50 protein-coding genes and 2 pseudogenes (1 of these 52 running past the window's edge) are annotated in these 57,671 nt (G+C 49.9%); 16 read left to right on the top strand and 36 right to left on the bottom strand.

Features of this window, described 5'->3' with window-relative positions; genetic code table 11:
* The 3 genes from QOS01_RS03505 to QOS01_RS03495 all read right to left on the bottom strand — a co-directional run.
* Positions 1-364: the 5' portion of a uracil-DNA glycosylase gene (locus tag QOS01_RS03505; RefSeq protein WP_283621135.1), read on the bottom strand. Its footprint begins 284 nt before the window's first position; the window shows 364 of its 648 coding nt (coding positions 1-364); the start codon lies at positions 362-364; its stop codon lies beyond the left edge, outside the window.
* A gap of 9 nt (positions 365-373) precedes the next feature.
* Positions 374-1,741 carry a threonine/serine exporter family protein gene (locus tag QOS01_RS03500; RefSeq protein WP_283621134.1) on the bottom strand — a complete coding sequence of 456 codons (1,368 nt, stop codon included), beginning with the start codon at positions 1,739-1,741 and terminating at the stop codon, positions 374-376.
* A 90-nt stretch (positions 1,742-1,831) separates the two neighbouring features.
* Positions 1,832-2,710 carry a LysR family transcriptional regulator gene (locus QOS01_RS03495; protein WP_283621133.1) on the bottom strand — a complete coding sequence of 293 codons (879 nt, stop codon included), beginning with the start codon at positions 2,708-2,710 and terminating at the stop codon, positions 1,832-1,834.
* A 125-nt stretch (positions 2,711-2,835) separates the two neighbouring features.
* Here QOS01_RS03495 and QOS01_RS03490 point away from each other — a divergent pair, with 125 nt between their 5' ends.
* From QOS01_RS03490 to ttdB, 3 genes are all read left to right on the top strand, one after another.
* Positions 2,836-3,834 (top strand): AraC family transcriptional regulator, encoded by a 999-nt coding sequence (locus QOS01_RS03490; protein WP_283621132.1) that lies wholly within the window; start codon positions 2,836-2,838, stop codon positions 3,832-3,834.
* 228 nt (positions 3,835-4,062) lie between these two features.
* Positions 4,063-4,983, top strand: a complete 921-nt coding sequence (gene ttdA, locus QOS01_RS03485; protein ID WP_283621131.1) for a L(+)-tartrate dehydratase subunit alpha — start codon at positions 4,063-4,065, stop codon at positions 4,981-4,983.
* Between the two features lies 1 nt (position 4,984).
* Entirely contained in the window at positions 4,985-5,596 is a 612-nt protein-coding gene (gene ttdB, locus QOS01_RS03480; RefSeq protein WP_047768200.1) for a L(+)-tartrate dehydratase subunit beta, read from the top strand.
* Between the two features lie 69 nt (positions 5,597-5,665).
* On the opposite strand, the gene QOS01_RS03475 is transcribed toward ttdB, so the two are convergent.
* Positions 5,666-7,288, bottom strand: coding sequence for an alpha-amylase family protein (locus tag QOS01_RS03475; RefSeq protein ID WP_283621130.1), 1,623 nt, complete (start codon positions 7,286-7,288; stop codon positions 5,666-5,668).
* A gap of 154 nt (positions 7,289-7,442) precedes the next feature.
* On the opposite strand from QOS01_RS03475, the gene QOS01_RS03470 reads away from it, so the two are divergent.
* Complete coding sequence (locus QOS01_RS03470; RefSeq protein ID WP_283621129.1) at positions 7,443-8,447, top strand: LacI family DNA-binding transcriptional regulator; 1,005 nt, start codon at positions 7,443-7,445, stop codon at positions 8,445-8,447.
* Between the two features lie 77 nt (positions 8,448-8,524).
* Here QOS01_RS03470 and QOS01_RS03465 read toward each other — a convergent pair whose 3' ends face one another.
* From QOS01_RS03465 to QOS01_RS03415, 11 genes are all read right to left on the bottom strand, one after another.
* On the bottom strand, positions 8,525-8,656 hold the full coding sequence (locus QOS01_RS03465; protein WP_283621128.1) for a hypothetical protein: 132 nt from the start codon (positions 8,654-8,656) through the stop codon (positions 8,525-8,527).
* 59 nt (positions 8,657-8,715) lie between these two features.
* Positions 8,716-9,042, bottom strand: coding sequence for a hypothetical protein (locus QOS01_RS03460; RefSeq protein WP_283621127.1), 327 nt, complete (start codon positions 9,040-9,042; stop codon positions 8,716-8,718).
* Position 9,043: 1 nt separating this feature from the next.
* Positions 9,044-9,322: a hypothetical protein gene (locus QOS01_RS03455; protein WP_283621126.1), complete on the bottom strand. Its 279-nt coding sequence runs from the start codon at positions 9,320-9,322 to the stop codon at positions 9,044-9,046.
* 94 nt (positions 9,323-9,416) lie between these two features.
* The gene (locus tag QOS01_RS03450) at positions 9,417-9,926 is read right to left on the bottom strand and encodes a helix-turn-helix transcriptional regulator (RefSeq protein ID WP_283621148.1); all 510 of its coding nucleotides are present in this window, start codon (positions 9,924-9,926) and stop codon (positions 9,417-9,419) included.
* A 175-nt stretch (positions 9,927-10,101) separates the two neighbouring features.
* Positions 10,102-10,893, bottom strand: coding sequence for an alpha/beta fold hydrolase (locus QOS01_RS03445; RefSeq protein WP_283621125.1), 792 nt, complete (start codon positions 10,891-10,893; stop codon positions 10,102-10,104).
* Complete coding sequence (citG, locus tag QOS01_RS03440) at positions 10,874-12,301, bottom strand: triphosphoribosyl-dephospho-CoA synthase CitG (protein WP_283621124.1); 1,428 nt, start codon at positions 12,299-12,301, stop codon at positions 10,874-10,876. The genes QOS01_RS03445 and citG overlap by 20 nt, the downstream gene beginning before the upstream one ends.
* A gap of 102 nt (positions 12,302-12,403) precedes the next feature.
* Positions 12,404-13,942 carry a citrate lyase subunit alpha gene (citF, locus tag QOS01_RS03435; protein ID WP_283621123.1) on the bottom strand — a complete coding sequence of 513 codons (1,539 nt, stop codon included), beginning with the start codon at positions 13,940-13,942 and terminating at the stop codon, positions 12,404-12,406.
* The gene (gene citE / locus QOS01_RS03430) at positions 13,932-14,837 is read right to left on the bottom strand and encodes a citrate (pro-3S)-lyase subunit beta (RefSeq protein WP_283621122.1); all 906 of its coding nucleotides are present in this window, start codon (positions 14,835-14,837) and stop codon (positions 13,932-13,934) included. The genes citF and citE overlap by 11 nt, the downstream gene beginning before the upstream one ends.
* Before the next feature lie 2 nt (positions 14,838-14,839).
* On the bottom strand, positions 14,840-15,133 hold the full coding sequence (gene citD / locus QOS01_RS03425; RefSeq protein ID WP_283621121.1) for a citrate lyase acyl carrier protein: 294 nt from the start codon (positions 15,131-15,133) through the stop codon (positions 14,840-14,842).
* Positions 15,133-16,176: a [citrate (pro-3S)-lyase] ligase gene (gene citC / locus QOS01_RS03420; RefSeq protein WP_283621120.1), complete on the bottom strand. Its 1,044-nt coding sequence runs from the start codon at positions 16,174-16,176 to the stop codon at positions 15,133-15,135. Before citC ends, citD begins: the two co-directional genes overlap by 1 nt.
* 21 nt (positions 16,177-16,197) lie before the next feature.
* On the bottom strand, positions 16,198-17,346 hold the full coding sequence (locus QOS01_RS03415) for an NAD(P)-dependent malic enzyme (RefSeq protein WP_408612439.1): 1,149 nt from the start codon (positions 17,344-17,346) through the stop codon (positions 16,198-16,200).
* A 150-nt stretch (positions 17,347-17,496) separates the two neighbouring features.
* Between QOS01_RS03415 and QOS01_RS03410 the strand changes: the two genes are divergently transcribed.
* Positions 17,497-18,444, top strand: coding sequence for a sugar-binding transcriptional regulator (locus QOS01_RS03410; protein WP_283621118.1), 948 nt, complete (start codon positions 17,497-17,499; stop codon positions 18,442-18,444).
* 105 nt (positions 18,445-18,549) lie between these two features.
* Here QOS01_RS03410 and QOS01_RS03405 read toward each other — a convergent pair whose 3' ends face one another.
* From QOS01_RS03405 to QOS01_RS03385, 5 genes are all read right to left on the bottom strand, one after another.
* On the bottom strand, positions 18,550-19,971 hold the full coding sequence (locus QOS01_RS03405) for an anion permease (protein ID WP_283621117.1): 1,422 nt from the start codon (positions 19,969-19,971) through the stop codon (positions 18,550-18,552).
* Positions 19,972-20,011: 40 nt separating this feature from the next.
* The gene (locus tag QOS01_RS03400) at positions 20,012-20,947 is read right to left on the bottom strand and encodes an L-lactate dehydrogenase (protein WP_283621116.1); all 936 of its coding nucleotides are present in this window, start codon (positions 20,945-20,947) and stop codon (positions 20,012-20,014) included.
* A gap of 66 nt (positions 20,948-21,013) precedes the next feature.
* Complete coding sequence (locus tag QOS01_RS03395; RefSeq protein WP_283621115.1) at positions 21,014-22,408, bottom strand: flavocytochrome c; 1,395 nt, start codon at positions 22,406-22,408, stop codon at positions 21,014-21,016.
* A 25-nt stretch (positions 22,409-22,433) separates the two neighbouring features.
* Positions 22,434-23,822: a class II fumarate hydratase gene (locus tag QOS01_RS03390; protein ID WP_283621114.1), complete on the bottom strand. Its 1,389-nt coding sequence runs from the start codon at positions 23,820-23,822 to the stop codon at positions 22,434-22,436.
* A 352-nt stretch (positions 23,823-24,174) separates the two neighbouring features.
* Positions 24,175-25,803, bottom strand: coding sequence for a malolactic enzyme (locus QOS01_RS03385; RefSeq protein WP_408612437.1), 1,629 nt, complete (start codon positions 25,801-25,803; stop codon positions 24,175-24,177).
* A 130-nt stretch (positions 25,804-25,933) separates the two neighbouring features.
* Between QOS01_RS03385 and QOS01_RS03380 the strand changes: the two genes are divergently transcribed.
* A complete protein-coding gene (locus QOS01_RS03380; protein ID WP_283621113.1) occupies positions 25,934-26,815 on the top strand; it encodes a LysR substrate-binding domain-containing protein in 882 nt (293 codons plus the stop codon).
* Positions 26,816-26,883: 68 nt separating this feature from the next.
* On the opposite strand, the gene QOS01_RS03375 is transcribed toward QOS01_RS03380, so the two are convergent.
* The 3 genes from QOS01_RS03375 to QOS01_RS03365 form a co-directional block, all read right to left on the bottom strand.
* Positions 26,884-27,471: a peptidylprolyl isomerase gene (locus QOS01_RS03375; protein WP_283621112.1), complete on the bottom strand. Its 588-nt coding sequence runs from the start codon at positions 27,469-27,471 to the stop codon at positions 26,884-26,886.
* 28 nt (positions 27,472-27,499) lie between these two features.
* Entirely contained in the window at positions 27,500-28,546 is a 1,047-nt protein-coding gene (locus QOS01_RS03370; RefSeq protein WP_283621111.1) for a zinc-dependent alcohol dehydrogenase family protein, read from the bottom strand.
* 70 nt (positions 28,547-28,616) lie between these two features.
* Positions 28,617-30,164, bottom strand: a complete 1,548-nt coding sequence (locus QOS01_RS03365; RefSeq protein WP_283621110.1) for a plasmid pRiA4b ORF-3 family protein — start codon at positions 30,162-30,164, stop codon at positions 28,617-28,619.
* Between the two features lie 129 nt (positions 30,165-30,293).
* On the opposite strand from QOS01_RS03365, the gene QOS01_RS03360 reads away from it, so the two are divergent.
* Complete coding sequence (locus QOS01_RS03360) at positions 30,294-31,679, top strand: DUF2252 domain-containing protein (protein ID WP_283621109.1); 1,386 nt, start codon at positions 30,294-30,296, stop codon at positions 31,677-31,679.
* 51 nt (positions 31,680-31,730) lie between these two features.
* Here QOS01_RS03360 and QOS01_RS03355 read toward each other — a convergent pair whose 3' ends face one another.
* Entirely contained in the window at positions 31,731-31,895 is a 165-nt protein-coding gene (locus QOS01_RS03355) for a hypothetical protein (protein WP_283621108.1), read from the bottom strand.
* Between the two features lie 139 nt (positions 31,896-32,034).
* Between QOS01_RS03355 and QOS01_RS03350 the strand changes: the two genes are divergently transcribed.
* Positions 32,035-33,072 carry an aldose epimerase family protein gene (locus QOS01_RS03350; protein WP_283621107.1) on the top strand — a complete coding sequence of 346 codons (1,038 nt, stop codon included), beginning with the start codon at positions 32,035-32,037 and terminating at the stop codon, positions 33,070-33,072.
* A gap of 106 nt (positions 33,073-33,178) precedes the next feature.
* On the opposite strand, the gene QOS01_RS03345 is transcribed toward QOS01_RS03350, so the two are convergent.
* Positions 33,179-34,345, bottom strand: coding sequence for a D-alanyl-D-alanine carboxypeptidase family protein (locus QOS01_RS03345; protein WP_283621106.1), 1,167 nt, complete (start codon positions 34,343-34,345; stop codon positions 33,179-33,181).
* Positions 34,346-34,628: 283 nt separating this feature from the next.
* On the opposite strand from QOS01_RS03345, the gene QOS01_RS03340 reads away from it, so the two are divergent.
* The 4 genes from QOS01_RS03340 (at position 34,629) to gtfA (ending at position 39,294) form a co-directional block, all read left to right on the top strand.
* Positions 34,629-35,420, top strand: coding sequence for a serine hydrolase (locus tag QOS01_RS03340; RefSeq protein ID WP_283621105.1), 792 nt, complete (start codon positions 34,629-34,631; stop codon positions 35,418-35,420).
* 49 nt (positions 35,421-35,469) lie between these two features.
* Positions 35,470-36,312 (top strand): aldo/keto reductase, encoded by an 843-nt coding sequence (locus QOS01_RS03335; protein ID WP_283621104.1) that lies wholly within the window; start codon positions 35,470-35,472, stop codon positions 36,310-36,312.
* A gap of 287 nt (positions 36,313-36,599) precedes the next feature.
* Entirely contained in the window at positions 36,600-37,817 is a 1,218-nt protein-coding gene (locus QOS01_RS03330; RefSeq protein WP_283621103.1) for an MFS transporter, read from the top strand.
* Positions 37,818-37,836: 19 nt separating this feature from the next.
* Entirely contained in the window at positions 37,837-39,294 is a 1,458-nt protein-coding gene (gene gtfA, locus QOS01_RS03325; protein WP_283621102.1) for a sucrose phosphorylase, read from the top strand.
* 69 nt (positions 39,295-39,363) lie between these two features.
* Here the strand turns inward: gtfA and QOS01_RS03320 are convergent, their stop codons facing one another.
* A complete protein-coding gene (locus QOS01_RS03320) occupies positions 39,364-40,023 on the bottom strand; it encodes a putative quinol monooxygenase (RefSeq protein ID WP_283621101.1) in 660 nt (219 codons plus the stop codon).
* Between the two features lie 163 nt (positions 40,024-40,186).
* Here QOS01_RS03320 and QOS01_RS03315 point away from each other — a divergent pair, with 163 nt between their 5' ends.
* Together QOS01_RS03315 and abc-f are read left to right on the top strand one after the other, a co-directional pair.
* Positions 40,187-41,134: a Dyp-type peroxidase gene (locus tag QOS01_RS03315; RefSeq protein WP_283621100.1), complete on the top strand. Its 948-nt coding sequence runs from the start codon at positions 40,187-40,189 to the stop codon at positions 41,132-41,134.
* A 245-nt stretch (positions 41,135-41,379) separates the two neighbouring features.
* Complete coding sequence (gene abc-f, locus QOS01_RS03310) at positions 41,380-42,867, top strand: ribosomal protection-like ABC-F family protein (protein WP_283621099.1); 1,488 nt, start codon at positions 41,380-41,382, stop codon at positions 42,865-42,867.
* A 46-nt stretch (positions 42,868-42,913) separates the two neighbouring features.
* Here the strand turns inward: abc-f and QOS01_RS03305 are convergent, their stop codons facing one another.
* The 7 genes and pseudogenes from QOS01_RS03305 to QOS01_RS03275 form a co-directional block, all read right to left on the bottom strand.
* Positions 42,914-43,630, bottom strand: a complete 717-nt coding sequence (locus QOS01_RS03305; RefSeq protein ID WP_283621098.1) for an alpha/beta hydrolase — start codon at positions 43,628-43,630, stop codon at positions 42,914-42,916.
* Positions 43,630-45,087, bottom strand: a pseudogene (locus QOS01_RS03300) (amino acid permease). The gene QOS01_RS03305 and the pseudogene QOS01_RS03300 overlap by 1 nt, the downstream one beginning before the upstream one ends.
* Before the next feature lie 141 nt (positions 45,088-45,228).
* Positions 45,229-47,019: a DNA helicase RecQ gene (gene recQ, locus QOS01_RS03295; protein WP_283621097.1), complete on the bottom strand. Its 1,791-nt coding sequence runs from the start codon at positions 47,017-47,019 to the stop codon at positions 45,229-45,231.
* Between the two features lie 66 nt (positions 47,020-47,085).
* Positions 47,086-47,766 carry a class I SAM-dependent methyltransferase gene (locus tag QOS01_RS03290; RefSeq protein ID WP_283621096.1) on the bottom strand — a complete coding sequence of 227 codons (681 nt, stop codon included), beginning with the start codon at positions 47,764-47,766 and terminating at the stop codon, positions 47,086-47,088.
* Positions 47,767-47,777: 11 nt separating this feature from the next.
* On the bottom strand, positions 47,778-48,449 hold the full coding sequence (locus tag QOS01_RS03285; RefSeq protein ID WP_283621095.1) for a potassium channel family protein: 672 nt from the start codon (positions 48,447-48,449) through the stop codon (positions 47,778-47,780).
* Positions 48,442-49,785 (bottom strand): TrkH family potassium uptake protein, encoded by a 1,344-nt coding sequence (locus QOS01_RS03280; RefSeq protein ID WP_283621094.1) that lies wholly within the window; start codon positions 49,783-49,785, stop codon positions 48,442-48,444. Before QOS01_RS03280 ends, QOS01_RS03285 begins: the two co-directional genes overlap by 8 nt.
* A gap of 389 nt (positions 49,786-50,174) precedes the next feature.
* Positions 50,175-51,332 (bottom strand): ATP-binding protein, encoded by a 1,158-nt coding sequence (locus QOS01_RS03275; protein WP_283621093.1) that lies wholly within the window; start codon positions 51,330-51,332, stop codon positions 50,175-50,177.
* A gap of 129 nt (positions 51,333-51,461) precedes the next feature.
* Between QOS01_RS03275 and QOS01_RS03270 the strand changes: the two genes are divergently transcribed.
* Positions 51,462-51,959, top strand: a complete 498-nt coding sequence (locus tag QOS01_RS03270) for a GNAT family N-acetyltransferase (RefSeq protein WP_283621092.1) — start codon at positions 51,462-51,464, stop codon at positions 51,957-51,959.
* 152 nt (positions 51,960-52,111) lie between these two features.
* Positions 52,112-53,617, top strand: a complete 1,506-nt coding sequence (locus tag QOS01_RS03265) for an ABC transporter substrate-binding protein/permease (protein WP_283621091.1) — start codon at positions 52,112-52,114, stop codon at positions 53,615-53,617.
* Positions 53,618-53,819: 202 nt separating this feature from the next.
* Here the strand turns inward: QOS01_RS03265 and QOS01_RS03260 are convergent.
* From QOS01_RS03260 to QOS01_RS03250, 3 genes and pseudogenes are all read right to left on the bottom strand, one after another.
* Positions 53,820-55,217 (bottom strand): annotated as a pseudogene (locus tag QOS01_RS03260) (SLC13 family permease).
* Between the two features lie 14 nt (positions 55,218-55,231).
* Positions 55,232-56,212 (bottom strand): hydroxyacid dehydrogenase, encoded by a 981-nt coding sequence (locus QOS01_RS03255; protein ID WP_283621090.1) that lies wholly within the window; start codon positions 56,210-56,212, stop codon positions 55,232-55,234.
* Positions 56,213-56,718: 506 nt separating this feature from the next.
* On the bottom strand, positions 56,719-57,624 hold the full coding sequence (locus tag QOS01_RS03250) for a LysR family transcriptional regulator (RefSeq protein ID WP_283621089.1): 906 nt from the start codon (positions 57,622-57,624) through the stop codon (positions 56,719-56,721).
* Positions 57,625-57,671: the final 47 nt, after the last annotated feature.

Raw genomic sequence — 57,671 nt, 5'->3', positions numbered from 1 at the left:
CAAACAGCGGTGCAAAGGCCAATACTTCTGATTTAGTCGGCGTCCGATTGGGCGTTTTCTCCACCACCTTACCGGTCTTTTTATCCCGGACCCGCTTGATTGAATACGGCCGGCGACGGACAACACTGGTGATGTAGGTGTTCGCACGTGAGTAGCCGATTGAGGCTAAGAAACGCATCAGCTCCTGTCCCGAGGCGCCGGAGAACGGAATGTTAACCTGTTCCTCATGGCGACCAGGGGCCTCACCGACGAGCATCAGGTCCGGGTACATTGGTCCCTGCCCCGGTGTAAAGCCGGTGAGCTTCCGGTCAGCCGTCCGCCTGTTCACCTCATCTAATAATTCTGGTGGGTACTTAATTATCATCAGACCACCCTATCCATTATGGCGCCATTTAACGTCGGTAAGAATCCGGGCCGTAATCAGACCGAGGGGCAAGAAGATGATGATCATCAGGGCCTTACTGAACCACAAAGCCCCCACACTGATGGAAGTTAAACCGATGTTATACATTGCCCGGTACATGTACAGCCCCGGGACCATGATAACTATCGATGGCACCGTGATGGAAATTTGTGGGTAGCGAACCTTCTTCTTAACCACCCAGGCAAGTAGTCCGGCAATTACGGCACCAATGAAGGCGGCCGCCCCTGCCGGGATGACGGTCAAGTCGACTAGTTCCAAGCGGGTGGTGTTGGCCACCGCCCCAATCAGGCCAGCCAGTGCCGCCATCTTCGGGGTACTGTTAAACATGATTGAGAAGCCAAAGACACCGCAAAAACTAGCTGGCAGGCGCAAGAGCATGTAGGCCAGCGGTGATAAGGCAATTGTCGGAAAGTTCTCGGGACGCAGGTTTACCGCCATGGCGACTACCCAACCGACCACGGTGGCCACGACCACAATCAAGGCCGCATAGGCCAACCGTTCAAGTCCCGACCGCATGTCCAGCTTAGAAAGGTCCAGGCCACTGGTGATGAATGGGAAGCCGGGGATGACAAAGAGCATTGCCCCGATGTAACCTGCTTCGTGGCGGGAGCTAACGTCAAAGCCCATCTGTAGGATGGTTAGCGAAAGCAGGTAGGACAGGCAGGCGACCGCCACCGCGACCCCAATTCCCGCAAACAAAGTAATGTGACGATCACTCATCTTCCGCCGGACATAGTTACCTAGCCCCGCACCAATGAAGCTGCAGACCATCTCGACTGGTCCCCCACCGAGGAGGAAAACGAAGGCGCTGCAGGCGAGGGCCGCTGCCAAGCCGACCTGCCACGGTGCATAATTACCCTTGGAATGGGCGATGTTTTCCAGGCGGGCATGGATATCCCCAATCGTCATCGAATCCCCGTGCGCATCGAAGTCCCGGATAAACTGTTCCATGTGGGAGAGCTTCGTCGTGTTGACCCCGGTTGTCGGCAGCGACAGGGCCTGCGTGTAACTGTGGTGGGCATCCATGCAGGTGTATTCGAGGGAAACCAGACCAATATCAACTGAACAGGTCATCTTTAACTTCCGGGCGACAATGTTCATCGAGTCACGAACTCGCCATGCCCCGGTTCCGTAAGAGAGCATCATCAAACCAATCCGGCCCACAATGGCTGCCCGTTCGATCAGATTCGCTTCACTGGCCGGTGTAAAATTATCGTTCGTAAAGAAGTCGTGCCACGGAATGGCCATGTGGTGTTTATTCGATAGATGAGGTGTCGGCTGAAACTTGCCTGACAGCAGTTCGTCGTCATTACTCATTACAATTTTCCTCCGCTTAATGTCACGTAATAATGTTAATCCAATTTCACAATTACCATTATACGTCCCTTGTCAACATTGCTTAGAAAATCACTTGATCCCCTTTAATTCCTCTACAAAAGCGGCCTCGTCGGGGGTCAAAACATAGCCCTCACGGGTGGCAACCGAGATTGTGAATTTTTCCGGAAGAGGGTCCTTAATGGCAATGGAGACAATCCCGGGTTCGTTTTGCAAGGCATCCTTGGCCATCAGGCTGATTCCGAGATCCTGGCGGACAAGTTCTTTTACCCAGGAGATATCAGGAACCCGGTAGTCACCCATCTGGGGATTGATCCCCGCATATGCGCAATACGCTTGTAAAGCGGCGTGGTGGACGTACTGCTGGTCATAATTAATGAAGTACTCATTGGCCAGCTCCTTGAAAAAGACCGCCTTACGCTTAGCGAGGGGGTTCTGGTCACTGACAATGATGTTATAGGGCCTAGTCGTGATCAGGCTGGCGAAGATTCCGGGCTGGTTAATTAGGTGATTGGACCCCAAAATAGCAATATCAATCTTTCCCTCCTGCAAGCGGTTCAGCAGTTCGTGAGACCCGACCGACACAATCTTCAACCGCTGCATGACGTTTTCCGGAGTCTGCTGGACGATCTTTGAGATGTACATCTTACCAATAATGGGTGGGAGGCCGAAGCGGATCTGCCGCTGGTTAGCCCGGCTGATTTCCTGGTGCATTAACGAAATCTTCTTATTGATTACCTTGGCGTTTTCAAACAGCATCATCCCACTCCGGGTGACCATCTCATCCCGGTGGACTTTGTCTTTGCGAATAAGTTTCGTGTTAAATTCACGCTCCAGCCGTTGGATCGACTGGGTGATCGTCGGTTGTGACACCTTAAAGTGCTTTGCTACCTGGGTGTAATTCTTGTATTTAACCAGGGCCACAAAATATTGGAGGTCACGGGTATTCATGGTTCTCATCCCCTTTAAGTTAAATACTACGCTAAAACCACCAAAAAGGAAAAGCTTATGATAAGACGAAGCGACACGATTCGCTATATAATAATAGGTAAGGTAATAAAGGAGGAGAAGTGCTCATGGGTCTTTCAAAAGCAATCAGTTCTTATTTTGACCAACTTATTTACGCCATTGGTAACTACCACTACAACTGGCACCCCGCAATCGAGCTACTACTGGTGATTCAGGGGCAGGTAATTGTCAATGTTGACGGCCACCAGTACCAGCTCGCCCCCGCTGACATGATCCTCATCAACGCCAACCAGGGCCACGCTACTCTGGCTGCCCACCCCAACACCTTAGCCATCCGGACCCATATCCAGCCCGCCTTCTTTCAAGAACAAGGGATTCAACTGAACACCGGAAAATTCAACTTAAACAGTGCCCTTAACCGCCACCACCACAGCTACCCGGCCCTGCGCCAGGCGGTTGGCCAGCTCTACTTTGCAAAGAACCCCTTTGAAAAAAATAGTGCCTGTTTCCGCCTGACCAGCTTACTGTACGAGAACTTCTTTACCCCTACGGACCGCGCCCAGGCGCCCAAGCAACGTAACGTTTACTTTGCCCAGGTGGCCAAGGACATTCAAAAGGACTACCAACGCCCGCTCAGCCTGGACATGCTGGCGAAAAAGTACGGGTACTCGAAACCCTACTTCTCAAAGCTGTTCAAGCAGCACTTCGGGATCGGCTTCTACGAGTTCTTGACCCGGGAACGGCTCCAGCACGCTTCCAGCGAACTTAACCACCTTCACGAAAAGATCAGTACGGTTGCCTTAAATAATGGCTTCACCGAGGTCAAGTCCTTCAACCTGGCCTTTAAAAAACACTTTGGGATCACCCCGTCCGCCTATCAGGAGAAGTATTCGCCCCAGGTAACTGCCGTGGATGCCCACTTCCAACAGGAAATCAGTCACCAGCAACTAGCGAGTGCCCGCCAGTGTCTTAAGGGCTTCTGCCACCCCCAAGATGAGGCCCAGCTCCTCGCAAACGACTGTCAAAACTGCGTCTATAAGAAGGATGGCCTCCGTTACCGCTTGCTCAAGAAAGAACTTGTTAAACTGCTCGATGATAAGAATTAGGATACCAACAATTTAACATTCTCCATCGCAATTTATAAATTAAAACGACTGTCATGACGACCACTAGGCCAATCTTGACAGCCTTTTTTTATATTTGAGAGGAATACTAATGATAATTCCAACAGTTGCGAGCAGCCCCTTTTTCGCAAAAAAGTGATTAAAAATGACATAGAAAGTTTGCGTTTTAACTCACATAATAATTACAGAATCTAAAGGAGGAATGATCCGATGAAGTACGACTATACTGAACCAACCCTTAGTACTAAGGGTGCTAAACTGCGCGACCTATTAGTCAAATACCTTGATATTTTTAGTCACCGTTTACCAGACGACGTTTCTAAGAAGTTAGTTGAATTCTCTAAAATTGAAGTTGACCCCCTGCAAAAGTTAGTTTACGACACAATGATGGAAAACCAGCGCTTAGCCGCTGAAGCCGACGTGCCAAGCTGTCAAGATACCGGGACATTGCAATTCTTCGTTAAGGTTGGGACCAAGTTCCCATTGATCGACGAACTGAACGAAATCCTCGTTGACGCTACCTACCGGGCTACCCAAATTGCCCCACTGCGGACCAACGCGGTCCAAACCTTCGACGAATACAACACCAACATTAACATTGGTGACGGTATTCCAGGAATCTTTACCCAACTGATGCCGCACAGCTCCGACATTGAGATTTACCCTTACATGGCCGGTGGTGGCTGTACCCTGCCAGGTGTGGCCAAGGTCTTAATGCCCGGTGAAGGTTACGAAGGGGTTACCCGCTTCGTCATGGACCGGATGACCACGTACGGTGTTAACGCCTGCCCACCACTCCTCGTCGGTGTTGGGGTTGCGACCTCCGTTGAAACCGCGGCAATGAACTCCAAGCTCGCCCTGCTGCGGCGGGTTGACTCCTATAACCCAAACAAGCGGGCTGCTAAGATGGAGCACCTCCTTGAAGACGGGATCAACGCAATTGGCCTTGGCCCTCAAGGATTTGGTGGTAAGAAGTCCGTCATGGGGGTTAACATCATTAACACCGCCCGGCACCCATCAGTTATCGGGGTTGGGGTCAGCACCGGTTGCTGGTCTCACCGTCGGGGCCTGATCAAGCTCGGCCAAGATCTTAACTACGAATTACCAATGAACAAGGGGGTTGAATTATAAAATGAAGACTTATCATTTGACTACACCAATTTCCGCTGACGACATCAAGGACATCCGGATTGGGGACATCGTTTACCTGACCGGGACCATGGTAACCGCACGTGACGACGCCCACCGCCGGGTTGTCAAGGAAGGGCTCAAGCTGCCCGTTGATATTAAGGACAAGGCTATCCTTCACGCCGGTCCAATCATTAAGTACCTGCCAGACAACAAGTACAAGATGGTTGCCGTTGGCCCAACCACCAGTATGCGGATGGAAATGTTTGAAGAAGAATTCGTCCACAAAACTGGTGTCCGCCTGATCATTGGTAAGGGTAGCATGGGTCCTGGTACGGCCCGGGCCTGCAAGAATGACAAGGCCCTGCAATTAGTCTACCCTGCCGGGAACGCCGTTTACGCTGCCAAGCACGTGGAAAAGATCGTTGACGCCCAATGGACCGACCTGGGGATGCCAGAAACCCTCTGGGTATGCAAGGTCAAGGACTTTGGCCCACTGGTTGTAACGATTGATACCAATGGTGACAACTTCTTCGACGCTAAGAAGGCCGAATTCAACAAGCGTAAGGAAGAACAAATTAAGAAGATAAGCGAACAGGTTCAATTTATCCAATAATTAAAACTTACTGTCAACATTTCATAAAGAGGCTGGGAGAGAACAACTTTCTCTCAGCCTCTTTCCTGTCTAGTGTGCAATCGAATAGAACGGTATCGACCGGGGTGTATCATTACAGAATTGGATCCCTGCTGGTTCATACCAGTCGTAGTGGCGGACCTGGTTGCCGCTCACCCACTCAGCCGGACAGTCGATTAACTGCCAATCCTGGGGCGTAAAGTGACTGGTTTGTTGGGCAGCCAGGACAAGGCTTTCGTGGAGTTCTTGGCGCTGATCTGCGGTAAGGATTCCCGGAACAGCGGAGATGAACAGGACCGTTCCCGACTCGGCCACTAGCTGGGCCCACTGCCGGTTGTAGTGCCAGTCAATCTGTTCGGTAATTCCAACGCAGTCAGCATCAATGCTAAAGAATGCCTGATCCTGGGGTAACCGGAAGGCTAGTGAGTTGATCCCAATTTGCCGGGTTCGCTCCCAGACTTTACCACTGGTATCGTCCCCTATCCGGGCTAACTGCATCAGGCCGGCACCGAGGTGACCAACCGTGTTGCAGCCCAGAATGAGGGTGTGGTAATGAGCAGCTGTTGAGTAGATAGCCTGGTAAAGCTGTTTAACAACTTCCGCATTGGTTAGTGTCCTGTTAAAGAAGTGCCAACCATCTGTGGTCACAAAGGGCCGCATCTGAAAGCCCCAGCGACCAAAGAGGTCGAAGGTCGTAAAGTCATGCTTAATTAGCTGGTACCCCCACTTGCAGAGCTGGGCAACGTCACCCTTGACCCGGTCCAAGACTGCCGGCACAGTTGGGTCTAGGGCGCCATTCAAGGGGTTGCGCCAGCTATCTGGAATTTCTTCACGGTGGTCGAGCAGGGGGCGGAACCAGATTCCCGGCTTCACGTCCTGGTCAACAATTTCCTGCGCCAAAGCCCCCATGTCGGGAAAGGCCGCGTTGCCAGCCCGCCATGGTCCCCCGTTGTAGCCATCGATAACGTGGTCGACCTGCCAGCCGTCGTCGATCACCATGAAGGGCCGGTTGGCAATCCCGGCGGTCAGGCCCTTCAGGTAGGCAGTATCGCTAACAATCTCCTTTGCCGAACTGCGTCCATAGGCATAGTACCAGTTATTGCTCCCGTAAACCGGCTCCTTAGGCAGTACCGGGTGGGGACTCATCAGGTGGCAGAAACGCTGGGTGGCCACAAAGGAAGTCACGTGCGCATACTTTTCACTGACCACTGTAGCCAACGTCAACTGACGGTCACCAAGCTCAACACTGCTTCCCCCGTTTCGGACATCCATGATCAGAGTGATTCCAGCTGGGTCGGCTTGCCAAAAACAGAAGGCGTTCGGTTGGGTCATTACTCCGTAGCCAGTGGTTGTGTCCCCATGATTTTCCATGAAGTACCAGGGCATGATTCGGTTCGGCGTTAACTTCTGCCAGCCCATTGTCCCATAGCCCCGCTCAACTTCATCAGCCAAAAATTGTGCCCGGGAATCAAAGTGGTGTTCCCAACGCAACCTTACAAAGCTAACTGGTACAGCCGAACTGATCTTGACCGCCACGCCCTGGGCTGTCAAATCATAGGTCACCTTTGTTTCAGCCACCGTGGTTTGTTGTCCCTGCCACTGTTTACTTGTCCGGCCGTTGTCATTAACCACCGTCACCAATTGCGGTGTCTGAAGGAAAAATTGTTCATTCATCATCATGCCCTCCTCGTTATTCGTTAGCTTTATTATAAAAGCGCTTTCGCTGATTAAGTTGATCAGTTAACAATTAGTGGAGGAGAAAATATGGTACAATCCTTGGTATAAAGGGAAACTAAACGTTTACTAACTTACTAAGGGAGGGACTATCATGGCCAGTATCAGGCAGATTGCTAAAATCACGGGGTTTTCCCCGGCAACCGTCTCCCGGGTCCTCAACCACGACCCACAATTGGCCGTCAAGAATAGTACGCGGCAGGCCATCATCCAAGCAGCTCACCAACTGGGCTACCAGGCGGGGCACCTTTCACAGATTGCGGCAATGAACCTGCAGCAAAGCCAAATTCTCGTTCTCCAAGTACCACAGGATCCCACCCTCGCCTACTTTTCTACCATCAACCAGGGGATTAGGGACGAGGCCACAATGCACGGCCTGACCATCGGGAAGTGGCTAACCATCCCCGACCAGGCTTTCTCATACCGCAGCGCTCAAAAGTTCCAGGCCGTGGTCCTGATTGGCGTCTTTGAACGGGCCTTTCTTGAGCAGCTTTACCAGTATAACCAGAATTTAATCATCGTTGATGACTACCGTTACTTTGCCAATTATGACCTGGTCCGTAATAACTACGAGGCGGCCACCGCAGCGGTCTTAAACCGTCTTTACCAGCTCGGTCACCGGCGAATTGCCTTTATTGGCGGCAGTGGGTACCCACTGAAGAAGGACGGCCACCACGGTGATAAAATTACTGATATCCGGACCAGCGCCTACCAAAGGTGGATGCAGGCCCACCAACTCGCGGCCCATACCTATGAGACCAGTTGGCACGCTGGGGAAGCGGCCCGGGCCATGGATGAAATTCTGCAAAGTTCCCTCCGTTTCGACGCCGTCTTGACCGCCAGTGATATTTTAGCGGCGGGCGTTTACCGGGCAGCCAAGCAGCACCAGGTTGCGATCCCGCAATCACTAGCGGTGGCCAGCTTTGATGACAGCCAACAGGCTACCCGCTTAACACCAGCCCTTTCCTCTGTCCGTCCCCACAGTTACGAGATGGGTAAAATGGCGGTCCGGCTTGTCCTGGAACGCCTGCTTGAGCACCGGAGTGTCCCCGTTCAGGCAATTCTCCCGGCTAACTTTATTGAACGTCGCAGCATTTAAGTAGCGTAGTAACCAAAGAGGCCTTCAGCACGCGGATTTTCCGAATGCTGAAGACCTCTTTATTTAATTCGACTAATTTAGATCTGCTGCTTCTTCAAGAAGAGATGGTCGACCTGGTAGCCGTAGTCTAATAGTTCCTTCTTATACCTCAGAAAAGAATGGTCGAGCGGAACGCCCGTAATCTTTTCGACCGCACTAAAGGGAATCATTAGGCGATCCTGGCCACAGTCTGCAATGTATTTTCACAATTGATCGTACTTACTCATTTTTAACGTCTCGTAATTTCCACAACCACCTGGGCAAATTCATGGCTGAAGATCGCCTTCTGGAGGTGGCTGCTAATGAAATACACGGTCGCGTGATCCTGGTCCACCGTAAACGCCAGTCGAGCAGAGCCAAGCTTCCCCAGGTTTAATCGAAACTCATAGATACTCTGGCCGGCAACCCGCCTCTTGGTCGCCAGCTTGACCTTAGTCATCCCCGTCGCAACCTCCCTGGTGATGGCCGCTTTAATTACTGCCTCCACATCGTTCTGCTGACGGCGGTGCTTCTTGAAGAAAGGCTTGCAGCCGTGTTCATAAAACTCAACCTGCATCCTAATCCTCCTTCGTCTGGCTCAAGTAAACCTGGTGGCTTCGCGGAAATTCCCGCTTGAATGCGGCCGTTACCGCATGCTTAGCTTTCCCACCAGCTAAGCAATAGGTTTGCTCGGAATCAACGTACCCCCGCTCAATTAGGACCAGTGCCTTATCCCCAGTCTCAACCGTCAAGGAACGATCCTTCTTCTTTGTCAACAGACAGATTCGTTGGTTTGCGGTCCCCTTCAGCGCCCGCTTGAGAATCGCCTTGGCCTGTTTAATTGGTATTTCACGCATCCAATCAGTCTTTTCCTACTCAATTCAATGATAATTTCCCGGGAAATCATTTTAACCACTGACACTTTCATCCAATCCAGTATAGCACAGCCCGTTAGTCCTGCTTATCCTTGTCAACCCGGCTGGCCGTTAGCGGGAACTTACGGTCAAGCTTGGGGTCAACCCTCTTGATTGTCAGCCACTTCTTCAGTGGTACCATTATGATCCAGGCACCAATCCAAAACACCCCCATTAAAGAAGAGTATATATCACTGTGGACCAGTGGAAATAATGCCCCCCACGCCATCATCACGATGATGAAAATGGCATTGTAGAGGTGTTTAAAGGTCCGGAACTCCTCATGACGGGCCTGGAGCTGGTACTGTAATTGCTCATCGGCTGACTGAATCTTTTCCTCCTGCTCCTGGCTGGTGTCGGTGTGCGGGAAGAGGTCGCCCACCTCAACCCCCAGCGCACCGGCCACCAGGTTCAAAGTTGAGATACTGGCATCGTCCCCGGCCTCCAGTCGTTGAATTGTTCTCACTGACACCTGGGCCTTCTCTGCTAACTGCTCCTGAGACAGGTGGCAAGCAGTCCGCAACTCCTTAATCTTATTTTTTACCATCACTATCATCTCCTCCTTAATCTCCGGTCCTATGGTAACAGTTCAGGAGGTCGTTTAACACGACAATCACCCGCCAGTTAGCCGCCACCTCCCTGACAGTTAACCGCCAAAGTCAAAAGGCCGCTAGTATTCGGGATCATGAACCCGTCCACTAGCGGCCTTAAAGAAACGCCACCTACTTATTTTCTTTTAAGAATTCATCCATTACCCGGTTAAACCGGCCCGCCTGCTCGGCCATCACCACGTGACCGGTCTGGTCAATTGCCTGGCGGGATACGTAATCAGGGTTGGCCGCCTGCATCACGTCCGCAAACCGCCCATCAAAGTACGGGCTCTGGTTAGCCGTGACCAGTAGCAACAGTACCCTTGCCCCTTCAATTGCCGACCGCCAGTCCCTTTTGGCGTGGTCATACAGCAGGGGAAGGTTTTCTGCCCGCACGAAGGGGAACATGCCCTTCTCCGGTGCCAGCTTGTCCAGCACCTGTTTTGGTACTCCGTTCAAGGTTTCCCGGACATTGCCATGTTCCTTCAATTTTAACCGGTAAGAGGCCCGGGTGATGTCCATATAGCCATAGGGCCACCGCGGTGTGTTAAGCATCTTCGGTGACTGGTCGACCGCAATTGCCCCCCGGAGCGGGAAATCAGGGTACTGCTTTAGAAAGCCATAAATCTCTGCCGCCCCCATCGAGTGGCCGATCAGGAAGGGCCGTTCGACCTTTAACCCCACCAACAGTTCGTGGAGGTCATCAATTAGCCGGTCAATTGAATCCAGGCCCGGCGTGTGCCCTGACGCTCCGTGGTTCCGCTGATCATAGCTAATCACCTGGTAGCCCTGCTTGACTAGTTCCGGGACCTGCAGGCACCAAATCTGCTGGTAGCCGCCAAAGCCGTGAATCAGGACCACCGGCTGTCCACTACCAGCGACCTGGTAGTTAAGTTGGACGCCATCACTCGTTTGAAAGTCCATCAGCTAACTCCTCCTTTACTAGGGTTAAGAAGACCGTCAGAATGACCAGGTCAGCCGTGCCACCCAGGCTAAGGTGGCGGCGACTAAACTCCTGTTCCAGATCATTTAACAATGCCCGGCCCGCCGCGGTAGTAATTCCACCCGCGGCCAGGCATTCGTCAACCTGCTTATCCTTCCACTGCAAGATGGCGGGGTCCCCGGCCCGTTTAATCAGGGTCGAATCTTCAGTGTGGCGGGCAAGGGTCAGGAGGGTCTGCACGATTCGTGTATTCCAGGTTCCGGCAGTCTCAAGCATTGTCGGCAAGCCATAATGAAAGACGGTTGGGTAACCGGCCTGGGCCTCTCCACGAATTCCGGTCAGTCCGTACTTGCGGTATTGCTGCTCACCGGCGGTCTCGTCTGCCACATTCGCCTGCTTCTTCAAATCGTCCTTAACCAGGTCGACCAACGCATCCTTAACTACCGCCTGAATATCGTCCAGGTCAACCCGCCCCAACTTGCGCCAGCTGGCGGCGGTCGCCATCACCAGGATACCGAGGGAAAAGACGGCCCCCTTGTGGGTATTGACCCCCTTGGTGGCCGCAAACATGTCCTGTTCGGCGACCTTACCAAATTCACGCAGCTCGTTAAACATCAGTGGGTAGTCGTCCGTATTGGCGCACATCCCCACTTCCGCCGCCTGGTGGAGGTATCTACGAAGGAAAATGGCGCTATTGATGAAGGTAAAGGCGTCCATGTCGGGATGGGCACCGTGTTCGACCGGGTCAACCAAGCCTGGTTTAGGCCAGGCCATCACCTCATACAAGAGGGCCCGCTGGGCAAACTGAACCAGGCGGTCACTGACCACGGACCGGTGCGCTGACGTCAACGCCGCCACGATCAGCTTGTTAACCGCTGCCTGAAGTTCTGCTACTGAATGGCGACGGGACCGGCCACACTCCTTGGCCGGTCGCCCACAGACAAAGCACCGCCGGGACGGCTGACCAGAGTCTGCCCGCGAAAGGGGCCGGACCTGACCGTCCTCTTTGACCAGCACATCAAGGTCAAAGAGACGGTTACTGGCCCCCGCCTCCTCAAAGGCCGTCGTCGCTTTCTTAACAGTAGGAGCGGCCGCCTTCACCAGGTAAAAGCGCTCGGGACCGGTTCCGGCATCAAGCCACTGGCCCTTCTGGTAAAAGAGGGTCCCGGCTTGTCGCCACTGGCGTTCGAGTTGGTTGAGCCCCACAACAAAGAACTCCTTGATGGCCGGGTTATTCTTGATGGGCCCAGGAATATTAAGTTTGGCCGCCACCACCGTCATTTTTGGATAGTCAGCTACCAGGCGGCGTTGAACAGCTGCCCGGTGGTCCTTATTGGCCAAAACGGCCGGAATATCCTGTTTTTCCCCGTTCGTAAAAATGTTCTTCATCATGGACTCCTTTGTTTCTTTTTGCTACAAATATTATATGTATAAAAAAGGTCGGGGAACACTTTCTCCAACCTCTTTTTTTATTTTATGTGTTGGCCTTAACTAGTCCTTGATTTGCTTTACTTCATCAATCAAGGTCCCGTCACGGTATTCAACCAGGGCAACAGTCCGGTCGGTGTATTCGATTGGCTTTGGCTTGCCAACGATGCCTTCAGCCCGCTTTTGCAGTTCTTCGATTGAAACCAGCGGAATGCTTGGGGCCTTCTTGAAGGCTTCAATTAAGTCCTTCCGGGCCGGGTTAACAGCAACCCCAACTTCCGTAACCAGGACATCAATGGATGAACCTGGGGTAGTGATGGAGTTAACGGCAGGAACAACCGTGGCAATCCGCCCACGGGTCAGTGGGGCAGAGATGATCGTCATCTTGGCAGTACCGGCGTCTTGGTGACCACCAACGGCTCCCCGGATAACACCGTTAGAACCGGTCAGCACGTTGACATTAAAGTCAGTATCGATTTCCAGTGCAGACAGGATGGCAATGTCCAGTTGGTCAACCATGGCACCTTTGTTGTCTGGGTCAGCGTACCATGAACCGTCAATTTCGGTTTGACCAGGGTTGGACTTCATGCTGGAAGCGGCACCCTTGTCAAAGTCTTGCACGTCCATAACCTTCTTGACCAGGCCTTCTTCAAGCAACTTGACAATTGGTGAAGTCGTCCCACCACAAGTGAAGGAAGCCTTGATATCGTTGTCCAGCATGGATTGACGCAGGAAACGGGTAACGGCCAGTGAAGCACCACCAGTACCAGTCTGGAAGGAGAAGCCGTTCTTGAAGTATGGTGAGTTGACGATGACGTCATTAACCATCTTGGCAATCTTCAATTCCTTCGGGTCCTTAGTGAACCGGGTGGCACCACTACCGATCCGGTCAGGGTCACCAACCTTGTCGACCTTAACAACGTAGTCGACTTGGGTCTGCTTGATGGAAGCTGGCGTGTTCGGGTAGTCAACGATGGTATCAGTCAGCAGAACCACCTTGTTAGCGTATTGGGCGTCAACTAAGGCGTAACCAAGGGAACCAAGAGCGGATTCACCATTCATCCCGTTGGCGTTCCCCATCCGGTCAGAGCTTGGCACACCGAGGAAGGCCACGTCAATTTTGATATTACCATTTTCAATTGAACGGGCACGGTTACCGTGAGAACGGAAGATAACCGGGTTCTTCAGTAAACCGTGAGAAACGGCTTCACCCAGGCTGCCCCGCATCCCGGAACTGGTGATGTTGGTGATTGTCCCAGCCTTGATGGCTTCGATTACCTTGTCGTTCATGACCCCGGTCAGAGAAGATGGGGCTAAGGTTAAGTCCTTGTAACCCATCTTGATGATCTTGTCCATCACCATGTTGAAAACATAGTCCCCGTTACGGAAGTGGTGGTGGAAGGAAATGGTCATGCCGTCCTTCAGATTGTCCTTAATAACTTGGTCCAGGGAGTCAACCAGCTTATCGTCACCCTTTGTGACCCGGACATCGTGGCCCGTGTAGTGAACAGTTGGGTGGCCGATTTCAGTAGTTTCGAATGGCTTGTAGTTCGTTGAGTTTAAAATTTCGTCTGAGATTTCACGACCGACATTATTTTTCAATGTATTCACCCTCCTCATTAATCAGGTTGGAAGCCTTGGCTAAGCGGATAACCCGTTGTGCACGCAATACAACTGGGCGGTCAACCATTTGACCGTTCATGGAAATAACACCAGAACCCTTTTGGTGAGCTTCCTCAATGGCCGCTTCAACGTCCAGGGCATTTTCAATTTCCTTCTTGGTTGGTTCGTAAACCTTGTTGACCCAGTCGATTTGCCGTGGGTTAACAAGGGACTTGCCGTCAAAGCCAAGTTCGTGGATATGTTCAGTTTCACGCTGGAAGCCTTCAATGTCGTTCATGTTGGTGAAGACAGTATCGAAGGCGGCAATACCAGCGGCACGAGCAGCATGGAGGATCATGTTGCGGGCAAATTCAAGTTCAGCACCATCTGAGTAACGGTGGGTCTTCATGTCGGTAGTGTAGTCTTCGGCAGAGAGGGCCAGACCAATCATCCGGTCGGTACTTGCGGCGATTTCAGGAGCGTTCAAAACCCCCTTGGCACTTTCAATAGCGGCCATAACGTGGGTGGAGCCTGGTTCACGGCCAAACTTCTTTTCAGCTTCTTCAACCACCTTAACCAGGTCGAGCATCATTTGAGCAGATTCAACCTTTGGCAGACGAACGACTTCGATGCCGGCTTTAACCATGGCATAAACATCGTTCTTGAAGTATGGGGTGTCAATCCCGTTGACCCGGACAACTAATTCGGAGTCACCGTAGTCTTGGGTTTGCAGAGCTTCGTAAACCAGCATCCGTGCAGCATCCTTTTCTGACATGGAAACAGAGTCTTCCAGGTCAAACATAATGGAGTCAGCACCGTAGATACCAGCATCCTTAACCATTCCGGCGTTGTTCCCCGGAACAAACATCATGGTCCGACGTAAACGTTCTTCCATTATTAAAATACCTCCCAGTCTGGTTGATCAGTAGTTTCTAGGGCCCGTTGTGCGGCAGCCATGGTCCGTGCCTTAACGACACAGTCCAAGGCCCCCTTGTCAACAGCCTTTACGTTGGCATTTTCAATTCCGTAGGCTGCCAAAGTATCAGTGATCACCTTGCGGATTTGATCGCCGTAGAGTTCTTCAACCGAGGAATCAAGGTCGATATTAACCCCATTATCACCCTTACTCAGGGTAATTTGGATATCGGATGATTCCAGAGTTCCTGCTAATGCAGTCTTCTTAATATCCATTATTCTAAACTTCCTTCCTTAATGCGTGCTCTGAGATCAGACCAGTTATTTTGAACAAATGAGAGCGTAGATTGTGGAACGTATTTTTGCACCACCGCTAATTCATCATTAGCAATCGCTGCTCGTACCTTCGTTGCCGAAATTACATCATTGTTGGCGTTGCTGGCGCGCTCGATGATCTTAACCTCAACATCAGGTGGTAGAACCCTAGTTAATTCTTGATTATAAATATTAGTTGTTTTTGAGAAGGGCTCGCTGCCCACGTAACGGCGGGTAATATTTAGTGGACCGGCGACCTGCTGCTTGAACAGCTGGGCATCGAGGGCTGCCTGAAAGTGAGCGACGTCTTGGTTGTCCTTCAAGAAGTAGGCCGGGAAGGTGGCATAAGAAACCATGTAACTGTCTCCCGGTACCACCGTGACGTTTGCTAGGTCGCGACAACCCTCTTTGACCAGCTTAAAGCGCTCGGCAAAGGTAAAGAGTGACGCTTCCTGGCTAACCACGAAGACATAGACGTGGTCGTTTTCTCGACTTGCCTGTTCCACCAAGTAACGGTGACCGTTAGTGAAGGGGTTGGCGTTCATGACCACCCCGGCAATCCGGCTATTTTCCTGATCGGCGAAGTGGGGCAAGTTCTTAATGTAATCATGGACATCCGGGGTCCCTGCTTCCAAGATGGCCCCATCTTCCACCTGGGCCAGAACATGAAAGCCGACGTAGCCAAAGCTTTGCACGTACTTTGGCTTGGTGAAGACGAAGAGGTGGAAGCGCCCCATCGTGGCGGCCTCGTTGACCAGCTTGCTAACCAGTTGGTTGAAGGTCTCACCATGCCCCTTAACTTTGGAGCACACCGCGATGTACTTCAAGACGTTACCGGCAATTGAACCGGTCGCCATGATCTCACCGTCGTCTTCCCAGACAAAGGTGCGTTCAACCTGGTCCGTCTCCTTTGGTGAGAAAGTGGTGATTCCCGTCTTCTCCAAGAACTTCCGCCATTTATTGAAATTGCGCTTGATATGGATGTTGATCTCGCGAATCTCCATCAACGTCCCTCCTCGTTTTAATTACTTACTTGCTGCGTAGTCGCGAACGGCCTTGGCAACGGTGTCAACCACACCCTTGTCAAAGACGCCTGGAACAAAGCGGTCGGCTGTTGGTTCGGGAACCAGACTGGCAATCCCCTCGGCAATCGCCGTTTCTAGGCCGTAGTCAACCTTGTGGAGGTCCGTTGCCAACAGACCCTTGTAGAGGCCAGGGAAGACCAGAATGTTGTTAACCTGGTTCGGGTACTGACTCGAACCGGTGGCCATGATCTGGACCCCAGCATCATGTGCTACTTGAGGATCAATTTCCGACTTCGGGTTAGCCAGGGCGAAGATAATGGGGTTATCAGCCATTGTCTTTACCTGGTCAGCACTTAAGACGTCGGCGTCAGACAAACCGATGAAGACGTCCCGGTCCTTGACCGCCTCGTCCAGGTTTACGTAAGCCGTTTGGTCACTGCTCTGCTTAACGAGGTCCGTTTGGAAGTGGTTGTATTCCTTGCTGTCTGCGTGCACAGGGCCATTGATATCAACGAAGGTGATGTTCTTAATGCCGGCAGCAAAGAGGAGGCGGGCAGTTGCAACCCCGGATGCTCCGACACCGTTGATAACAACCTTCAAGTCGGTAAGCTTCTTACCAGCCACTTTTGCGGCGTTGATCAGGCCGGCCAGAACAACAATTGCCGTCCCCTCCTGGTCGTCATGGTAAACCGGAATATTGACTTCCTTAGCTAATTTCTCCTCGATTTCAAAGCAGCGCGGTGCGGCAATGTCTTCGAGGTGGAAACCAGCAAAGGATTCCTGCATGTTCTTCAGGGTGGCTACAACTTCATCTGGGGAAACCTGCTCAACCGTCAGTGGAATAGCGTTCACACCAGAGAGGTCTTTGTAGAGCAAGGCCTTCCCTTCAACAATCGGCAATCCACCAGCGGGGCCGATGTTGCCCAGGCCCAGGACTGCGGAACCATCTGTCACCAGGGCCACTAATTTCCCGCTCATCGTGTACTTATCCTTCAATTCTGGATAACGCTCAATCAGCTTAGAGATTACGGCAACACCTGGTGTGTAAGCTTCACCTAATTCTTTCTTGTTGTGAACCGCAAATTCTGGTGAAATTGCTAGGACACCGTGGTGCTTTGCGTGTAGTGACAGTAATTCTTCATCTTCCATTAGTAACATCCTCCAATCACTACTACCATCTTACAATGTTTTTTAAATATTGCAAATATCAAACGTAATTTTTAAATATTTAAAATATTTTGGAGGGGGAAGATGATATAATCAAAGGCAAAGACTCTATAGTAAAGCGGGGAAAAAACGATGGATGCAGAACACAACCAGCTCCTGGCCGACCTGGCTCAGGACTATTACCTGGGCAAGATGGCCATCAGTGACATTTCTAAGAAGTATCACCTCAGCCGCTACCTAATCATGAAGTACCTTGATGAAGCACTGGCTTCTGGAATCGTCAGTATCAATATTCACACCAACTACGACCGCAACGACAAACTGGAGCGGGCCTTAAAACGCCACTACCCGGTTAAGAACCTGGCCGTTATCAAGGACCCCAGTAATCCACTCGACCGGGACGAAATCATTGCGACCTTCGCCGCTAACCAGGTTCAATCCCTGATTAGGAACTGCCACACGGTCGGGCTCACCTGGGGGGAAACAATTTACACGATGCTTGACCACTTCAACAAGCAGGCGGCGAAGCAACTAACCTTCACCCAGTTCATGGGTGAGAACATGAAGTACCACTCCTCAGCGGCCTCCATGCGGATGGTCCAAAAGGCGGCCGCCCGCTACGACGCTCCCTATTGCACCATTCCGGGGCCCCTGTACGTAGTTAACGACCAGGCCCGACAAGCCCTCTATCAAGAACCGGCCTTTACTGAAGCGTTTAACAAGGCCGCCCAAATGGACATGGTCGTTTGCGGGCTTGGTACCTTACAATCGGTAAACAGCATCCCCGCCTGGCACGACCACATCAAGGAAATTTTCCCCGGGGTTAATACTAAGGCGGTTGCCGGGATGGCTTTTGGCCGTCCCTTTGATATTGATGGCCACTTTCTGGTTGGGCCCGGCACCGACAAGACATTGTCAATTTCTTTAGCAACAATTGAAAAGGTCCCCCGCCGGATTGCCATTGTCCAGCGCAAGTCAAAGTACCAAGCGGCAATGGGCGCCCTGGCTGGGCAGCTCTTCACCGACATGATTATGACTGAATCGGTCGCCATTAGAATTACCGAAGCACTAGATATTTAAACAAAAGTGGCTCAGCATAATTTGCTAAGCCACTTTTCTTTTACTACTGGAAAGCAACTTACAAATTAATCCTATTCAGTAGCAAACAAACTATTCAATTTCAAATTACCAAAGACCGATAATCTTCATCCAGAGGGAACCGATGATTCCGTATACCAAGAGGTAGAAAATCCCCATTACGAAGTTCATCTTCCACCATTCGGACTGGGTAACGTAACCAGAGGACGAAAGGACGGAGGCTGGACCGTTGGCATAGTGAGTGGTTGAACTCATGAATGCAGATGTGAAGGCCAACAGCATGGCAGTCAGCATTGCTGGTGCACCCGCGGCGATCGCAACTGATACGAAGGCCGCGTACATTGCAGTAACGTGGGCCGTTGCACTGGCAAAGAAGTAGTGAGCGTAGAAGTAAACGATCATCAGTACTGCCAATACCCATACCCAGCTGATACCGTGTAAGGCGGAACCAATTGAGTTGGAGAACCACTTGATAAAGCCTAATTCAGCCAGTTGGTCAGCCATGTAAACCAGGATTGACAGCCAAATCAGAACGTTCCAAGCACCAGTTTCCTTCAAGATATCCTTGGTTTCCAGAACCCCGGTAACCAGTAAGAGGGCGATGGCCAAAAAGGCAACAAAGGTTGCATCAATAGCCGGAATGAAACTCGTCAGCATCCAAAGAATCAGGGTCAGGATGAAGATGGCAGCCATCAGCTTTTCAGAAAGCTTCATTGCTCCCATTTCCTTTAATTCCTTGTTTGCCCATTCCTTAGCGTTAGGGGTTTCCTTAACCTCAGGCGGGTACATCTTGTAGATGATGTACGGGGTCGCAATCAAACAGATAATACTTGGTACAACACCGGCAACGAACCAACCTAACCAGGTAATGTTAATGTGCAATGTCTTGGCTAAGGCCACGATAACCAGGTTAGGAGCCATGGCAGTCATGAAGGTTGCAGAAGTAACCAGGTTACTGTGGAATTCAGAGAATACCAGGAAGGAACCAATCTTCTTCCGGGTCCCTTTCTTAGGGTCAGACCCGTAAGTTTCTGCCAGTGACTTTACAATTGGGTAAACAACCCCACCGGCACGGGCGGTGTTACTTGGGATGGCTGGTGAAGTAACCAGGTCGATTCCCATGATTGAGTAGGCCAGACCCAAGCTCCGGTGACCGAAGCTCCGCACAAAGACGAGGGCAATCCGCCGACCAAGACCGGTCTTGATGAAGCCCCGTGAGAGCATGAAGGCCATTGCAATCAGCCAAGCAGATGAATTACTGAAGGCCGTTAATGCTTCCTTCATTGGTGCTAAGCCCACCAGGACCATGACCGTAAAACCAACTAAGGTTGTTCCGGCAATGGGCAGCGGTTGTGTGATACATCCAACAATTGTGGCAACGAAAATGGCAAACATATGCCAGGCAGCCATTGAAACGCCGGCAGGGCGAATTGGGCCGCAGAACCACAGAATTAATCCAATAACAAGTGGCCAGGCCCACGCCTTAGCCTTGAATTTAGCTAATCCCATTATTATTTCTCTCTTTCTTATTTACCTAAAATCTAATCAATTACAGCTCTACCCCGTCCAAGACTTCCTTCATCTTAGCAGCAGAGTTGATCATCTTTTTACTTTCTTCAGCAGAAAGGTCATGTTCCAGTACCTTGACAATCCCACTGGTGTTGATGACGGCTGGTACCCCTAAGTAGAGGTCCTTGACGCCATATTCACCATTAAGCGGTGCGGAAATTGGCAGGGGCACGTTACGGTTTTCCAAGATGGCCTTAACAATGTAAGCCAGGCACTTGGCAACCCCGTAGAAGGTTGCTCCCTTATGCGCAATGATTTCGCCACCACGCTTCTTAACGGCTTCTTCGAGGGCGGCGTAATCATCAGCGGTCAAGTCGGTAGCCGTCTTGAGCGGTTCACCATTAACGGTGGCTTCATCAAAGGCGGCAAACGAGGTATCACCGTGTTCACCCATAATGTGGGCATCAATTTCACTAACGGGGACATCCAACTTTTCGGCCAGCAACACGTTCAAGCGGGCACTATCGAGCGAAGTCCCGGTCCCAATAACCCGTTCCTTAGGGAAGCCTGACAGCTTTTGCGTCAAAGTGGTCAGGATATCAACCGGGTTGCTGGAAACCACGAAGATACCGTGGAAACCACTGTCAACGATTGGTTGGACGATGGTCTTCAAAATCTTGACGTTTTTGTTAACCAGGTCCAAACGGGTTTCCCCAGGCTTCCGGGGAACACCAGCGGTGATAACGGCAACGTCAGCGTCGCTAGCGTCACTGTATTCACCGGAGCGAATGGTGGTTGGTGATTCCAATGGGGTAATGTCTTGTAAGTCTAGGGCATCACCGTATGACTTGTCCTTGTTGAGATCAACGATTACCAGTTCATCGACTTCGGGGGTCGTTTGTAAAAGCGAGTATGCGAATGATGAACCAACCGCACCATCACCAACTAAGAGAACCTTGTGGCGACGTTTAATCATAAAGAATTCCTCCCATAATTGAGAATTAAATAATTGCTCGGGGCCAATCAAGCCCCAAATAAGGTCTTACTTCAGGCCACGTGCGTACAGGGTAACCTGTTGCCCCGCCTGACGACCGAAGACAATCGTTTCGGCGATTGAGTTACCGCCGACCCGGTTGTTACCGTGCAAGCCACCCGCAACTTCACCGGCAGCAAACAGGCCCTTGATAATGTCACCATTACCGTCAAGTACCTGGGTCTTTGGTGTAATGTGGATACCACCCATCGTGTAGTGGATAGCAGGTGCAATGTGGATTGCAAAGAAGCCCGGCTTGGTGATGCCCCGGTCCATCCCGGTTGTCCGGTGGAACTGTTCATCATCATGGTTTGTAACAGCCTGATTCCAGGTGTTAACCGTTGCCTTCAGCGTTGCTGGATCCATGTTTAAGTTCTGGGCAAGGTCTTCAATGGTGTCCCCATGAACGACTAAGCCAGTCTTGTCATAGAATTCAATCGCCTTGGCCCGGTCCCGGATTCCTTGGTCAAAAATCAAGTAGGCGCTGTGTTCTGGTAATGCCGTGATGGCGTTAGAAACAATCTTCCGGGTGTTCAATTCGTTAACGAACCGTTCTCCCTGGGCATTAACCAGGATGGCCCCTTCACCACGAACCGCTTCACCAATCAGGTAAACGTGTGGGTGGTCCTGTTGAACTGTCGGGTGGACCTGAACCAGGTTCATCTGCATCAGTTCTGCGCCAACATTTTCTGCCAGCTTCAGGCCATCACCGGTTGCGCCCGGTTGGTTAGTAGTCTTGTAGTCCTTCAGGTCAGGACGGAAGCGTTCGATGTATTCCTTAGAGGCACCGAAGCCACCAGTTGCCAGGATTACCGCCTTAGCATCGACCTTCTTGGTGAGGTCACCTGACTTAACTTCAACCCCGTTGATCCGGCCATCAGCAGCTTGGAGGAGCTTCGTAACCTTGGTGTTGTTGAATACCGGGATGTTTTCCTTTGCAACTACACCGAGGAGGCTCTTTACCAAGAAACCACCAATTGGGGCCATACTTGCGGGACGGTGGGTCCGCTTCTTCGACATCCCCCCGGTGACGGTGATGTCATCCAGTTTGATATCGTGGTCAGCTAACCAGTCAACGGCAGGGGCGGTGTGGTAAACAAAGTAACCGAGCATGTCCTTGTCGTTCAACCGACCACCATCCTTGTAGGTTTCGTGGTAGAAGTCGGCAACATTATCAATTACCCCGTGCTTCAGTTGGACGTTGGTTTCCGCCGCGTTCATTCCGGAAGAGGCCCGGTTAGTGTTACCACCAAGTTCTTCTTCCTTTTCTAATACGGCAACCTTCATCCCCAATTCGTTAGCCTGAATTGCGGCCGCTAATCCGGTCCCACCGGAACCGATGATGACAACATCATAGCTGTCGTTTAACTTGCTAACTGATAATGGTTGAAAATTTTCTGCCATTATTAAGATCTTCCTTTCTCAATGACTAGTCCTTACGGTCCGCGTTAGTCATCTTGAGCATGTCCATCCATTCGTCGTACTGTTCTTCAGTAACCTTGCCAGACTTCAATGCTGCTTCCTTCAGGGTACTGCCGGCCTTATCAGCGGCTTGGGCAATCTTGGCACTGTCGTGGTAACCAATGTGTGGTGACAGAGCAGTGACGGTCATCAGTGAGTTGTCAACCAGTTCAGCCATCCGCTTCTCGTTAACGGTCAGGCCCTTGACACAACGGTCAGTGAAGCCAGTAATCGTGCCGGCCAGCAGGTCAGCTGATTCAAGGAAGGCGTCAATCATGACTGGTTTGTAAACGTTCATTTCGAAGTTCCCTTGTGAGGAGGCCATGGTAACAACGGTATCGTTACCGAAGACCCGCAGTGCAGCCATCGTAACAGCTTCTGCTTGGGTTGGGTTAACCTTACCAGGCATAATCGAGGAACCCGGTTCGTTAGCCGGAATGTTTAATTCGTCGTAACCAGCCCGGGGACCAGAAGCCAAGAAACGAATGTCTTGGGCAATCTTGAACATATCAGCGGCCAGGGTCTTCAAAGCACCGTGAACAACGTCTAAGCCAGAGTGGTTTGCCAGGCCATAGAACTTGTTGCTCTTGGCAGTCAGGTTCAGACCGTAAACGGCAGAAAGCTTTTCGGCAATCTTTTCTGGCATACCTTCAGCAGCGTTCAGACCAGTACCAACGGCGGTCCCACCAATAGCCAGTTCGTTTAAGGTTGGTTCCAAGGTCTTGATGTAGTCTAAGTCGTGTTCCAGAGCAGCAACGTAGCCGGAAACTTCTTGACCAAACGTCAACGGAACAGCATCTTGCAGGTGGGTCCGGCCGACCTTAACAGTCTTCCAGTACTTGTCCTGCTTAACCTTTAATTCGTCAATCAAGTGTTGAACAGCCGGCTTCAGCTTTTCAAGGGCTTCCAGGGCAACCACGTTCATGGCTGTCGGGAAAGTATCATTAGAACTTTGCCCCTTGTTGACGTCGTCATTAGGCAAAATTTCAATGTCCGGGTTAAGTTGGTGGGCCTTGTGGGCAACAACTTCATTGGTGTTCATGTTGGTTTGCGTACCAGAACCGGTTTGGTAAACCTTCAATGGGAAGTCCTTCCGCAAATCTTCATCACTTAATGCGAGCAATTCATCAATTGCCTTAACAATCAAGTTACCCTTCTCATCAGAGATGGCCTTGGTTTCCATGTTTGCTTGAGCAGCAGCCTTCTTAATGTTCAGTAGTGCACGGATAATTGCTAATGGCATGTACTGACCAGTAGGGAAATTGTTACGACTCCGTTCAGTTTGTGGTCCCCATAATGCGTCTGCAGGGATTTTTACTGGACCGAGAGTGTCTTCTTCTGTTCGGTAATCTGACATAATAAATACCTCCAATGTATTATCATGCAATAACAACTTGTGAAATGTTACACATCATTACGCCATTATCGTAACGCATTATAAATATGATAGTCAAATCTTTAAGATTCTATAAATTTCACTTATGGCTCGGGCGAAGGTTGGCGGAATGATAGCCTTTTCAGCCGGTGCAAGAATTTATTTCACAAGCGCTTTTAAAATAAAAAATCGCTTGCAATTTTGAAAATAAATCACAAGCGATTATCATTTCCCGGTTAATATCACAAACCAATTATACATTTTTGATGTATAAAGTCTGATAAGTCGTTATCCGCTAATAAACTTCTCTCAGCAACCAAATTAATTTATTTTTCTAGTATTTGGCTTCCCAGGTCATTTCCTCAACGGCTTTTTTGGCATCGGTAATATCTTCACCAGCCAGGCCCTGGTCAATTGCCGACTGGGCAACCGTGATGGCGACCTTTTTTGAAAATTCTGTCAGCTTATTAACTGGCGGCAGAACCGCGGCACCCGGCTGGTCAGGGTCAACAATGCCACTCAGGGCGTGGGCTGCTGCCGCAATCATGTCGTTGTTCAATACCTTAGCCTGGGCAGCAAGGGCCCCAAAGCCAACACCAGGATAGATCAACGCGTTATTGGCCTGACCAATATCATAGGAAACGCCGTTGTAGTCGATTGTCCCGGCTGGGATCCCGGTTGCTACCAGTGCCCGACCATCTGTCCACTTCAACAGGTCTGCGGCCTTGGCCTCAGCCAGCTTAGTTGGGTTGGAGAGCGGGAAGATCACTGGCCGTTTTGTGTGGCTGGCCATTTCTTTAACAACTTCTTCGTTAAATGCCCCCGGCTGGGTCGAGGTCCCGATCATTACCGTTGGGTGGACGGACTTAACCACAGCGAGCAGGTTGGTTAACTCATCCGGATTATCAAATTCAGACCGCTGACGAGTAAACGGCTTCTGCTTTGGCGTCAGCCCTTCCGTATCGTCGAAGAGTAGTCCCTGCTTGTCAACCAGGTAGAAACGTTTCTTGGCTTCTTCTGGGGAGAGGCCTTGCCGGACTAACTCTTCAAAGAGCATCTTAGCAATCCCCATTCCGGCTGTTCCGGCACCAAAGGTCAGAAAGGTCTGGTCGGTGATCTTTTCCTTGGAAATGTTCATCGCACCGAGGACCCCGGCCAGGGAGATAATCCCGGTTCCCTGAATATCATCGTTGAAGGTCAGAATCTTATCCTGGTACTTATCAAGAATCCTAGCGGCGCTTCCCCGACCGAAGTCTTCGAAGTGGAGTAGGCTCTTGGGGAAGAGACTCTCAACTTCAGTAACGAAACGGTCAATGAAGGCAAAGTACTGGTCACCCCGGACCCGCTTCTCCCGGTTACCTAAGTAGTTAGGGTCATTAAGTAACTTCTCGTTGTCGGTCCCGACATCAATGGAAACTGGCAGGACCTGAGCCGGGTTGATTCCAGCAGCTGCGGTATAAACCATCAGCTTACCAACTGAAATATCAACACCGTTAACCCCCCAGTCACCAATACCAAGGATTCCTTCCGCGTCGGTAACCACAATCAGGCGGATATACCGGCCGTCAGCAGCATCCGCTAATTCCTCCTTAATGTCTTCGGGGTGGTTGATGTCCAGGTAGGCAGCGTCCTGGGGCCGGAGGTAGCGTTCGTCATACTGTTCGATTGATTCGGCAATTACCGGGTCGTAAACCACCGGCATGAATTCCGTGATGTGCTCCTTCATCAGGTAGAAGAAGAGGGTCCGGTTGGTGTTAAAGATCTCCATTAAGAGGTGGCGCTTTTCGATCCCACTATCCTTTGATTCGTACAGGGCGTAGGTTTCTGCCGCCTGCTCTTCAATCGTCCGGACGTGGTTAGGGAGCAAGCCCAATAGGCCGAGTTCCTTTCGTTCCGCCATCGTAAAGGCCGTTCCCTTGTTCTTAAATGGATCGTTTAAAATTTGCATTCCCTTGCGCATCACTTAGTCACTTTCCTTTGCTTTATGATTGTCCCCATCATAGTCGGCCCGTAAAATTATAGTCAAATTTATGCTATGCTATAAATATAATTAATATACCCGGCTATTTTTACTGATACAGAGGGAACAAATTATGAAGATCAAAGATTTAGAATATTATCAAAAATTAATTCAGGAGAAAAACTTTTCAAAAGTGGCGGCCGATTTTAAAGTCAGCCAGCCAACAATCACGATGTCGATCAAGCGCCTGGAAAGTGACTTTGCGACAACCTTCTTTATCCGGGACCATGCCCACAAGGAACTCCACGTTACCCCGGCGGGCCAGCAGTTTGCCAACCATGTCAACGTCATCCTGAACGAGCTCACCATTGCCCGCCAGGAAATTGACCGGACCAAGTCCACCCGGATTCGCTTTGGTTTGCCGCCAATCATTGGTAACTATTACTTCCCACCGCTGACGCCCATGCTGATGCGAGCCAACCTGATGCCCCTCCTCGACACCTTCGAGCACGGTTCACGGGAGCTGTTAAAGATGCTTGAACATGGCCAACTCGACATTGCCCTCCTCGGTTCACTCGAGTCACTTGACCAGCCCCGCCTCAAAACGGAGGAGTTTGCCCACTACCCCTTCAAGGTGATTATCAGTAAGGACCATCCCCTAGCAAACAAGGCAGCGGTAACCTTCCGCGAGCTTAAAGACGAACAGTTCATTATCCCTGGTAGTGAATTCTTCCATGAGCAGGCCTTCAAGCAGATGTGCCACGGCGCCCACTTCCGTCCCCACGTCCTGTTCCGGACCCCCGACATCCACGTCATTAAGGCAATGGTGGCGGAAAACCTCGGTATTTCCTTTTTGACCAGCCTGGCAATTTCACCGGCCGACCAGGTGACCACCTTAGACATTACCGATAATGACCAGCCCCACTTTCGCTTATCGCTGGCCCGGCGGGAAACCGCGCTCTTATCAAGTAACGAAGAGAAGCTCTGGCAACTGCTGGTAAAGCAGGGTAAGTAAATATTCAAGAAGCCGCTGACGTTCAAGACTGAGCGCCAGCGGCTTTTTTATTCTACTTACATTTTATATTACTTTTCAATCGTAACCTTTTCCATTACCACGTCGTCTTTTGGTTTGTCCATCTGGTCGCGGGCAACCTTGCTGATTTTTTGAACAACATCCATCCCGGCGATTACCTGGCCAAAGACAGTGTGACGGTGGTCAAGCCACGGCGTCCCCCCGTTTTTCTTGTAATAGTCAATCACCTCTTGGGGATAACCGACCGTCTTCATTTCGTCCAGCATGTTGGCTGGGACCCGGGTGGCCGAAACGATAAAGAACTGACTGCCATTGGTGTTAGGACCAGCGTTGGCCATCGACAAGGCCCCGTTAAAGTTAAAGAGTGCTGTTGAGAATTCATCCTCGAACGCCTGGCCGTAAATGCTTTCGCCACCACGGCCAGTCCCAGTCGGGTCCCCACCCTGGATCATGAAGTCAGGAATAACCCGGTGGAAGATGACCCCGTCGTAGTAGCCCTTTTCGGCCAGCTTAGTAAAGTTTTCAACCGTCTTAGGAGCTTGCTTTGGGAAGAGTTGGATTTTGATTTCCCCCTGGTTAGTCTTGATGGTTGCCTTAGGACCAGTTTCTTGGTCCAAGTTTAACTGTGGATAGTTCATAGCATTTCCTCATTTCTTTTTACTTCAGTTAGTCCTTACTGATCCGCAGGACACACGCACCCTTAATATTACCACCTTTGACGTGGCGCAGGGCCATGTCCGCCTTTTCAAACGGGTATTCGGTTACGGCCGGTTCAATCTTGAGCCGGTCCGCGAGAGTCAAGAACTCTTCGCCATCACGACGGGTGTTACTCTCAACGCTGGTCAGGACCTTTTCGTGGAAAATGTCATCCTGGTAGTTCATGGTTGGAATATCCGACATGTGAATTCCGGCCAAGGCCAGGGTCCCCCCTGGGGTCAGGCTCTTCAGAGCGGGGAGGACCATGTCACCAACCGGGGCAAACATAATGGACGAGTCCAGCGGTACTGGCGATGGGTCATAGGCGCCCTGGGCAGAAGCACATCCCAGCTGGAGGGCAAACTTCTGGGCATCTTTCCCCCGGGTGAAGACGTGCACCTCAATCCCCTGGGCTAAGGCAATTTGGGCGGTGATGTGGGCAGACCCACCAAAGCCGTACAGGCCGAGGCGACCACCGGCGGGGATATTTGCCCGCTCAAATGCCCGGTAACCGATAATGCCGGCACACAGGAGAGGGGCCGCCGTCAAATCGTCAAAGCGTTCGGGAATCCGGTAGGCAAATCCTTCAGGGACGGTAACGTATTCAGCATAGCCACCATCGTGGTCCCAGCCCGTGTAAATCGAGTGGGGACAGAGGTTTTCGTGACCGGATCGACAGAACTTACATACCCCACAGGCGTGACGGAACCACGGAATCCCAATCCGTTCGCCCAGTTCAAAGCGCCGTGTCTCGGGACCCTGGGCAACCACTTTACCGACAATTTCGTGGCCCGGGGTGACGTGTTCACGGTGGACTGGCAGGTCCCCCTCCGTTACGTGGAGGTCGGTGTGACAGACCCCACAGGTCAAAACCTTAACAAGCACTTCGCCCCGTTGCGGGTGGGGAACCGGTTTTTCGACCAGCTTAATGGGCGCCTTTTCCCCGTCAATTGGTCCCGGGGTGGTAACTGCCCAGGCACGCATTGTTTCTGGAATGTTTTCACTTTCTCCTGACATCTTAAGTCCTCACTTTCCTGATTTTTATTCTTATTGTAACGCTAAGCCGGAATTTGTGAATAACATCACCTTATTCATAACGGTGCTGGAGGCGGGCAATCTGCTCGCCCCACTGACTCTGCTTTACCTTAAGGTCAATCTCGTGGTTGATTGTCGGGTCATCTTCAGCCGCCTGCATTAGGCCGCTTGTTCCACCAATATCTTCAATAATGCCACTGCCGTACCCATCCAGCAGGTAGGCGTGACGGTTATTCTGCAGGCGACGGAGGGTGGTTTCCTTTTCAACTGTGATGGTAAACGTCCACGAGTCACCAAAATCATATTCCAGGACAAATTCATCCCCGGGGTTAAATTCGCCTAGCCAGTGGGTCGTCAAAGCCTCTCCCGACTGCTTGCCCCGGTTGAACGGTAGTTGGTAAACTTTTTCCCCAATGTGAAGTTCAAAGAGGTGGTCGCCGGTGGCCCCAAAGCTGGCAAGCACTTGGAAGCAGAGTTTATCAAGCCGGGTGTCCCCACCGACCTCAAATTCCCGCCACATGGTTGGGCGGTAACCTTTCAGGACCGCCCGGACCCTTAGCCGCTTTTTGGCCATGGACCGGGAACGCCCTAGGCTCTGCCGCTGCCGGGTCAGTTCCTCTTGCATGTTATGCAAAAGCTGCTGGAGGCGGAACAGGTACTGGGGCGAGTGGCGATCCTCCAGGCCCTGACCGGCCGCCTGGATAAAGTTATCGAAGTCCTCATCGGCAAAGAAGTGCTGGTCGTGCATAAAGTGCCCAAAGTCACTGAGGGCCGCCACAATTGCCTTAGCTTCCGCATCGGAGATGTTTTCCTCCGTGATCTCCTCATAGTGGAGGAGGTAGTAGTACGGCAAAGTCAGGTCATCCAGCGGTGAAAGGCCGCGGGCTTCACAATAAGAGCAGTATTCCGTCGCAATGTCCTTGTCGCGGTCAATAACCTGGTCATTTCTTTGCCGCTTTGCCAGGTACTTCTGGTAGTCCGTCAAAAAGAGCTGACTCACGGCAACAGCGCTGGTAATGTCGACCAGTGATTCATCGTGATAAAGGTAGCGACGGTTCTGTTCATTAAAGGCTGGGTGGGCCGGCAGGTGGAATTCATCAAGGGAATACTTCTCAAGCATGTCCATGACGGGGACCGTGTCCTCTAGCTGCGGGTCCATTACCTGGAGCTTATCTGCCAGTTGGAGGGCAATCTCCGTATTGTTAGGTTGTTCATCCCAGTCAATCAGGGCCCCCGTTCCCGTAAGCATCTCCTCACACTTTTTTAGCTGGCGCTCAATAGCCGGTGTCATCAAATATGTAAATTGGACCGTGGCTAACTGGTCATCACGGATCAAGCGAATTTTGGCATGGGGCAGGCTGGCGGCCTCCATCAGGCGCAAAAATTCGCGCTTGAAGCCGGCGATAAAAGACCGGGAGTCGTTAAAACGCTGCGGGTGGCGGACAATTACCGGCACGGCAAGCTGGTTATTCATTACAACCATGAAGTCACCAATGAGGTGTACCGACCAGGCCTGGGCATCATTTAAATCCTGTTCAGCAACTTCATGCGGGTTAACATGCAGGTGTTGAGCAAAGGAACTATCAACTGCGATAATCACTTAAACCCCTCCTTAATTATGTTCACTTTCATTTTGACAGATTGGCCTTTTGATGACAAACATTGTTCCCTAAACTTAAAGAAAATACTAAAATAGGTTTATTAACTGTAACTGGAAAGGAAGCTCATCATGATCAATTCACAGCTTGATATTTTTGACTTGAAACGACTACAGATCCCCAAAAGTAAGCAGGAGCTGGTGGAAGCGGGGAAGAAACAGCAGGCAGCAGTCCCGAGCTCGCAACTGGCAACCTTCACGCCGGTCGACCGTGACCCCGTCGCCGCCATCGGGCTGACCGAGTCCAAGATGATTCCCGAACTTCTCCCCCTGCGCCACGAACGGATGCTGGCCAATCGCTTCTCATTTTTCCGGGGAACAGCCGAACTGATGGAACAGGACCTCAAGAAGCAGGCCCAAAGCAATATCCCCATCGTCATCAGTGGGGACGCGCACGTCAACAACTTTGGCTTCTACGCCTCTCCCGAACGGCAACTGTTATTTGGCCTCAACGACTTTGACGAAGCCCGGATTGGTAACTGGGAAAGTGACCTAAAGCGGCTGCTGGTCAGCGCCGAGCTGGCGGGTGAGGAAAATGGCTTTGCCAAGGAGGACTTGTACAGTCTGCTCCAACTGACCACCAAGACCTACCGTCACGCCATCAAGCGTGCCAACCGGATGACCCTGTCTGACGTCTTCTACTTTTCCTTTGAAATCAATGATATGATCCAGACAATCGATTCGTTAGGGGACGGCAATGACCAGATGAATTACCGCCTGCAAAAGATCATGAAGAAGAGCCAGCACAGCAACTCTGAAAAAATCATCCAAAAGATGGGAACGGAGGATGACCAGGGTAACCTGGTCTTTAAGGATAACCCGCCCCGTGCTAAGCACCTGGGCCCCATCCTCTACCAGCAGGTTGTCGCCGGCTACAACTTCTACCGGCAAAACGCTCGGGAGGACGTCCGCGTACTCCTCGCCAACTTCCACATTTCGGACATCATCCGTTACAGCGTTGGTGTCGGCAGTTTTGGGACCCGGTGTTACTTGATTCTCCTGACGGGGATTGACGGTAGTCACCTCGTTCTCCAGGTCAAGGAGGCCCTACCCCTGCGTTACAACCTGCTCAACCTCCAGGTCCAACAGGCCATTCAAAACGGGATCCAGGCCGGACGCCGTATTGTGACCGCCCAGCGGGTCCTCCAGTCAAGTTCCGACCCCTTCCTGGCCAGCACACGCTTCGGCGGACGGAGTTACTACGTTCGGCAGTTCCGTGACATGAAGGAATCCGTCAAGGTCAACAAGCTTGACTTCGATAGTTTCCAACTATACTGCCAGGTATGTGCCCTCCTTTTGGCAATGGCCCATACTGAGAGCCCAACTTCACCAATGATCCGGGGCTACCTCAAGCACCAGAAGGCCTTGGACAAGGGCCTCGCCGACTGGTCACTGCGCTATGTTGACCAGGTGACCGCCGATTATACCGCCTTCAAGAAGGCGGCTGAAAAAGCCTAATGAGTAAAACAACTCCTTGCGTTTAAAAATGCAAGGAGTTGTTTTACTCATTTATTTATCCTTTTCATTCTTACCGTAGCGTTTCTGTTCCGCAATCATACTGCTCCTACGCTTATGTTTGTGAATGAACTCGTCTTCGGCCGCAAAGATCATCAGGAAGTCGATGAAATTGCGTTGAAAGCTCTTCTTAAAACGTGGCCACCAATCCTGCCGCATGTTGCCATCCCCTTTACGACTATTTTATCCCCTTCGCCATTAAACAGACAATCTTTCCTTCATTTGTTCATCACTTTGCAAACTGTGGTAGAATATTATGTATACATAAAGCGCTTACTTTCAAGGAGGAATTTAATTTATGGATATCGTTAAAGTGCCATTTGGTAAATTTAATGGCCAAGCTGTAACTAAGTACGTATTGACTAATGACAACGGCGTTCAAGCTGGCATCCTGGATTTTGCCGGTTTACTGCAATCTTTCAAGGTCCCAACCAAGGATGGCGGTAAGGCCGATATGGTTTTGACTTCCGAAAACTTAGATGAATTCACCGGGAATGGTTTCTGCACCAACCGTCTGATCGGTCGGGTTGCTGGCCGGATTGGCGACGGTGAATTTAAGATCGACGGCAAGGAATACCACGTTGAACAAAACGAAGGGAAGAACACCCTCCACGGTGGTAAGAACGGTTTCTACAACCACGTTTGGCATGTTGACGGTACCAAGGTAACGGACGATGCTGTTTCCCTAACCCTCAGCCTGACTTTAACACCAGAAATGGATACCTTCCCTGGTAAGATGCACGTTGTCGCTACCTACACGCTTGACAACAACGATAACCTGAGCCTGAAGTTCAGTGCCACCACCGATGCCGACACCCTCTTCAACCCAACCAACCACACCTACTGGAACCTGTCAAACGCCGCTGTAAAGACGATTGACAACTTAAAGCTCTACGTCAACTCCAAGAACCACTTGGCCGTTGATGATGGCAAGATTCCAACGGGCGAAAAGGTTGCCAATGCCGGAACCCCATTCGACTTTAGTACACCAACCAAGCTGGCCGATGCCCTGAAGCCAATGGCCGCAACGAAGGAAAATGGTTTTGACGATATTTGGGAAGTTGAACCAAGCCTGGACAAGCCGGTTGCCACCCTTGAAGATCCAGAAAGTGACCGGAAGATGACCCTGTACTCTGACCGGAACGGCTTGGTCATGTACACCATGAACTCGGACGACCCAACCGTTTACAACCACGGTAAGGTCCAACCACATACGGGGATTGCCATGGAAGCCCAAACGCTTTCTGACACACCACACCACCCTGAATTTGGTAACGTCGACCTTCACCCTGGTGAAGAAAAGACTTACACTGTCAAGTGGCATGTTGAATACTAATTCATATTTCTAAATATTTAAGAGAGGGTAGGAAAACTGTGAATTTTCCTACCCTCTCTTCTTTTTTATTACGGGGCGCCCTGGTGCTTTTTCTTCGTTTCCTATTTTAGAAGAACGTCTTTTGAATTGCGTGGGTACTCTTAACCGGAACCTTCATGGTTGGTAAACCAGCCGGGTGAAGTTTGATAACCCCCACCTTTTCGCCCTTCTTCAGAGGTGCCTTAAGTTTGCCGGTCACTGACCGGTGCTGCTTATCAATCCGGAGGGTTGGCTTTGCCTGGGCCCAACTTGTGTTCTTCGGCAACCAAACCGTCACGGGCTTGGTAAGGGCCAATTGCGTGGAATGGTGCTTCTTAGCGTGAACCACCCGCTGTGTCCGCAGGGACTTAGGTAATCCCTTGATACTCGTTAGCATTTGGGGCTGGTAACTGGCGGCCAGCTGTTCATAAAAGGCCTTTTGGTTCTTAGATTGGTCATTCCAGCCACCCTTAGTATGGAGGGCAACGACGATGACCCGCCGGCCAGCATACGTCCCGGTACTAACAATACACTTACCGGCCGCATCCGTGTTCCCCGTCTTCAGACCGTCAATCTGCCAATCCTTTGGTGCCGCCCCATTCTGTGGTAACAGGGAATTGATGTTTACCATGTGCTCCTTATGGTCGGCACTAACATCAAAGTCGGCAAATTTTTCCTTGGTAATGTTGAGCGTTTCTGGATACTTTTCAATCACGTACTTGGAAATTAGAGCCATGTCACGGGCGGAAAAGAGGTTCTCCGCGTTTTTATCGACCCCCTTAATGGCGTTTTTCCCCAAGTCACCATTAGGGAGGCCAATCATGTTATAAATCTTGGCATCGTGGACGCCAGCGGCATGGGCAACGCGCTGCATCTTCTTGTTGAAGGCGGCCGTGCTCCCGGCACTTGCCAATGCTAAGGCTTCCGTACTCCCATCAGCGGAAACCAACATCATCGAATCAACCAACTGCTTAACACTGTACTTTTCCCCGGCGTTCAGCTGAACATTTGAGAAGTGCCAGTCGTTGGCGACCTTAGCAACCTCCGGCGTAATGGTGATCTTCTGCTTCCAACTCATCTTGTGGTCACGAATATCCTGTTCGATTACCGCCAGTGTCAAAATCTTGGTGACCGAAGCAATCGGGTAGCGCTTGGTGGCGTTCTTTTGGTAAAGGACCTGGCCACTTTCGGCGTCAATTGCGTAAGCAGACCGGGCCTTCATATTAAAGAAGGCCGGGTTCTTACTGCTAGCCATCACACCGGTAATCCCACTAACTATGCTGATGTTTAAGCTGATTATGATCAGTAACACCCTTATAACTAATTTCTTAATTACTATCACTCCCGCTTGTTTCTTTTACATACCTTCATATCATAGCCGAAAAACAAGTAATTTAATATGACGTTTTGTTAACAAATCGGTTCCGAAAACCTAAAAGTTAAAAAGTATCCTTAAGATTATTCCCCTGGCTTTATTTTTTCATTATTATCGGTATCATTGTATTTATGTGGATTTCATGATTAAGGGGACAAGTGATATGCAGCAAAGAACACACCACCGCAAGAGAAGAATTTGGCTAGTTATTATCCTGATTATTTTGGGAATATGGGGAGTCCACCGCTATGGTTCCCTTAATAACCGCCTCACTAGCGCCTGGAACAAGATTATTTACACCTCAAATGGAAACGTGAGCATCTCGGTCTATTCGCCCAAGACACACCGGGTGTATTCCGCTGCCAACAAGCCTAACCATAAGTTTCATGCCGCCAGTACTGTCAAGGTTGCAATCTTGGCAGGAATCCTGCTCAAACAGCCAAACGGCCTGACCGCCCACCAGGAAAACCTGGCTAAGGCCATGATTGAACAAAGTGATAACACCGCAACGACTGAACTCTTTGAAAACTACTTAGGTAAGCAAGCGGGGCTCCAGCAAACCTTTGATAAGTTTGGGATGACCGATTCTACCGCCCGGGAAAACTGGGGCTTGTCAACGACCACACCGCGTGACCAGATCAAGTTGCTCAATAACATTTTCTATAAGTCCGACATCCTCTCTAGTCAGCAACAACAGACGATTCGTTCCTTGATGAGTAACGTTGACGCCGATCAAAACTGGGGAATCTCTGCGGACAGTAACAACTTTGCCATTAAAAACGGCTGGTTAAGTTACGAAGGTTCTGGCTGGATTGTCAACAGTATTGGTTACGTAAAGAACAACAACGGTACGGACTACACGATTGCCGTGTACACGGATTATAACTCCTCAATGGCGGGAGGCCAACAAACCATCGAGCAACTCGCCCGGGTAACCAAGAACGCAATGAAGTAAACATTTATTTTTTGATGTGTTACTATCGATTTGTAAGGAAGTGTATTCAATGGATATCAAAAGTAACCTTTTAACCCTTGCTGATGGTAATAAGATGCCCCAAGAGGGCTTTGGCCTGTACAAGGTCGATGGTCAAGAAACGATGACAAAATCAATCCAAAACGCCTACCAAGACGGCTACCGGCTCTTTGATACCGCCCAACTATACGGCAACGAAGCTGAGGTCGGAACGGCCCTGCAGAAGTTAGCCATCCCCCGTAAGGATATTTTCGTAACCACCAAGGTCAGCGAAGACAACCAGGGCTATGACCGGGCAATCGCCTCCGTCAAGGAATCCTTAAAGAAGCTCCAGATGGATTACGTAGACCTCTTGCTGGTTCACTGGCCAATTCAGCGCGCCTTCTTTGATACCTGGCGGGCATTTGAAGATCTCAAGAAGGCCGGGCTCGCCAAGTCAATCGGGGTTAGCAACTTTGAGATGATTCACCTCCAGTACCTCGCCACCCAAGCACACGAAATGCCGGTCGTGGACCAAATCGAACTCCACCCCCTGCTTACCCAAAAGCCGCTTCTCAAGTTTAATCACGACCACCACATCGTTACCCAGGCGTGGAGTCCGCTTGGGCGGGGCGCGGTTCTTAATGAAGCGATCCTCAAGGAAATTGGTGACCGCCACCACAAGTCACCTGCCCAGGTAATCCTGCGCTGGCACCTGCAAAACGGCGTTTCCTTTATTCCAAAGTCCGTTCACGAGGCCCGAATTACCCAGAACGCAGATATCTATGACTTTGAATTAACCAGTGATGAAATGCAGCAAATCGATGCCCTAAACGAATACAAGCGTACTGGTCGCGAACCCGAACTGGTTTACGAATATAATAAGCAGTACTAATCACTAGGGAGAAAAGTTCTGGCACCACCCTTCAAAATGAAGGACGGCTGCCGGGGCTTTTTTCTTTTGCAACCCACTGAACAATCACCGCCGATTAACCGTCTTCCTCAGTACTGATAAGCTTTCAGGTGTATTTTCAATTATCGCCGGCCCACCAGCAATGAAAGTGATTGCAAAATATTTTTGATAAACGTTTGACAATAGTAATTTTACATTGTATATTATAGTCACAAATCAAATTGATAAACGTTTGTCAAAAGATTATCTTTTAGGAAGCAATACGAGGTATGAATAACAAAAGTTCGATTATTACAAAGCTCGCGTTCTTATCCGTTTCCTTCATGGTAACCAGTGCTTACGCCATTCAAGGCTCTCTTCCACAGTTGAAGGCCGCCTTGAACGTCACCCAGACCCAGTCTGAGTACCTGGTCACCACCCCTTCCTTTGCCGTCATGATTTTCGTGGTCCTCTCACCACTGCTTCAGGAATGGTTCCACATTTCTGATAAAAAGATCATCATGATGGGGGTAACGATTGTCGGTTTTGCGGGGATTGTCCCGATGTTTGTCGACAACTACACCACGATTCTAATTTCGCGGTTAATCCTGGGGGCTGGTTACGGTCTATATAATTCGCAAGCAATCTCAATGATTTCGATTTGGTACGAAGGCACTGAGCGGGCCCAGATGCTTGGCTGGCGGGCCGCTGCGGAACAGATTGGTCAGGCATATACATTAACAATTGCCGGCTTATTCCTCAGTCTTGCCGGCTGGCACTTCTCATTTGCGGTTTACTTTCTGGCCTTTTTGGTCCTACTCTTCTTCGCACTGCGGGTCCCTGACGATAGCCAATCACAGGATGAAGACATTGACGAGGATAACTTAGCCGTTGACTTAACAGAAAGTCAGCCGATTACTAAGATCAGCCCGCTGGTTTACCTGCTCGTTCTCTTCGCCTTCCTGCTCGTCACTGATTATGTGGGAATGGAGAACCGCTTCCCCGGATTAGCTGTTATGATTAAGGGGAGCCACTATGCCGGCTCATCAATGTTCTTGTCACTGATGCTGATTGGGGCTACTTTGGGTGGAATCTCTTACGGTGCTATCCAAAAGCGGCTAGGTTTCGGGACGGTCTACTTGGGACTCGGCCTGATGGCGCTTGCCAACTTCTTGTTTGGCTTTGCCGGTCGTAACTTTGTCATGATGGTCATCGGCTTATTGTTAATCGGCTTCCCACTTCAGCTGGTTTCACCGCTGATTTTCAACCTGCTGCCGGACTTGGCACCAGCTAACCGGCAACCACTGGTTACTTCCCTTTGCCTGATTGGCTTCAACTTTGGCTCATTCTTCTCCCCATCGATTGCGGAATGGACCAACCACCTGCTGGGGAAGCCAACAAGTGGGATGGGGCTGGCGGCGCCATTCCCCATTTACGGGTTCGTCCTGATCCTGATTGCGGTCATTATTTTTGTTGCTACTCGTCACAATGCAAAACAAGCTCAATAATTTTTGGAGGTCTTTTATTATGCCAATTCAAAACAAAGCAATGTTGATCACCTATTCTGATTCCATGGCCAAGAACATTAAGGAAACTCACGAAGTCCTTAAGGAATACATTGGTGACGCTATTGGTGGTGTCCACCTCTTACCATTCTTCCCATCAACCGGTGACCGTGGTTTTGCCCCTTACCGCTACGATGTTGTTGACTCTGCCTTTGGTAACTGGGACGACGTCGAAGCACTGGGTGAAGACTACTACCTGATGTTTGACTTCATGATCAACCACATCTCCAAGAAGTCAGTGATGTACCAAGACTTTAAGAAGAACCATGACGCTTCCAAGTACAGCGACTTCTTCATCCGTTGGGAAAAGTTCTGGAAAGCTGCTGGTAAGGGTCGCCCTACGCAAAAAGATATCGACCTGATCTACAAGCGGAAGGATAAGGCCCCAGAACAAGAAATTGACTTTGATGACGGTAGCAAGGAACACCTTTGGAACACGTTTGGTGAAGAACAAATCGACATCAACGTTAAGAGCAAGGTTGCCCAAGAATTCTTCAAGCAAACGTTAACTGACATGGTTAAGCACGGTGCCGACTTGATTCGGTTGGACGCCTTTGCTTACGCCGTTAAGAAGGTTGACACCAACGACTTCTTTGTTGAACCAGAAATTTGGGACCTGTTAAATGAAGTTCGTGATATCCTGGCACCTTACAAGGCCGAAATCCTTCCAGAAATTCACGAACACTACACCATTCCACAAAAGATTTCCAAGCACGGTTACTTCATTTATGACTTTGCCCTCCCAATGACCACCCTGTACACCCTGTACTCTGGCAAGACGGAACGGCTGGCTAACTGGCTGAAAATGTGCCCAATGAAGCAATTCACCACGCTGGACACCCACGATGGAATCGGGGTTGTGGATGCTAAGGACATCTTGACCGATGACGAAATCAAGTACGCTTCCAACGAATTGTACAAGGTTGGGGCCAACGTTAAGCGGAAGTACTCCAGCGCTGAATACCACAACCTGGACATTTACCAAATCAACTCCACCTACTACTCCGCCCTTGGTGACGATGACAAGGCTTACCTGTTAGCCCGGGCATTCCAAGTATTTGCCCCTGGTATCCCAATGATCTACTACGTTGGTTTGCTGGCTGGTTCAAACGATCTTGACCTGCTCGAAAAGACGAAGGAAGGGCGGAACATCAACCGTCACTACTACACCAAGGAAGAAGTTGCCAAGGAAGTTCAACGGCCAGTTGTTGCTAACCTGTTGAAGCTGTTATCATGGCGGAACAAGTTTGCGGCCTTTGACCTTGACGGTTCCATCAAGGTGGAAACACCATCCGAAACGACCATTAAGATTACTCGTCAGGACAAGGATGGGGCTAACGTGGCCGTCTTGGATGCCGACGCTGCTAAGAAGACCTTCACCATCACTGCAAACGGCGAAACCGTTATGGAACAAAAGTAATTTCTCTTCAGGATCTCTCTTAAAAATCTTCTACAAAAAAGGATTGGCGAAAACTTTCGCCAATCCTTTTTAGTTATTGTTTTGATTAACCAGGACGTCACCAATTGTTTGCTTGACATCCTTGTTTTCGACCCATTGCTTGGTGTTATCTTTGTATGCCTGGTAAGCAGGGTCAGCAACGTGTTGACGGTAATTTTCTTCTGACTGGAAGACCTCGTAGATTACCCATTCATTCGGTTTTCCCTCTTCGGTACCCACGTAGACAGCTAACATCCCCGGGTCGTTACTCAGTGCTCCTTGTAATTCAGCTGTCACCGCCTTCTTATATTCGGCCTGGTGGTCCGCAGCCACCGTCATCCGGACGATGTTGACCCATAAGTCGTTCGGGGTGCTAATGTTTAGCGCCACGTTTTGGTGACCCATGAACTGGGGTACCAGGTCAATTTCATCGTGCTTAGTGACCACACCATCCATTTTCTGTGCAAACTGCTGGTACTGGTCAGAACTAACGTGTTCTTTGTACGCTTCCTGGTTGTCAAAGACCTCAAACAGGTAGTTGCTCGTGAGGTCGTCTGGCTGGTGCGAAGCATACATTCCAAAGGTACCATCTTCAATTGCCACCGCTGTAATCAGGTTACCGCGGTTGGCATTTAAATATTGCTCATATGTGTCTGGAGCAATTTTAATCAGGTGCATCTTAAACACGACAGAATTATCGGCATTCATCATAGTTATTTGATCCTCTTGTATTTAATAATGCTTATATCATAAGCCAAAACGCTATCCAAAGTAAACCGAAAACTTTTTGGCACTGCCAACAGCAGGCCATGGCACCCTTAAAATGGTATAATGAAAGGTGGAATTGGAACTAATGTGAAGGGAGATTTTTCCAATGACTATGAATCCAAGTAAAGCACAAGATGTTTGGAAAGATGCAGGCGAACACGTTCAATTCACTGTTCTCGAGCTTAATCGACAGGATCAGGCCAAGGAACAAGCAGCAATCCAAGAATTTGTGGACCGCTACCAAGCAATTGTTCGTTCCCTCAGAATTCGTGATAACAAGGGTGATTTAAGAGCCTCACTCGGTTTCAGTAGTGCGGCATGGGACTACCTCTTCCCTGACGCACCAAAGCCGAAGGAACTGGAACCATACGAGACATTGGCAACTGAAAAGTATTCAATGCCAGCCACGAAGGGTGATATTTTCCTCCACATTCGGGCTAATGATGAGGCCGTCGTCTACGAACTGATCAGTCAATGCCGCCTCTTCTTGAAGGACATCACCACCGTTGTTGACGAGACGAAGGGCTTCCGTTACTTCGAAGGCCGGGCCATCATTGGCTTCATTGACGGTACCGAGGCACCACAAGTTGAAGACGCCGCTGACTACGCCATTGTTGGCGATGAAGACCCATTCTTTGAAAACGGGTCCTACGCCTTCGCCCAAAAGTGGCGCCACCACATGGACATTTGGGACAAGTTGACCACCGAAGACCAAGAAAAGGCCGTGGGGCGGAAGAAGTTCTCCGATCTGGAACTGCCGGATGGTGAAAAGTTCAAGAACGCCCACAACGTTGCCTCCCAAGCCAAGATTAACGGGGTTGAACAAAAGATTGTCCGGATGAACGTTCCTTACTCTGATCCCGCTTCTGGCATCACCGGGACCTACTTCATCGGCTACTCACGTTACTGGAAGGTTACGAAGACGATGCTAGAAAACATGCTGAAGAACGAGGACTACCTGCTTTCATTCTCCGACATCCTTACCGGCCAGCTCTTCTTCATCCCATCCCGGCCAATGCTTGACAAAATTGCCGATGGCGAATTAAACAAGTAGTTGACAAGCGAAAGAAAAGTTATTATACTGACAGCATCATTTACACGGAGGGATCAACCATTGAAGTTTTAATTCTACACATTTTAAGATTGTTAGTTCGGCATACAGTGCGAATTAGCTTTCCCGGGTAGAATTATAATTTCATTTAGTTGGTTCCATTAGTGACGGTAAAGTCCGTCAAAAATAAGGGCCTATCCTACGCGGGTAGGCCTTTTTTGCGCTCCAGAAAGGAACGTGATTATCTAATGGAACCGATTATTATTAAAAAACTTACCTTTGCATACCCCGGCCAATCCCCCCTCTTTGCCAACTGTCACTTAAACATTAATAGTGACTGGAAGATGGGCTTACTGGGGCGCAATGGACGGGGTAAAACGACCCTGATGAAGATTCTCTTACACCAGCTGGACTATACGGGAACGGTGACCAGTAACCTTAATTTTGCCTACTTCCCACTGATTACCGACGAAAGTGACGACCTAACGATTAATACCCTGCTAGGGGCACCCGGCCTCGCCAACTTGGCCCAGTGGCAAATCGAACGTGAGCTAAACACCATGGGGGTCGACCCGGCAATCCTCTGGCAACCATACAACACCCTCAGTGGGGGCGAACAAACGAAGGTCCAACTTGCGGCCCTCTTTGCCTTACCGGGGGCCTTTCTCCTGCTTGATGAGCCCACTAACCACCTGGACCAGGTCGGGCGCAAACAGGTGGCCGCCTACCTACAGACCAAGCAGCAGGGCTTCATCCTTACGAGCCACGACCAGGCCTTTCTCGACACCGTCATCGACCATACATTGGTAATCGAACGGCACCAGCTGGTCCTGGAACAAGGTAATTACGCCACCTACTTTGCCCAGAAGAAGCGGCGGGACCAGGAGGCCGCCGCCAAGAACCACCAACTTAAGGCCGAAATCAAGGAACTCAAGAAAAACCGGCAGCAACGGTCGCAGTGGGCCCAGCGGGCAGAAAACGAAAAAAAGAACAATGCACACGCCGACAAGGGTTTCATTGGCGCCAAGGCCGCGAAGATGATGAAGAAAACTGTGACCACCACGAACCGGCTAACCTCCGCCATTGAGGACCGGCAAGGGTTAATGGCGGAGGTCGAAGAGATTGTCCCCCTCCCCCTTAACCTGGTCGGGACCCACCACGAAACCCTTCTTAGTCTTGACAAGGTTACCCTGAGCTGGGCCCCCACGCCGCTCTTCCAACCCGTCAGTTTTGCGGTCAAGGCCGGACAGCAGGTAGCACTGATTGGTCCTAACGGAATTGGGAAGTCAAGCCTCATCAAGGCCCTCTTTGGGCAGTTTACGGGAAAGATCACGGGGGACATTTCCCTTGCTCACGGAATAAAGGTCAGCTGTGTTCGCCAGGACTATGCCACCAATCACGGTACCTTGCGGGAATTTGCCCGACAGAACCAACTAGAGTATGACCAGTTTCTTAATATCCTGCGTAAGCTAGGGATGGAAAGAGCCAGCTTCACCGTCCCGATCGAGCAAATGAGCATGGGCCAGCAAAAGAAGGTTGAGCTGGCCCGGTCGCTCGCTACCCCCGCCAACCTCTACATCTGGGACGAGCCCCTGAATTACCTTGACACCTACAACCAGGACCAATTGATCAAACTCATTCATGAATACCGGCCGCCCCTCCTCTTTGTCGAACACGACCAGCGTTTCATCAATGCTGTTGCCAGTGGGAAGGTTGAATTATTACCCGGGAAATAAAACAGCACGCAAATGTTCATTGGTTTTGAACGTTTGCGTGCTATTTTTATTTAAGATTTAGCTCCTGAAACCATTCCAAAAAGAGCGGGAACCACTTGGCCATGTGCTGGTCCTGGCGATTGTAGTTAACAATTCCGGTGTAGTAGTTGGCAAGGGCAATCCCGTGCCCACCAGTGCTGAATTCGTGAAGTTCAAACGGGACATCATGCTCAGCCAACGCGTTTGCGTAGTGGGCAACGTGGTCCAGGTACGGGGTAAGGCCGTCTTTAATTGACCCCCAGATAAACGTCGGCGGCGTCTGAGCCGTTACCAATTTGGCAACGTCTTCTGTTTGAACACCCATCCGCTGGTCAATTGTCGGCTGGATAACCGGGTAACCGAGGCCGACAAACTTAGCCCGCGTGGCCGGTTGGTTACTGTATGCGGCAGCCAGCTGGCCCCCTGCTGAGAAGCCCAGGACGCCGAGCCGCTGGGGGTCAAGGTCGAGCTCTGTAGCGTGACCTACCAGGTAGTCGAAGGCCTGAGCCAGAGCCCGTTTAGCCGCCTGGTAGTCCTTATGCTCGACTACCGGGTAACGGATGACAAAGGCCTGAAAAGCATGTGTAGCCATCGTTACCGCCACCCGTTCGGAATCGCGTTCCATAATTTTGTTATAGCTCCCACCAGGGACGATTACGACCCCTGGCAAGGGTTTATCCGTGTTGCTATGGTAAATATCAACTGACGAAAAGGGTTCACTTAGTTTTACATTCCGAATATCCATTAAATCACCTTGTTATGTTTGAGTTGACCACCGTGAAGGTTAACATCCTTTAACGGAATCAAGTGCGTATGGTAGCGCAGCCGGTAGTACAACCACAGGACAAGCAGGAGGGGAACACTGAGGTAGGTCAGGATGATCTGTTGCCACTGTCCCTCCAAAATCGCTGTCGGGTTTTGACCAATCACAACCACCGCACAAAGGATAACCGCTAAAATTGGCCCAAACGGGTAGAAAGATGCCCGGTAGCGCAGGTCGTTAATGTCGTACCCCTGTACCTGATATGCCCGCCGGAAGCGGAGGTGGGCAACCGCCATCCCCATCCAGGTCAGGAAGCCGGCCAGACCACTGGAATCAATCAGGAATTCGTAGATGCCCGGGCCAAAGATTCCCGTCAAGAAAGTCAAGGAGGCGACCAAAGTGGAAGCCATCAGACCGTAGATTGGGATTCCCCGTTTATCGGTCCGACCAAAAATCTTCCACGCCTGCCCTTCATGGGCCATCGAATAGATCATCCGGGTGGAAGCATACATCCCGGAATTAGCGGCAGAAATGACCGCCGTTAGGATAACCGCGTTCATTGCACTTGCCGCAAACGCCAGTCCAGCCCGCCGGAAGACCAGCGTGAATGGACTGATGGTAATGTCCTTAACCGAGGAGCCCAGGAGGTTCTTACTGGTGTACGGCAGGACACAGGCAATGACAAAAATTGCTAGGATGTAAAAGAGCAGGATCCGCCAAAAAGTCGAATGAATAGCCTTGGGGATACTCTTCGATGGTGTTGCCGATTCACCAGCAGTGATTCCCACTAGCTCAGTCCCCTGGAAGGAAAATCCCGCAACCAGGAAGACACTTAAAATTGTCGGGGCCCCACCAACAAATGGCGCCTGCTTGTAGGTTAGGTTATGGAAGCCGATTGCCTGGCCCCCCATGATCCCAACGATTACGCATAGACCGACGATTAAGAAGAGGACCACGGTCAGGACCTTAATAATGGCCAGCCAGTATTCCGCCTCACCAAAGGCACTGACAGCCAGGGCGTTGACCGTGATGATGTAGATCAGCACGACCAGGCTAAATATCCAGCTCGGCACGTGGGGGAACCAGAAGTTCATGACAATCCCGGCGGTCGTGCTATCCACCGCAACGGTCAATGCCCAGTTGAACCAGTAGATTCACCCCATTGAAAAGCCCAATGCGGGGTCAACGAAACGGGTACAGTAGGTTGCAAAGGACCCGCTGACCGGCAAAAAGGTCGCCATTTCCCCGAGACTCGTCATCAAGAAGTAGACCATGATTCCCATGATCGTATACCCTACGATTGCGCCACCCGGCCCAGCGGTATGGATTGCTGAACCACTGGCAATAAACAGCCCGGTTCCAATCGAGCCCCCTAACGCAATCATCTCTAGGTGCCGGGTTTTCAGTAACCGGCGCACATGATTACTCTGTTCACTCATTATGCCACTCCCTTAAAGTAAGCTAGAATCATTCTACACTTCTCAAGCCCCACTTTCAAAAGAGAAGCTACAAAAAGCACAAAAAAGGACGCTAACATTCAGATTTCCCAAATACTAGCGTCCTCTTTATGTATTTTAATATTATTCTTTCCCTGCCAGGTATTCACCAATGACGTCCATCATGGTCTCTCCGTACTGTTCGAGCTTACGCTGGCCGACCCCATTGACCAGGAGAAAATCCCGCTGTGTCTGCGGTTTAGACTGGGCCATCTCATGCAGGGTCCGGTCAGAAAAGACCATAAACGGGGGTACCCCCTGCTCGTCGGCCAGCTCCCGCCGTTTTTGGCGGAGCTTCTCAAAGAGGGCCGCGACATCTGGTGACTCGGCTAGCTGGGTGTTGGCCCGCGATGGCGCCTCTTCTTGGCGGCGGGTCACTTTTTTCTCGCCGTCCAGGACCTTCCACCCGGCCTGGGCAATCCGGAGAACCGGGTACTGGGCGCCCGCGGTTTCTAAGACACCGGTCGCAACCAGGTAGTCAATCAGGCTCGCTGCCGCCTGCTTGCTCATCTTCTTGAGGGCCCCAAAGTGTTCAAGACTTTGGGCATCGATCTCCCGCATCCGTTGGCTTTGTGAGCCGGTGACCGCCTGGGCAACAACCCCCTTACCAAAGCGGCCGCCCAGTTCCTTGACCAGGGCAATCACCTGCTGACTTTCCGTCGTGATATCCTGGACTGTCCGTTGGTCCGTGCAGTTGCTGCAGTGACCACATGGCGGACAATCCTGGCCAAAGTAACGGACGATGAACTGCTGAAGACACTCCGGCGTGCTAGCGTAGTTTGCCACGGCCTGGAGCTTCTGGTACTGGCGGTCGCGATAATCATCGTCCGCCGTTGACTGGTCAATGAACCAGCGGTACTGGCGAATATCATTGGGGTGGTAAATCAAGATGGCCTCGCTCGGTAGGCCATCCCGGCCGGCACGCCCCGCTTCTTGGTAGTAAGACTCAATGTTCTGTGCACTGGTGGCGTGAATGACGAAGCGGACGTTACTCTTATCAATTCCCATCCCGAAGGCGCTCGTGGCCACAATCGTGTTGACCCGGTCAAACTGAAAATCATCCTGGACCTGGGCCCGGTCAGCAGAATCCATGCCGGCATGGTAACCCGCAACGGAGAAGTGCTGCCCAGCCAGGTAATCGGTAAGCTCGTCAACCCCTCGCCGGGTGTTAACGTAGATTATCCCCGCCTCGTCCTGATGCTCCTTTAGGTAGTCACGGATGTAACGCCGGGTGGTCGTCTCCGGGTGGGCCACCCGAAAGCTGATGTTAGACCGGGCAAAACTCGTGATAATAAAATTATCCTTGCTGATTCCTAATTGGTCACCAATGTCTTCCTGAACCGCCGGGGTAGCCGTCGCCGTCAGGGCAAGAATATTGGGGTGCGACTTCAGCTGGTCAACCGCATCCTTTAATTGCCGGTAGGCCGGCCGAAAGTCGTGACCCCACTGTGATATACAGTGAGCCTCATCGATTGCGACAAGGTCAATCGGGAGAAAATTTAACTGGTAGCGGAAGTAGTCCATGTTGAGACGTTCGGGGGTAACGTAAATTAACTTAATCCGGCCCTCATAGGCACCCCGCAGGATTGGGTTAACCTCCTCCTGGGGGATTGTCGAATTGATGGCCGCCGCGTTAATCCCGTTTTGCCGCAGTGAATCTACCTGGTCCTTCATCAAGGAAATCAGTGGGGACACAACAACCGTAATCCCGTTATTGACCAGGGCCGGAATCTGGTAGCAAAGTGACTTGCCACCACCAGTTGGCATCACGGCAAGGACGTTTTGCCCGGCGAGGACGCGGGAAATCACCTCTGCCTGACCCTTGCGAAACTTCGTAAAGCCAAAATTATCTTTAAGAACCTGCTCTGGTGACATACCAACATTCCTTCCTTTATTCGTCTACCTTATAGATACGGCTATTCGGGGCCCGTGCATTAAATTTTAGGAACGCTTGGCAATCATAACCTTGGTCGTAATCCAGGGGCCACCCCACCAGCCATCAAAGCCGGTATTAATGACTTGAATGTCGTCAAAGCCAACGTTGCTAAGGACCTGACGGTATTCCTTCATCGCCCGCGTGTCCACAATTACAAGGGTCCCGTGGGCCTTCAGTACCCGGGCGGTTTTCTGGAGTGCCCGCCCCCGTTGAATGGCGGGAGTGATGTTATGCAGGGCCGAATCAATTACTACGTAGTCAAACAATTGGTTAGCAAACGGTAAATTCGTCATTGACCCATCAACCAGTTTTACCCGGTCCGCCAGCTTGGCGGCAGCAACCCGCCGCTTAGCGATTTCCCGGCTTTGCTGCCAGTCGGCAATTCCCGTTACCTTTCCGGGGACCTGGAGCTGACCAGCAATCATCATTAGGTCCGTCAACCGGCCAGCACTAAAGTCCAGTACCTGGGCATTCTTGAGAACCGCCAACCGTTGTAAAAGGCGTTGCCAGATCTTCTCGTGGCCCCGGGAAACGGTATGGCAAAAGATCCCGGCCCAGATGATGATCAAGGCCACCCAAATCAGGTTCCAGTATTCATGACTGGCAAAGGCGCCAATAAGACCGGTAAACACGGCAATTAGCGCAATAATAGCAATGGTAACAACACTGATAGCACTCTTTCTCACTCTTCTACTCCTTAATCTTGGATAAGTTCATCTAAACGCTGGATGTCCTTGGTACTGCCCACCACCGTAATTTTGTCGTGGGGCTGGATAACGTCATCAGCCTGGGGCATCTGGTTAATCTCGTCATTTTCACTCACAATGATGATCACGTTAACCCGGTAACGGTTCCGAAAGTCGATTTCCCCAATAGTCTTTCCGTAGAACTTCGGGTTATTAACGTTGATTTCCGCCAGGGTCGTTTCCTTACTGAGGTTCACGTAGTCAATCAAGGTGGGGTTCAATTGCTGAAAAATCAGCCGCTTGGCCAAATCATGCTCGGGGCGAACCACCATATCTGCCCCCACCCGTTCAAGGACACGGGCGTGGTTAACATTTTCCGCCCGGCAAACAACGTCAGGAGCGCCCAGGTCCTTGGTAATCAGGGTCGCCATGATGCTGGCCTCGATGTTTTTCCCAATCGAAATGTAGACGTGGTCAAAGTGGCCAATATCAACCTCCCGCAGGGCGTCTTCATCCTGGGCATCGGCGACTACTGCCCGCATCACGGTGTTTGCCAACTCATTGACGACTTCAGGGTTGGAGTCAATTGCCAAGACCTCCTGACCGGCCGCAACCAGTGACTCACAAATTGCGGCCCCAAACTGGCCGATACCAATAACGGCGTAGCTTTCTTTTTTAGCCAATTAAAACACTCTCCTCTGGATAACGGTAACTCTTTACGTTCGGCTGGGCATTGAAGATGGAGAACATCACGGTGTAGATGCCGACCCGGCCGATAAACATCAGTGACATGATCACGAGCTGGCCAAAGAGGTTCAAGCTCTGGGTGATTCCCAAAGAAATCCCGGTGGTCCCAAAGGCCGCTAGCACCTCAAAAGTCACGTAGCCCAGGGAATCATGCTTGGGAAGGTCCTGGGTTTCCACCAGCAACAGGATTGCCAACATGACGATACAGAGGGCAACAAAGAATAGGGTCAGGGCCCGGTTGATGTTACTCTGGGTAAAGCGCCGGTGGGCAAAGTTCGTGTCACGTTGGCCACGCAGGGTTGCAATACTCTGGGTAGCTAGCAGCCCGATTGTGGTCGTCTTGACCCCACCAGCCGTGGACCCCGGCGTGCCGCCAATAAACATCAACATGATTGTCAGACTGATTCCCGCGGCACTCAACTTGGTGTAGGGGAAGGTAACTAGACCGGCCGTCCGCGGGGTAATTGCCATGAAGAGGGTATTTAACAACCGCTGGGGGTAACTGATCTGGCTGCTCAACTGGGCCAAATTATGTTCCGTCACAAAGTAAACAATAAAGGAAAGGACAAAGATCACGGCCCCGGTCCGCAAGGCCAGCTGTGTATGAAGGGAAAGGTGGTGGTACTTATGATAGTTGAGGAGGTCCTTCCAAACTAGGAAGCCAAGTGACCCGGCAACGATTAACACGGCCAGGACACAAATCATGTAAGGGTCATTCAGGTAGTTTTCCATGCTGTTACTAAAGAGGTCAAAGCCGGCATTACAAAAGGCCGAAATGGAATGGAAAATGCTGAACCAAATTCCCTTCCCCAACCCGTAGCGGGGATAGAAGTCGAAGAACAAAAGGACCGCTCCGCAGACCTGGATTAACAACGATAGCTTAATAATCAGGTAAACAACGTTCAGCTGTGACAAGTTATCCAGGTTAAGGGCTTCCTGCGTCAGCAGACGGGTCGACATCCGCACCCGGCGACGGATCATCAACGACATCATGACGGCGAAGGTCATAAATCCGAGGCCCCCTACCTCCATCAAGAGGGCAATCACTGTCTGCCCAAAGAGGGTCCAGTGGGTGGCCGTGCTAACCAGGGTCAACCCCGTCACACAGGTCGCACTCGTCGACGTAAAAAAGGCCGTCATAAAGCTGGTATGGAGGCTACTGGCGGTCGAACACGGCAGTAACAACAAAACTGTCCCGATGGCAATCACCACTAAGAATCCCAAAGTCAATAATTTGGGAAATGAATAGCGGTGCTTATTGATCTCTATCAAGTTACTTCCCCCTATTGTCTTATCAATTAATTATAAGCATTTTTACGGGGGCCTGTACAATTATTTCCTGGGAAATAAAAAGAAGCTGGAAAAGCACACTTCCCAGCTTCGTCTTAATCATTGCTACCCGGTAATACGACTTATATATGATGTTTGGATGTTAATTGGATGAAAGGAAAATAATTCGATATTATCGTAGCAACGTTATTTTCATTATGTAGTAGCAAATATCAAATTTGCTTTTTTTATTATAGCAAAAAATATTGTGAAGTAAAGCACTATTTAAAAATGTTAACGTTTGGCAATTATTTTTTAACATTGAAACCGCCTTGTAACGATAGCGTTTTCATTAAAAGCACAAGCATTGTGAATATTCACACAGCCGGTACTTAATTTGTCCACCACTCCGGCGTATTCACAACCACTTGCTGGGCACCACCGGGCGTCTGCAAAAATGCCTGGCCAGTTGGTAAGCCCGCTACCGTGGAAAATGGTACTGTCGTGGGCAGAGTGATTAATTCGTCGACACTAAGGAGGCGGTGGATGAGGACCGTATTAAATTGTGACCGCATCTTGGCGGGCAGGTCCAGCGGGGACTGGGTTGTCAAAATCATCCGGAGCTGGACCTTGCGACCCTCCCGGAGGACCTGAAAAATCCCGTTATGGCTAAGAGTCCCGTCGTTAGCAGGCAGGTAGCGGTGAGCTTCGTCAAGGACGATATTCACCGGAAAAGCGGCCCGCTTTTTGAGACGGCTATTTAAAATGATCTTGAGGAGGTAGGAAATGATGACCCCCTGGCGGCTTTCAAACTGTTTCAATAAGGAGAGGTCAATGACCAGGGTTCGGTGGCTGCTCCGGTGGGCCAAAAACATCTTCAGGACAAACGAAAGCTCTGTTTTGGCCCTTCCCGGGTGGGGGTCCATATCAAAGATCTGGCGGAAATAAGGGGTGCTCAGGCGCTCACGAAGGTTCATCATTGCCGTCCATGCCCGACTAATGGTGGCGTGATCATACACCTGACCCAGCAGGTGGTAGTCGGCCCGGCTATCCGGGAATGGAACGACCATCTCCTCAACAAGTTGGTCTGGCAATTGGGCAATTTGGTATTCACTCGTCCAGGTGTTCAGCTGGTTGAGGAGCTCTGAATACTGGTCAATTGACCGGCCCAGTTTTTGGTAGCAACCCGGCCGCTGGACCAGGTTGTGCTGGACCTTCAGTGCGTCAATTGCCTGAACTAATTTCTCCGTTAATAACGGTGACATTTGGATCCCCAATACCTCCTGCAATTCACTAGCACTGAGTTTTCCCGCTTCTAAATATGCATTTTCTCCCAGGGTGTAGGTCACGGCATTAGGTAATTGGGCGTACTCACCAGTTGGGTCCAGGACGATTGCGGTCTGGTTTTCATGCTGAAACTGGTCAAGCAAAGATAAAGTCGTGGTAGTCTTCCCACTTCCCGTCTGGCCGACAATCAGTAAATGATGGGCCTTAAGAAAATCTACGGCGACCTGTTTGCCGTCAACCAAATTAAGTGCGTTTGCTACCATTATTGTTCCTCCTCATTTCCGCTCTGTTGAATTATCCTAGTTGGTATCTTACCGCCGCTTCTGGTAGAATGGCAACTATATAAGGAGTGATATTTTTTGGACTTAGACATACAGCCCGTGAGGTTTAGCTTGAAAGAATATTCAACAGTTAAGCAGCTATACATGCGGGCCTTTCCGAAGTATGAACGGGAGCCTTGGCCTTGGATGATGCTCAAAAGCCACTTCAAGAAGGCCGACTTTATGGCCTTTTACGAGCGACAATGCTTTGTCGGCTTTGCCTACATCATCCACAGTCACGGCTTTCATTACATCCTCTTCCTCGCCGTTAACGACCAGCTGCGTTCGCAAGGGTACGGCAGTCGGATTATCGCCGAACTGCGGAAGCTATACCGCAAGGACTCCCTGGTTCTGGACGTTGAACAGCCTAACCCCCAAGCGCGAAATAACCACCAACGGTTACGCCGCATCGCCTTCTACCGGCGAAACGGTTTTTACCTCACGTCAAAAAAGATTGAGGAAAGCCAGATGACCTACCGGGTTCTCGCTACTAAAAAGCGTATCAACCAGCAGGGGGTCGACCGAATCTTTAAGTGGTTTGCCTGGCCCCTCGGCTGGTTCATCCAATAATAAATGCTAATTTAATCCGTAAAGCAATATTCATTGTTTTACGGATTTTTGTATATTTAAGAATTATTTAAATTTAAATTTGCATAAGTATACATATTAGTGTATATTACATAGTTAATTACTAGAATTTCTTACGCAAAGGAGAATTAATTATGAAGCACATTAAACATCTCATAATGGCAATCATTGTCCTGGCTTCAATAGTTGTTTCACCGCTGACCGCCCTGGCGGACACCACCAGTTCCAGCAGCAGTCAGACTAGTGCAACAACCAGCAGTGCGCCAGCGAGCGATGATTCACTGCAAAAGATCAAGCAAAAGGGTGTCCTGGTCGTCGGCACCAGTGCGGGCTACCCGCCATACGAATTTACCACCAAGAAGAACGGCAAGACCGAATACATCGGTTTTGAAATGTCCCTTGCCAAGCAACTTGCTAAGGACCTGGGGGTAAAGCTGGAAATCAAGAACATGGACTTTGACTCCCTCCTCGTGGCCTTGGAATCGCACAAAATTGATGTGGCAATTGCCGGCATTAACATCACTCCCGAGCGTAAGAAGAGCGTTGATTTCTCCAAGCCCTACTACAAGGGAACCAAGTACTTTTTGATCAACAAGCAGGATAAGGCTAAGTACAAGACTTACACCGATTTCAAAGGAAAGACCGTCGGAACCGAAAACGGGGCAATGGAATATTCCCTAATTAAGAAGAACATCCCCGATGTTAAGGAAAAGGGGCTTTCTAAGTGGTCCTCACTGGTGATTGCCCTCCAGTCTCACAAGCTGGACGGGGTCCTGATGGATTCGGCAACGGCCCAGGCTTTCGCAACGGCTAACCCTGACCTGTACGCCTTCTACTCCCACATCAAAGTCCACACAGCCGGTGTCGCCATGGCCTTCCCGAAAGGAGCCACCAGCCTTGAGAACGCCGCTAACAAGACGGTCGACAAGGTTAACAAGGAGCACCTAATTCAGAAGAAGTGGTTACCTCAGGCTGCTAAGCAAATGAAGGCCACCAATAAGAGCAACACGGTTGCTAATTACTGGTCCTTCTTCCTCAAAGGGGTCAAATACACCCTCCTGATTGCGATTATTTCGGCCCTGTTTGGGGTCTTACTTGGGATCCTGTTTGCCCTGATGCGGTTATCCAGTAGCAAGTTTCTCCACGGCATTGCGGTTGCCTACATCGAATTCATCCGGGGCACCCCAATGTTGGTTCAAATCATGTTTGTCTACTTTGGGATTGGGGCCCTGATCCAGTCGCTGCCGGCCCTCCTCGCCGGGATTATTGCCGTCTCTATCAACTCCGGCGCCTACGTAGCGGAAATCATCCGGTCAGGGATCCAGTCACTGCCGATTGGCCAGACTGAAGCCGCCCGGAGTCTGGGGATGACAAAGCACCAGGCCTTCCACTACGTCATCATCCCCCAGGCCTTGAAGAATATCTGGCCAGCATTAGGGAACGAATTTATCACCCTGCTGAAGGATAGTTCACTGGTCTCCACCATCGGGGTCAGCGAGCTGATGTACGAAACTCAGTTGGTTCAGGCTGACACGTACAAGGGTGCCCTGCCCCTCTTCATCACGATGATGATCTACTTCGTCTTAACCTTCACCCTCACCCGGATCCTCAACCACTTTGAAAAGGTGATGAACCGGTAATATTGGGAAAAGGGCTGTGACATAAGTTTCCTATATAGTTGGAAATGCTACATTGCAGTATACGAAGGGACCCTAGTATTCGGAAAATCCGAACGCTAGGGTCCTCTTTGTGCATGTGAGGGGGTTCCTACAAACTTGCTTCGCGTCGAAATCAAACTAGCAAGCTAGTTCCCCTTTTCTTGAGATTCATTATTTTATGCTTTTATGCGAGGCCGAGCATCTTCCAGACTGGCACACAGCAAAGTAAACCAATTAAGTTTAAGATCATGTACCCAAATGACGATTCAGCATATGCTAAGCGCGTAGCCATGCTATCATTAACGGCTGCTACCCCCGTCAAGAATGGTGGGTCCATGTAAGGCATCAGCCAGATCATCGTACTGGTCGTTACAATTAACACAATAATTGCTGGGCTAAAGCTTAGTGTACCGAAGAATGGCAATAAGGCCAAAATAATTAAGGTACCAGTAGATACTAGAGAGACAACAACAAATTTAAAGAGATAAATAATAATTGATAATACGATTACTGTTACCCAAATATTACTAAGCATCGGGCCAATAACAGGCTTCAAAAGTACCCGTAACCAATTTGTCAAGCCCACTGCCTTCATTACGTTTCCTAGTGACATAACTGTTCCGATAAATACCAGGATGTTCCAAGCAACCCGGTTTCGGAAGTCATCAGGAGTAAATACCTTACAAGCAGTCAGGATAGATACAGCAATCAGTGCACTAACGGCAGCTGGAATGTCAATAACAGTTTCCAGAATCCAAAAGACGATACAGATAGCAATAACAGTTGCGGTGATCTTTTCTTCTTTCTTCATTGGTCCCAGCTTTTGTAATTGCTCGTTAATGAATTCCTTTGAAACCTGCTTATCTTCTTTAGGCCGAAAAAGAATCTGCAGCATGAAGTATCCTAGAATAAGGATAACCAGTGTCCATGGTAGTAACATGATAAACCAATTACCCCATCCTAATTTATTTTGAATTTTTACTGGCAGTAAGCCACGAAAGGCGTAGTTTTGTGCAGTTGCTGACAAGAAACTAGCTTCCATTACTAGGAAGCCCCAGATTGCCGCCATAAATAGGCCAGAACTAGCTTTACTCTTCGGCTTGTAGCCCAGGGCATTACTCATTCCTTGAGCAATTGGGGTACTCATTTCTTACTTAGGGTGAGCACTAGGGATCAGGGGAGAAATGATTGTCCCAGCAACCAAGAGTGCTGCCGTTTGACCGGCAAAGTTAGCAGGGAACAGTGACATTACCTTGTAAGCGATCCGCTTAACGAGGCCAGTTTTTACAGCTGCTGCCCCTAGGGCCAAACCAGCAACAATAATCCACATGGTATCAGTGTTAAAAATGTTGAATGCCAATTTAAAGTCAGTAACACGAAGAACCACCCATGAAGTTGCCATCAATAAACCGGTGGCATAGTTGGGAATTACGTTAAAGATCCAAAAAATGTTGGCAGTTACCAATAAGGCCAATACAACCATTCCGGCGTGACTTAATCCTGTTGGCGTGGGAATAACAAACGCAATGATGACACCGAGGATAATTCCCACTATCCCCGAAATTAATTTCAAGTGTTTCATAATATTGGTCCCCTTTAGTTATTAAATACATCTGGGTTAACTGGAAATTCAGGCATTTTACCATTGCTAAAGTCAATAATTGCTTGAGCAGCGCCACGGCCAAGAGCTTCGTTAGCTTCCTTAGTTGTCCCGGCAATATGACTTGTCATTATCAGGTGCTTAGCAGAGAACAATGGGTTATCCGGTGCTGGTGGTTCAGGATTGAAGGAATCAAGTGCTGCTCCAGCAATTTCACCACTGTTAAGGGCTTCAGCAAGGTCATGCTCATTAACAATCCCACCCCGGGCGGAGTTGATGATAAAGGCAGTCTTCTTCATCTTAGCTAATTGTTCCTTAGCCACCATATTATCCGTTTGTGGCGTCAAAGGAACGTGCAGGGAGATAAAGTCGGCAATTGGATAAATATCATCCATGTTGTCATACAGTTTAACTGGTGAGTTCTTAGCAAATGGATCATAACCAATAACTTTCATTCCAAAGGCTTGTGCTAGTTTTACTAGCTCTTGGCCAATCTTTCCAAGGCCAACAATTGCTAACGTCTTACCTTTTAATTGGTGACCAATAATTCCATACTTACGGGAAAAGTTTGGCAGTGAACCGTCGTTTGCCAATTCGTCCTTCTTCTCATGAAGTAATTGGTCGTCTTCTTTAATTTTTTGTGAAAGCATCAGCATAGTCGTAATTGCATACTCTGCAACAGAAAAGGCGTTGGCCCCGTTAACTTTAGCAACTAATACGTTGTCCTTCGTTGCTGCGTTAACATCAACATTGTTAATTCCCGTTCCATTCCGCGAGATAATCTTAAGTTGCTTACCGGCATCAATTACTTCTGCAGGTAGTTCTGATGAACGCATGATTACCGCGTAGGCATCCGCAATCTCCTTCTTCATCGTTTCAACATCTGTCCCTGCCGAAACTTTGACTTCGAAACCGTTATCCTTTAGTAATTGAATACCAGCATCATCAATTTTTTCGCTTAATAACACCTTTTTCATAGTTCTTCCTCCTCAAATTTCTGGAACTTATCTACAATTTTTATTCTAGTGAAGGATTTCACCCTTTAACAGTTACTAATTGGACACCACATGAACTATGGCCAGTCAACGCCCATTTTAAAGGCGTTGACATTCATTCTGGCTTTCTTTCAAGCTTGTGAATTAATCACTATTGAAGATTGCTAAAAATCAAAGTTAGTATTATCCACGACTCTGACAAAGTAAAAGTGACTATGAGATAAGTCCTCACTATATGGTTAGCAATGCTACAACACGGTACGCAAAGAGGGGGATACGGCAGAATTAGCTTGCTAGTTTATTTTCGGCGCGATACAAACCTGTAGAAAACAAAAGGAACTCTCGTGTTCGGATTTTCCGAACACGAGAGTTCCTTTATGTAACACTTTAGCATTCAACTATATAGGAGACTTGTGCCACAGCCCACCTCTTCGTACTTTCAAAAATTGGCTGCCTTCTCAATTAATGTGCAATGTTTATGTCCTACTTTAATGCTGCCTATCTTTAATCATCTTAATTAAATCCTTAAGATAAGGATTATCATTATTGGGATTATAGTAAAAGGTTGATGAATAAAAATCGTTTACGTCACCATCAACTTGTAAAAACTTTAACAGAGGATTTCGTTGCTTTTCAATTTCAATAAAGGGACTAGGATAAAAACCAAAGCCTTGGTTAGCAGCCACACGGATGTTGCGTAATTCCAACGAGCTTGCGCGCATAATTTTTTCTTCACTAAGGCAACCACTAAATTTATCCAAGAACACTTTCCGTAAAAAATCAGATTCATATGGCGAGTAATAGTAAATCGGTAAGTCTCCCAAATATTCTGCTGGAATAACGTCATTTTTCGACAGTTGATTAACGACACTCACGCCGATTAATAATTTTCCACGTTCTAATTCAATCTGTTTTAGACGACTAAATTTTTCATTGGGAAAACTATCTAAAGCATAGTAAGGGGCAACAGCAAAATCTAAAGTCCCCTTTCCTAACAATGCATGAAAGTGCCGCCCGCTTTCCTCCTGAAATTCAAGTTTAAGATGGGGATACTTTGCTAAAAATGGTTTAAGGATTCGTTGAAGGATAATTTCCTGATCAGCTGAAGAAAAGCCGATCTTAAGCTTTTCTTCCCGTTTCTCACGTTCACTTTGGATCCGCATCAGTTCATTATCATAAATATTAACAATGTCCTGAGCAGCCAAGATAAAATTCTTCCCCTGCTCTGTCAATTCTGTATTATTTCGTTGTCGGACAAATAGTTTTACCTTTAATTCATTTTCAAGTTGGTCCATCTGTTTAGACACAGCACGTGGTGATAAGAACAGTTGTTCCGCCGCTGATTTAAAACTTCCTGTTTTTACAAGGCAGATTGTAAAATTTAAGTTGAACATTTAAGTGGACAGAAAAAACCATCAAGGTCTTTAATGGTGTTACCACA

Origin of the sequence: Limosilactobacillus avium (genome assembly GCF_947381485.1) — a bacterium.
GTDB lineage: Bacteria > Bacillota > Bacilli > Lactobacillales > Lactobacillaceae > Limosilactobacillus > Limosilactobacillus avium.
The sequence above is the reverse complement of the archived record's forward strand: the minus strand, read 5'-3'. Positions and strand labels throughout refer to the sequence as shown.

Coding starts and splice junctions, on each gene's coding strand:
- QOS01_RS03500 (WP_283621134.1), bottom strand. CDS start 1,741: ATGAGTAATGACGACGAACTGCTGTCAGGCAAGTTTCAGCCGACACCT.
- QOS01_RS03495 (WP_283621133.1), bottom strand. CDS start 2,710: ATGAATACCCGTGACCTCCAATATTTTGTGGCCCTGGTTAAATACAAG.
- QOS01_RS03490 (WP_283621132.1), top strand. CDS start 2,836: ATGGGTCTTTCAAAAGCAATCAGTTCTTATTTTGACCAACTTATTTAC.
- ttdA (WP_283621131.1), top strand. CDS start 4,063: ATGAAGTACGACTATACTGAACCAACCCTTAGTACTAAGGGTGCTAAA.
- ttdB (WP_047768200.1), top strand. CDS start 4,985: ATGAAGACTTATCATTTGACTACACCAATTTCCGCTGACGACATCAAG.
- QOS01_RS03475 (WP_283621130.1), bottom strand. CDS start 7,288: ATGAATGAACAATTTTTCCTTCAGACACCGCAATTGGTGACGGTGGTT.
- QOS01_RS03470 (WP_283621129.1), top strand. CDS start 7,443: ATGGCCAGTATCAGGCAGATTGCTAAAATCACGGGGTTTTCCCCGGCA.
- QOS01_RS03465 (WP_283621128.1), bottom strand. CDS start 8,656: ATGATTCCCTTTAGTGCGGTCGAAAAGATTACGGGCGTTCCGCTCGAC.
- QOS01_RS03460 (WP_283621127.1), bottom strand. CDS start 9,042: ATGCAGGTTGAGTTTTATGAACACGGCTGCAAGCCTTTCTTCAAGAAG.
- QOS01_RS03455 (WP_283621126.1), bottom strand. CDS start 9,322: ATGCGTGAAATACCAATTAAACAGGCCAAGGCGATTCTCAAGCGGGCG.
- QOS01_RS03450 (WP_283621148.1), bottom strand. CDS start 9,926: ATGGTAAAAAATAAGATTAAGGAGTTGCGGACTGCTTGCCACCTGTCT.
- QOS01_RS03445 (WP_283621125.1), bottom strand. CDS start 10,893: ATGGACTTTCAAACGAGTGATGGCGTCCAACTTAACTACCAGGTCGCT.
- citG (WP_283621124.1), bottom strand. CDS start 12,301: ATGAAGAACATTTTTACGAACGGGGAAAAACAGGATATTCCGGCCGTT.
- citE (WP_283621122.1), bottom strand. CDS start 14,837: ATGGAAGAACGTTTACGTCGGACCATGATGTTTGTTCCGGGGAACAAC.
- citD (WP_283621121.1), bottom strand. CDS start 15,133: ATGGATATTAAGAAGACTGCATTAGCAGGAACTCTGGAATCATCCGAT.
- citC (WP_283621120.1), bottom strand. CDS start 16,176: ATGGAGATTCGCGAGATCAACATCCATATCAAGCGCAATTTCAATAAA.
- QOS01_RS03415 (WP_408612439.1), bottom strand. CDS start 17,346: ATGGAAGATGAAGAATTACTGTCACTACACGCAAAGCACCACGGTGTC.
- QOS01_RS03410 (WP_283621118.1), top strand. CDS start 17,497: ATGGATGCAGAACACAACCAGCTCCTGGCCGACCTGGCTCAGGACTAT.
- QOS01_RS03405 (WP_283621117.1), bottom strand. CDS start 19,971: ATGGGATTAGCTAAATTCAAGGCTAAGGCGTGGGCCTGGCCACTTGTT.
- QOS01_RS03400 (WP_283621116.1), bottom strand. CDS start 20,947: ATGATTAAACGTCGCCACAAGGTTCTCTTAGTTGGTGATGGTGCGGTT.
- QOS01_RS03395 (WP_283621115.1), bottom strand. CDS start 22,408: ATGGCAGAAAATTTTCAACCATTATCAGTTAGCAAGTTAAACGACAGC.
- QOS01_RS03390 (WP_283621114.1), bottom strand. CDS start 23,822: ATGTCAGATTACCGAACAGAAGAAGACACTCTCGGTCCAGTAAAAATC.
- QOS01_RS03380 (WP_283621113.1), top strand. CDS start 25,934: ATGAAGATCAAAGATTTAGAATATTATCAAAAATTAATTCAGGAGAAA.
- QOS01_RS03375 (WP_283621112.1), bottom strand. CDS start 27,471: ATGAACTATCCACAGTTAAACTTGGACCAAGAAACTGGTCCTAAGGCA.
- QOS01_RS03370 (WP_283621111.1), bottom strand. CDS start 28,546: ATGTCAGGAGAAAGTGAAAACATTCCAGAAACAATGCGTGCCTGGGCA.
- QOS01_RS03360 (WP_283621109.1), top strand. CDS start 30,294: ATGATCAATTCACAGCTTGATATTTTTGACTTGAAACGACTACAGATC.
- QOS01_RS03355 (WP_283621108.1), bottom strand. CDS start 31,895: ATGCGGCAGGATTGGTGGCCACGTTTTAAGAAGAGCTTTCAACGCAAT.
- QOS01_RS03350 (WP_283621107.1), top strand. CDS start 32,035: ATGGATATCGTTAAAGTGCCATTTGGTAAATTTAATGGCCAAGCTGTA.
- QOS01_RS03345 (WP_283621106.1), bottom strand. CDS start 34,345: ATGGCTAGCAGTAAGAACCCGGCCTTCTTTAATATGAAGGCCCGGTCT.
- QOS01_RS03340 (WP_283621105.1), top strand. CDS start 34,629: ATGCAGCAAAGAACACACCACCGCAAGAGAAGAATTTGGCTAGTTATT.
- QOS01_RS03335 (WP_283621104.1), top strand. CDS start 35,470: ATGGATATCAAAAGTAACCTTTTAACCCTTGCTGATGGTAATAAGATG.
- QOS01_RS03330 (WP_283621103.1), top strand. CDS start 36,600: ATGAATAACAAAAGTTCGATTATTACAAAGCTCGCGTTCTTATCCGTT.
- gtfA (WP_283621102.1), top strand. CDS start 37,837: ATGCCAATTCAAAACAAAGCAATGTTGATCACCTATTCTGATTCCATG.
- QOS01_RS03320 (WP_283621101.1), bottom strand. CDS start 40,023: ATGATGAATGCCGATAATTCTGTCGTGTTTAAGATGCACCTGATTAAA.
- QOS01_RS03315 (WP_283621100.1), top strand. CDS start 40,187: ATGACTATGAATCCAAGTAAAGCACAAGATGTTTGGAAAGATGCAGGC.
- abc-f (WP_283621099.1), top strand. CDS start 41,380: ATGGAACCGATTATTATTAAAAAACTTACCTTTGCATACCCCGGCCAA.
- QOS01_RS03305 (WP_283621098.1), bottom strand. CDS start 43,630: ATGGATATTCGGAATGTAAAACTAAGTGAACCCTTTTCGTCAGTTGAT.
- recQ (WP_283621097.1), bottom strand. CDS start 47,019: ATGTCACCAGAGCAGGTTCTTAAAGATAATTTTGGCTTTACGAAGTTT.
- QOS01_RS03275 (WP_283621093.1), bottom strand. CDS start 51,332: ATGGTAGCAAACGCACTTAATTTGGTTGACGGCAAACAGGTCGCCGTA.
- QOS01_RS03265 (WP_283621091.1), top strand. CDS start 52,112: ATGAAGCACATTAAACATCTCATAATGGCAATCATTGTCCTGGCTTCA.
- QOS01_RS03255 (WP_283621090.1), bottom strand. CDS start 56,212: ATGAAAAAGGTGTTATTAAGCGAAAAAATTGATGATGCTGGTATTCAA.
- QOS01_RS03250 (WP_283621089.1), bottom strand. CDS start 57,624: ATGTTCAACTTAAATTTTACAATCTGCCTTGTAAAAACAGGAAGTTTT.